This window comes from Nostoc sp. UIC 10607 (genome assembly GCF_047228265.1).
Taxonomy (GTDB): domain Bacteria; phylum Cyanobacteriota; class Cyanobacteriia; order Cyanobacteriales; family Nostocaceae; genus Nostoc; species Nostoc foliaceum_A.
Genome location: NZ_JBIQNW010000025.1, coordinates 1 through 57,671 on the forward strand (window position 1 = coordinate 1; position 57,671 = coordinate 57,671).

The 57,671-nt window shown below is 42.0% G+C and carries 54 protein-coding genes, 2 tRNA genes and 1 pseudogene; 22 read left to right on the top strand and 35 right to left on the bottom strand.

From position 1 onward, the window contains the following. Positions 1-77: 77 nt before the first annotated feature. The 4 genes and pseudogenes from ACEYW6_RS20240 to egtC all read right to left on the bottom strand — a co-directional run. Positions 78-806: pseudogene (locus tag ACEYW6_RS20240) on the bottom strand (hypothetical protein); the annotation flags it as partial. A 958-nt stretch (positions 807-1,764) separates the two neighbouring features. Next, positions 1,765-1,989, bottom strand: coding sequence for a hypothetical protein (locus ACEYW6_RS20245; RefSeq protein WP_190889775.1), 225 nt, complete (start codon positions 1,987-1,989; stop codon positions 1,765-1,767). A gap of 191 nt (positions 1,990-2,180) precedes the next feature. Then, positions 2,181-3,245, bottom strand: coding sequence for an L-histidine N(alpha)-methyltransferase (egtD, locus tag ACEYW6_RS20250; RefSeq protein ID WP_412981154.1), 1,065 nt, complete (start codon positions 3,243-3,245; stop codon positions 2,181-2,183). A 284-nt stretch (positions 3,246-3,529) separates the two neighbouring features. Next, the gene (gene egtC, locus ACEYW6_RS20255; protein WP_412981155.1) at positions 3,530-4,318 is read right to left on the bottom strand and encodes an ergothioneine biosynthesis protein EgtC; all 789 of its coding nucleotides are present in this window, start codon (positions 4,316-4,318) and stop codon (positions 3,530-3,532) included. Between egtC and ACEYW6_RS20260 the strand changes: the two genes are divergently transcribed. Further along, the gene (locus ACEYW6_RS20260) at positions 4,317-5,081 is read left to right on the top strand and encodes a DNA polymerase beta superfamily protein (RefSeq protein WP_412981156.1); all 765 of its coding nucleotides are present in this window, start codon (positions 4,317-4,319) and stop codon (positions 5,079-5,081) included. The two genes, egtC and ACEYW6_RS20260, sit on opposite strands and share 2 nt — an antisense overlap. A gap of 682 nt (positions 5,082-5,763) precedes the next feature. Here ACEYW6_RS20260 and ACEYW6_RS20265 read toward each other — a convergent pair. The 3 genes from ACEYW6_RS20265 to bchM all read right to left on the bottom strand — a co-directional run bounded on the left by ACEYW6_RS20265 (position 5,764) and on the right by bchM (position 7,792). Further along, positions 5,764-6,144: a DUF423 domain-containing protein gene (locus ACEYW6_RS20265; protein ID WP_190889769.1), complete on the bottom strand. Its 381-nt coding sequence runs from the start codon at positions 6,142-6,144 to the stop codon at positions 5,764-5,766. A gap of 50 nt (positions 6,145-6,194) precedes the next feature. Then, on the bottom strand, positions 6,195-6,674 hold the full coding sequence (locus ACEYW6_RS20270; RefSeq protein WP_190889768.1) for a hypothetical protein: 480 nt from the start codon (positions 6,672-6,674) through the stop codon (positions 6,195-6,197). Between the two features lie 431 nt (positions 6,675-7,105). Then, on the bottom strand, positions 7,106-7,792 hold the full coding sequence (bchM, locus tag ACEYW6_RS20275) for a magnesium protoporphyrin IX methyltransferase (protein WP_190889767.1): 687 nt from the start codon (positions 7,790-7,792) through the stop codon (positions 7,106-7,108). Between the two features lie 419 nt (positions 7,793-8,211). On the opposite strand from bchM, the gene ACEYW6_RS20280 reads away from it, so the two are divergent. Both ACEYW6_RS20280 and sbcC read left to right on the top strand, forming a co-directional pair. Beyond that, positions 8,212-10,293, top strand: coding sequence for a cation:proton antiporter (locus tag ACEYW6_RS20280; RefSeq protein WP_412981157.1), 2,082 nt, complete (start codon positions 8,212-8,214; stop codon positions 10,291-10,293). Positions 10,294-10,938: 645 nt separating this feature from the next. Then, positions 10,939-13,965: an exonuclease subunit SbcC gene (sbcC, locus tag ACEYW6_RS20285; RefSeq protein ID WP_412981158.1), complete on the top strand. Its 3,027-nt coding sequence runs from the start codon at positions 10,939-10,941 to the stop codon at positions 13,963-13,965. Positions 13,966-14,018: 53 nt separating this feature from the next. On the opposite strand, the gene ACEYW6_RS20290 is transcribed toward sbcC, so the two are convergent. The 3 genes from ACEYW6_RS20290 to ACEYW6_RS20300 form a co-directional block, all read right to left on the bottom strand. Then, positions 14,019-15,482, bottom strand: a complete 1,464-nt coding sequence (locus ACEYW6_RS20290) for a peptidoglycan-binding domain-containing protein (protein ID WP_412981159.1) — start codon at positions 15,480-15,482, stop codon at positions 14,019-14,021. 216 nt (positions 15,483-15,698) lie between these two features. Continuing rightward, positions 15,699-16,178, bottom strand: a complete 480-nt coding sequence (locus ACEYW6_RS20295) for an SH3 domain-containing protein (protein ID WP_190889763.1) — start codon at positions 16,176-16,178, stop codon at positions 15,699-15,701. A gap of 119 nt (positions 16,179-16,297) precedes the next feature. Beyond that, the gene (locus tag ACEYW6_RS20300) at positions 16,298-17,809 is read right to left on the bottom strand and encodes an AAA family ATPase (protein WP_412981160.1); all 1,512 of its coding nucleotides are present in this window, start codon (positions 17,807-17,809) and stop codon (positions 16,298-16,300) included. A 392-nt stretch (positions 17,810-18,201) separates the two neighbouring features. Here ACEYW6_RS20300 and ACEYW6_RS20305 point away from each other — a divergent pair, with 392 nt between their 5' ends. Continuing rightward, positions 18,202-18,471, top strand: coding sequence for a hypothetical protein (locus tag ACEYW6_RS20305; protein WP_412981161.1), 270 nt, complete (start codon positions 18,202-18,204; stop codon positions 18,469-18,471). A gap of 633 nt (positions 18,472-19,104) precedes the next feature. Here ACEYW6_RS20305 and ACEYW6_RS20310 read toward each other — a convergent pair. From ACEYW6_RS20310 to ACEYW6_RS20340, 7 genes are all read right to left on the bottom strand, one after another. Next, a complete protein-coding gene (locus ACEYW6_RS20310) occupies positions 19,105-19,629 on the bottom strand; it encodes a YceD family protein (protein ID WP_412981162.1) in 525 nt (174 codons plus the stop codon). Between the two features lie 202 nt (positions 19,630-19,831). Then, the gene (locus ACEYW6_RS20315) at positions 19,832-20,359 is read right to left on the bottom strand and encodes a protein jag (protein WP_412981163.1); all 528 of its coding nucleotides are present in this window, start codon (positions 20,357-20,359) and stop codon (positions 19,832-19,834) included. Continuing rightward, on the bottom strand, positions 20,356-21,507 hold the full coding sequence (gene yidC, locus ACEYW6_RS20320) for a membrane protein insertase YidC (RefSeq protein ID WP_412981164.1): 1,152 nt from the start codon (positions 21,505-21,507) through the stop codon (positions 20,356-20,358). Before yidC ends, ACEYW6_RS20315 begins: the two co-directional genes overlap by 4 nt. Positions 21,508-21,739: 232 nt before the next feature. Further along, positions 21,740-22,132 (bottom strand): PH domain-containing protein, encoded by a 393-nt coding sequence (locus ACEYW6_RS20325; RefSeq protein WP_109009000.1) that lies wholly within the window; start codon positions 22,130-22,132, stop codon positions 21,740-21,742. Beyond that, positions 22,119-22,541 (bottom strand): ribonuclease P protein component, encoded by a 423-nt coding sequence (gene rnpA, locus ACEYW6_RS20330; RefSeq protein WP_412981165.1) that lies wholly within the window; start codon positions 22,539-22,541, stop codon positions 22,119-22,121. Before rnpA ends, ACEYW6_RS20325 begins: the two co-directional genes overlap by 14 nt. A 26-nt stretch (positions 22,542-22,567) precedes the next feature. Next, the gene (gene rpmH / locus ACEYW6_RS20335; protein ID WP_094327629.1) at positions 22,568-22,702 is read right to left on the bottom strand and encodes a 50S ribosomal protein L34; all 135 of its coding nucleotides are present in this window, start codon (positions 22,700-22,702) and stop codon (positions 22,568-22,570) included. Between the two features lie 123 nt (positions 22,703-22,825). Further along, positions 22,826-23,338: a DUF2808 domain-containing protein gene (locus ACEYW6_RS20340; protein WP_190889749.1), complete on the bottom strand. Its 513-nt coding sequence runs from the start codon at positions 23,336-23,338 to the stop codon at positions 22,826-22,828. A 761-nt stretch (positions 23,339-24,099) separates the two neighbouring features. Between ACEYW6_RS20340 and ACEYW6_RS20345 the strand changes: the two genes are divergently transcribed. From ACEYW6_RS20345 to ACEYW6_RS20360, 4 genes are all read left to right on the top strand, one after another. Next, positions 24,100-25,266 (top strand): Re/Si-specific NAD(P)(+) transhydrogenase subunit alpha, encoded by a 1,167-nt coding sequence (locus ACEYW6_RS20345; protein WP_196512544.1) that lies wholly within the window; start codon positions 24,100-24,102, stop codon positions 25,264-25,266. A gap of 31 nt (positions 25,267-25,297) precedes the next feature. Next, positions 25,298-25,591, top strand: a complete 294-nt coding sequence (locus ACEYW6_RS20350; RefSeq protein WP_069071329.1) for an NAD(P) transhydrogenase subunit alpha — start codon at positions 25,298-25,300, stop codon at positions 25,589-25,591. Further along, positions 25,588-26,994, top strand: coding sequence for an NAD(P)(+) transhydrogenase (Re/Si-specific) subunit beta (locus ACEYW6_RS20355; protein ID WP_412981166.1), 1,407 nt, complete (start codon positions 25,588-25,590; stop codon positions 26,992-26,994). The genes ACEYW6_RS20350 and ACEYW6_RS20355 overlap by 4 nt, the downstream gene beginning before the upstream one ends. Before the next feature lie 246 nt (positions 26,995-27,240). Beyond that, positions 27,241-27,975, top strand: coding sequence for a hypothetical protein (locus ACEYW6_RS20360; protein WP_412981167.1), 735 nt, complete (start codon positions 27,241-27,243; stop codon positions 27,973-27,975). Positions 27,976-28,287: 312 nt separating this feature from the next. Here the strand turns inward: ACEYW6_RS20360 and ACEYW6_RS20365 are convergent, their stop codons facing one another. From ACEYW6_RS20365 to ACEYW6_RS20375, 3 genes are all read right to left on the bottom strand, one after another. Further along, positions 28,288-28,725 carry a type II toxin-antitoxin system VapC family toxin gene (locus ACEYW6_RS20365; RefSeq protein ID WP_412981168.1) on the bottom strand — a complete coding sequence of 146 codons (438 nt, stop codon included), beginning with the start codon at positions 28,723-28,725 and terminating at the stop codon, positions 28,288-28,290. 109 nt (positions 28,726-28,834) lie between these two features. Next, a complete protein-coding gene (locus ACEYW6_RS20370; RefSeq protein WP_412981169.1) occupies positions 28,835-29,011 on the bottom strand; it encodes a hypothetical protein in 177 nt (58 codons plus the stop codon). A 10-nt stretch (positions 29,012-29,021) separates the two neighbouring features. Continuing rightward, the gene (locus ACEYW6_RS20375) at positions 29,022-29,444 is read right to left on the bottom strand and encodes a hypothetical protein (protein WP_412981170.1); all 423 of its coding nucleotides are present in this window, start codon (positions 29,442-29,444) and stop codon (positions 29,022-29,024) included. Between the two features lie 91 nt (positions 29,445-29,535). Here ACEYW6_RS20375 and ACEYW6_RS20380 point away from each other — a divergent pair, with 91 nt between their 5' ends. Together ACEYW6_RS20380 and ACEYW6_RS20385 are read left to right on the top strand one after the other, a co-directional pair. Further along, entirely contained in the window at positions 29,536-29,790 is a 255-nt protein-coding gene (locus ACEYW6_RS20380) for a type II toxin-antitoxin system ParD family antitoxin (RefSeq protein WP_412981171.1), read from the top strand. Then, positions 29,787-30,086 carry a type II toxin-antitoxin system RelE/ParE family toxin gene (locus ACEYW6_RS20385; RefSeq protein WP_412981172.1) on the top strand — a complete coding sequence of 100 codons (300 nt, stop codon included), beginning with the start codon at positions 29,787-29,789 and terminating at the stop codon, positions 30,084-30,086. The genes ACEYW6_RS20380 and ACEYW6_RS20385 overlap by 4 nt, the downstream gene beginning before the upstream one ends. A gap of 95 nt (positions 30,087-30,181) precedes the next feature. Here ACEYW6_RS20385 and ACEYW6_RS20390 read toward each other — a convergent pair whose 3' ends face one another. The 3 genes from ACEYW6_RS20390 to petN all read right to left on the bottom strand — a co-directional run bounded on the left by ACEYW6_RS20390 (position 30,182) and on the right by petN (position 33,742). Then, on the bottom strand, positions 30,182-33,331 hold the full coding sequence (locus tag ACEYW6_RS20390) for a GAF domain-containing protein (RefSeq protein ID WP_412981173.1): 3,150 nt from the start codon (positions 33,329-33,331) through the stop codon (positions 30,182-30,184). Positions 33,332-33,483: 152 nt separating this feature from the next. Next, positions 33,484-33,645, bottom strand: coding sequence for a hypothetical protein (locus tag ACEYW6_RS20395; RefSeq protein WP_190889737.1), 162 nt, complete (start codon positions 33,643-33,645; stop codon positions 33,484-33,486). A gap of 7 nt (positions 33,646-33,652) precedes the next feature. After that, positions 33,653-33,742, bottom strand: a complete 90-nt coding sequence (gene petN / locus ACEYW6_RS20400) for a cytochrome b6-f complex subunit PetN (RefSeq protein ID WP_012408302.1) — start codon at positions 33,740-33,742, stop codon at positions 33,653-33,655. Between the two features lie 278 nt (positions 33,743-34,020). Here petN and ACEYW6_RS20405 point away from each other — a divergent pair, with 278 nt between their 5' ends. The 4 genes from ACEYW6_RS20405 (at position 34,021) to ACEYW6_RS20420 (ending at position 38,375) form a co-directional block, all read left to right on the top strand. Further along, complete coding sequence (locus tag ACEYW6_RS20405; RefSeq protein ID WP_412981174.1) at positions 34,021-35,907, top strand: ATP-binding protein; 1,887 nt, start codon at positions 34,021-34,023, stop codon at positions 35,905-35,907. A gap of 30 nt (positions 35,908-35,937) precedes the next feature. Continuing rightward, entirely contained in the window at positions 35,938-37,200 is a 1,263-nt protein-coding gene (locus tag ACEYW6_RS20410) for a sensor histidine kinase (protein WP_412981175.1), read from the top strand. A gap of 125 nt (positions 37,201-37,325) precedes the next feature. Further along, positions 37,326-37,760: a hypothetical protein gene (locus ACEYW6_RS20415; protein ID WP_412981176.1), complete on the top strand. Its 435-nt coding sequence runs from the start codon at positions 37,326-37,328 to the stop codon at positions 37,758-37,760. Between the two features lie 51 nt (positions 37,761-37,811). Then, positions 37,812-38,375, top strand: a complete 564-nt coding sequence (locus ACEYW6_RS20420) for an exonuclease domain-containing protein (RefSeq protein WP_412981177.1) — start codon at positions 37,812-37,814, stop codon at positions 38,373-38,375. A gap of 89 nt (positions 38,376-38,464) precedes the next feature. On the opposite strand, the gene ACEYW6_RS20425 is transcribed toward ACEYW6_RS20420, so the two are convergent. Continuing rightward, entirely contained in the window at positions 38,465-40,108 is a 1,644-nt protein-coding gene (locus ACEYW6_RS20425) for a metallophosphoesterase (protein WP_412981178.1), read from the bottom strand. A 261-nt stretch (positions 40,109-40,369) separates the two neighbouring features. Here ACEYW6_RS20425 and ACEYW6_RS20430 point away from each other — a divergent pair, with 261 nt between their 5' ends. Then, complete coding sequence (locus tag ACEYW6_RS20430; protein WP_412981179.1) at positions 40,370-40,705, top strand: hypothetical protein; 336 nt, start codon at positions 40,370-40,372, stop codon at positions 40,703-40,705. 91 nt (positions 40,706-40,796) lie between these two features. On the opposite strand, the gene ACEYW6_RS20435 is transcribed toward ACEYW6_RS20430, so the two are convergent. From ACEYW6_RS20435 to ACEYW6_RS20450, 4 genes are all read right to left on the bottom strand, one after another. After that, positions 40,797-40,870: transfer RNA gene (locus tag ACEYW6_RS20435), tRNA-Pro, on the bottom strand. A gap of 50 nt (positions 40,871-40,920) precedes the next feature. Next, on the bottom strand, positions 40,921-41,286 hold the full coding sequence (locus ACEYW6_RS20440; RefSeq protein ID WP_412981180.1) for a DUF1818 family protein: 366 nt from the start codon (positions 41,284-41,286) through the stop codon (positions 40,921-40,923). A gap of 69 nt (positions 41,287-41,355) precedes the next feature. Then, entirely contained in the window at positions 41,356-41,961 is a 606-nt protein-coding gene (locus ACEYW6_RS20445) for a hypothetical protein (protein ID WP_412981181.1), read from the bottom strand. Between the two features lie 23 nt (positions 41,962-41,984). After that, on the bottom strand, positions 41,985-42,221 hold the full coding sequence (locus tag ACEYW6_RS20450) for a DNA-directed RNA polymerase subunit omega (protein ID WP_094351515.1): 237 nt from the start codon (positions 42,219-42,221) through the stop codon (positions 41,985-41,987). 157 nt (positions 42,222-42,378) lie between these two features. Between ACEYW6_RS20450 and ACEYW6_RS20455 the strand changes: the two genes are divergently transcribed. Beyond that, positions 42,379-42,798, top strand: coding sequence for a fasciclin domain-containing protein (locus ACEYW6_RS20455; protein ID WP_412981182.1), 420 nt, complete (start codon positions 42,379-42,381; stop codon positions 42,796-42,798). Positions 42,799-42,854: 56 nt separating this feature from the next. On the opposite strand, the gene ACEYW6_RS20460 is transcribed toward ACEYW6_RS20455, so the two are convergent. Next, on the bottom strand, positions 42,855-44,321 hold the full coding sequence (locus ACEYW6_RS20460; RefSeq protein ID WP_412981183.1) for a glycoside hydrolase family 13 protein: 1,467 nt from the start codon (positions 44,319-44,321) through the stop codon (positions 42,855-42,857). Between the two features lie 600 nt (positions 44,322-44,921). Between ACEYW6_RS20460 and ACEYW6_RS20465 the strand changes: the two genes are divergently transcribed. Continuing rightward, positions 44,922-46,649, top strand: a complete 1,728-nt coding sequence (locus ACEYW6_RS20465) for a S8 family peptidase (protein WP_412981184.1) — start codon at positions 44,922-44,924, stop codon at positions 46,647-46,649. 114 nt (positions 46,650-46,763) lie between these two features. Further along, positions 46,764-47,063 (top strand): hypothetical protein, encoded by a 300-nt coding sequence (locus tag ACEYW6_RS20470; protein WP_412981185.1) that lies wholly within the window; start codon positions 46,764-46,766, stop codon positions 47,061-47,063. Between the two features lie 11 nt (positions 47,064-47,074). Here ACEYW6_RS20470 and ACEYW6_RS20475 read toward each other — a convergent pair whose 3' ends face one another. Next, positions 47,075-47,215 carry a hypothetical protein gene (locus ACEYW6_RS20475; protein ID WP_412981186.1) on the bottom strand — a complete coding sequence of 47 codons (141 nt, stop codon included), beginning with the start codon at positions 47,213-47,215 and terminating at the stop codon, positions 47,075-47,077. A gap of 111 nt (positions 47,216-47,326) precedes the next feature. On the opposite strand from ACEYW6_RS20475, the gene ACEYW6_RS20480 reads away from it, so the two are divergent. From ACEYW6_RS20480 to ACEYW6_RS20490, 3 genes are all read left to right on the top strand, one after another. Continuing rightward, complete coding sequence (locus ACEYW6_RS20480; RefSeq protein ID WP_412981187.1) at positions 47,327-48,616, top strand: glucose-1-phosphate adenylyltransferase; 1,290 nt, start codon at positions 47,327-47,329, stop codon at positions 48,614-48,616. Between the two features lie 62 nt (positions 48,617-48,678). Continuing rightward, complete coding sequence (locus ACEYW6_RS20485; RefSeq protein ID WP_412981188.1) at positions 48,679-49,188, top strand: AAA family ATPase; 510 nt, start codon at positions 48,679-48,681, stop codon at positions 49,186-49,188. Positions 49,189-49,307: 119 nt separating this feature from the next. Then, entirely contained in the window at positions 49,308-50,315 is a 1,008-nt protein-coding gene (locus ACEYW6_RS20490; RefSeq protein ID WP_196512526.1) for a DnaJ C-terminal domain-containing protein, read from the top strand. A 54-nt stretch (positions 50,316-50,369) separates the two neighbouring features. Here ACEYW6_RS20490 and ACEYW6_RS20495 read toward each other — a convergent pair whose 3' ends face one another. The 3 genes from ACEYW6_RS20495 to ACEYW6_RS20505 form a co-directional block, all read right to left on the bottom strand. Beyond that, a complete protein-coding gene (locus ACEYW6_RS20495) occupies positions 50,370-51,023 on the bottom strand; it encodes a glutathione S-transferase family protein (protein ID WP_412981219.1) in 654 nt (217 codons plus the stop codon). Between the two features lie 57 nt (positions 51,024-51,080). After that, positions 51,081-51,617, bottom strand: a complete 537-nt coding sequence (locus tag ACEYW6_RS20500; protein ID WP_412981189.1) for a peroxiredoxin family protein — start codon at positions 51,615-51,617, stop codon at positions 51,081-51,083. Positions 51,618-51,775: 158 nt separating this feature from the next. Further along, entirely contained in the window at positions 51,776-52,387 is a 612-nt protein-coding gene (locus ACEYW6_RS20505) for a peroxiredoxin (protein WP_012412312.1), read from the bottom strand. 131 nt (positions 52,388-52,518) lie between these two features. Here ACEYW6_RS20505 and ACEYW6_RS20510 point away from each other — a divergent pair, with 131 nt between their 5' ends. Next, positions 52,519-54,579 carry an amylo-alpha-1,6-glucosidase gene (locus tag ACEYW6_RS20510; RefSeq protein WP_412981190.1) on the top strand — a complete coding sequence of 687 codons (2,061 nt, stop codon included), beginning with the start codon at positions 52,519-52,521 and terminating at the stop codon, positions 54,577-54,579. Positions 54,580-54,759: 180 nt separating this feature from the next. Here ACEYW6_RS20510 and ACEYW6_RS20515 read toward each other — a convergent pair. Both ACEYW6_RS20515 and ACEYW6_RS20520 read right to left on the bottom strand, forming a co-directional pair. Continuing rightward, positions 54,760-54,833 (bottom strand) — tRNA-Met (locus ACEYW6_RS20515). A 167-nt stretch (positions 54,834-55,000) separates the two neighbouring features. Beyond that, positions 55,001-57,298 (bottom strand): peptidoglycan DD-metalloendopeptidase family protein, encoded by a 2,298-nt coding sequence (locus ACEYW6_RS20520; protein WP_412981191.1) that lies wholly within the window; start codon positions 57,296-57,298, stop codon positions 55,001-55,003. Positions 57,299-57,671: the final 373 nt, after the last annotated feature.

The following is a 57,671-nucleotide window of genomic DNA, read 5'->3' on the forward strand; positions in this document are numbered from 1 at the left end:
GGAGCCGTGTAATGGGAAACTATTAAGCACGGTTTTGAAGACCAACGGGGTTGGTGACAACCTCGTTGAGTTTACTTGGAGTTCATGCGATCGCTGTGGTATTTTCTTAAAAAAGACTCGCGATCGCTTTGTCTAAGTTTACTGTAATTTTTTACTGCTACTTCAGCCTGCTGTAACTGACGCAAAAATGCTTTGGGACTATATAGCCCTGGAATTGCATCGATTGGACGACCCGACCCATCCAATATATAGTGAATACTATTGCCTGTAATCGTCCGCTCCAACTTGCGTCCGTCGCCAAAATCAATAGTTACTTTGGGTACAGGACGCACTGATTGCCAGTGCAAAATGAAGCGGTCTTGAAGCAGTTTAGAAATTTCACTATTCGGATACAGCGCTACCCTGAAAAACCTACTATTAGCACAACTCAAATCTTGATCCAGCCTGCCCAGCAACCGCAGAGATAAAATAGGTTTACCACTAGTTCTGGCAGCAGCTTTGGCTTGTTCTATATCAGTGTACCAGTACAGACGAGAGGCGTAACAGTCCCGTTGTTGGCAGAGTTCGTCTAAAGCTAGCCGGAGTTTAGGGGAAGGTAAAACTGCATCTGAAGAATTGATATTTAACGTATCGGCATGGGATTTAAGAAATACTTGTAATCCGCTTGGGCCCTGTTTCCGAAGCACAGAAGCTTCCTGAGATAGCTTGGAGATTTCAGCTACAGGAGTTTGAGCATCAGCTGTCTGCAAAAAACTAAAGCTGACTAGCATGAGTGTGAAGGGATATTTGAAGGTTCTAAATTTCATATATTTCCAGAAAAACAGGAGTGCGGGTTTGCCATCACTAATTAGAGAAGTCTAGTTTAACTTGTAAAAATGAACAGTTGCTCTGAAAGTTTCAGGTGGGATAGTAAAACTTACAATATCGACATAGATAAAAAATCTCGTTTCATTCTTGGCTGGCTCGTATGATAGAAACGGGATGCTGCTTTAGGATATCTATGGATAAACTCATCTAGCAATCTTATGTAAATTGTAAAAATTATCGAATAGAGAATTTCATCAATAATTTAGGACTGTTTTAAGCAAAAAATTATATCAGTATTTCCATAACATAGGCAGATGAGCATCCGTCCCTAAACGCATACATATATTTTTCATGAAATCCACTTCATAAAAGTCATCTTTTATTAAAAGTTTATATATTATTGGTTGTAGTTCATTAAATATGCGGCTTAATACCTGATTTACTGAAAATTATGTTTTTCAAAAACTTCAGTAAAATTCCTCTTTTAATAAGAACATAAATTCAACTAAATTATTAATAGTTGTGCTGGCTTAGTTGATAAATAAACGTCAATTATTCCAGGTGTATCTATATTGCAGACTCTTTATAAGATAGATTCCGTAATTCTAGAATAACCGCTCTCTTAAAAGGAGACCAGAATTTAGTTTCCCCATACCTTGCAGGAAAGGTAACTGAAGGGGTTAGATTTTTGTCAATGAATCGATGTACTCAGCGGCATTCAAGTCTGAAGCATGTGGTACTAGTCTATTCATCTGAAAATCGCTGTAATCAGGTTTTATTTGTGAGTGGAGTGATTTATCTTGGAAAATCACGATTTTATTTTCAACCGAGAACAAATACAACTTCTTGAAGCTTTAAAAATTTATTAACCAATTTGAAAAATCCCATGCAACAATATATTTCTAATCTGCTAATACTGGTATTAGGAACAAGTTCGGCTTTCATTATTACTCCATCTCAAGCTGAAACTCCGGTAAAATCCAACAGCCAAAATACTGAGAATATTACTTCCATATCTTCAAATTCACCTTCGGCTATCCAATTGAGTGATTTTGCCAATTCTACTAATAGTAAACCACCTATTCTCTCAGAGGCAGCCAATAACTCTTCTGGTACTAATGCCAATATAACCGCAACTAAGCCGAAGCCACGGGTTCCTATATCCAGTAGAATTTTTCCCACACCTTCGATGCAGCAATAATCAGGGGCTAAATATTTAGTTTACTCATTTGGGCTGATAGAGATGTGTCTTAAAACATAATATACAGCACTATATAGTGAAAATACTACACCAGTGAGAGAGAACAATTAGAATCTCTCTCACTGGTGTGGACTGTTTTTGTTAAGTCTATATTGGACTCAACTGAGAACCCCTATATATATGAGGCATACTCTGATTTGCTTGATGCTTGCATTTGACAGAGCAATAAACCAAACCATTGATTTGGATCTGTCCATACTTGAAGAGGTAATAAACCCTGTGCAGTGAGTTGCTGCTTGATAGTATCGAGGTCAAATTTGCGGGAAATTTCGGTGAGGATAGTCTCACCTAGTGCAAAATTAACCTTGAGATTAAGAGCGCGTAATTCTACAATTTGCGATCGCGTGCTGCGTAAATGCATTTCTATTTGATGCTCACTTTCATTGTAAAACGCCCAGTGTTCAAACTGCATGGTGTCGAAATTGCCATCAAACTGTTGATTTAAATGCTCCAGCATATTGAGATTAAATGCTGCCGTCACTCCCTGGCTGTCGTTATAAGCTGGTTCCAAAATCTGTTTCGGCTTTCGTAAATCTATCCCCAACAAGAAATACTCACCTACTTGTAGGGCTTCTGTAATTTGAGAGAAGAACACATCACACTCACGAGGTGTAAGATTACCTAAACTGCTACCAATGAAACCAATCATCCGGCTGGGTAATTGCGTCGGTAGGAGTTTTGCAAGGGCTAATTCATAGGTTCCCGCTAAAGCATAAACTTGCAGTAAGGGATAATCTCTTAATAATTGCTTGGCGCTACTTTCCAATATACCTGCACACACATCAATTGGTAAGTAATGCAGGGGATAGCCTAGCTGCTGGTAGGCATCTAGCAAAATGCGGGTTTTAGTAGAACTGCCACTGCCAAGTTCTACCAATTCACAAACGCCAGTTATATTGGCAATTTCGCCAGCAAACTGCTGTAAAATCATTGTTTCTGTGCGTGTGAGATAATATTCTGGTAAATCACAGATTTGCTCAAATAGCTCAGAACCACGGTCATCATAAAAGTAACAGGGGGGTAGAGATTTAGATGTTTGAGTCAATCCCTTCACTACATCACTTCCAATACTAGATGCAACTATTTGAGTTGCTCCTATCAGATGCTGTATCTGCAAGCGTTTTTCAACGCTATTTTGAGAAGTAACGTTCCTGTTGACAGCTTTAGATATTGACATTAAACCTCCGTATGCTTGGCGTAATAGGTTACCTTTAATGGCAAACCTTTACCCTAATTAGTGAAACATATAGCCATAGCTAATAAAATCATGCCTGAGCAATATTGCTCAAGCTTTAAAGCTATTTTTAGGTATTTTCCCATTCAAATGGCAATATATATGACCCAAAGCGGCTCAAGTCAGGATGAGGCTGACTACAGAATGTGGTTTCGTTCATATCTTGAAATAGTGCAAAAGTTTTCAGGCAACATTCATGGAAGGTTTGAAAAATAGACTTTTTCACACTAAATTTGCTCAATTTGGATCTCACAGTCTGCTTCCACAGTAATGATGCTATTTTCGGGAAAAGCATTCCAATTACCTATGAATAGAGGTTCTGACGCAATAATTACAGATTTTAAAAAAGTCGGATCATCTCGAATCCAATAAAGAGATGGAGCTGGGGAGGTGGTAGCAAAGCGAGAAGCTATCAGCCGATGTCCGTCACTAAAGATTACATTGATTGAGGCTTCTACTTGATAGCGCTTTGCCATCTCTAATAGTGTTAATAATGTAGTACGTAAAGCATACTCTAGTGGTCGATGTTTATTAATTTTACTTTGTGAAAGTAACAATGCAAAAATATGTTCGGAGTCAGTACTGCCATTAATTTTTTCATAAAAATCTGGAGTTAAAGTGCTGCGGATTTTTCTGTGTAATGTTTTGCGGAAATTTTCGATTCGTCCATTATGAATAAATAGCTGTTGTTGATGGTTAAAGGGCTGACAATTAGCAAAATCTACGGCTTGTTCAGATGTAGCACTGCGGACATAAGCAAGTACACACTTTGATTCAACATAACGGCTGAGACTGGGTAGGTTTATGTCATTCCAAATAGGTAGGATATTTTTATAGATAAATGGTTCGATATCTTTTTGGCTATGATACCAACCCACACCAAAGCCATCTGCATTTACTACCCCAGAAGTCATTTCGCGTGGTTGATAACTCTGGACTATCAGCGAGTGTTCTGGTTTATACAAAAGATATTCTAAAGAAACAGGCGAACCGAGGTAAGCAAGTAAACGGCACATGATGAATATTCCACCTTCTATTAACACAATTATTGGGCAACAGCCTTACCCGCTTTTGTTCACCATTATTAGTGGTTCCCACTTATATGGTTTTCCGTCACCTGATTCTGATTATGACTTGCGTGGGGTGCATATTTTACTAGTTCAAGAAGTAGTGGGGTTAGAGACTAGGAATGAAACTATTGAAGTTTCAGAAATTCGCGAATCTTTAGAAATTGATTTAGTAACTCATGATGTCAAAAAATTCTTTTTAATGTTACTTAAAAAGAATGGTTATGTGTTAGAACAACTATATTCACCTTTAATAATAACAACTTCACCAGAACATGAGGAATTAAAATATATCGCCAAAGATTGCATTACCCGTCACCATTATTACCATTATATTGGTTTTGCAGCAACACAATGGAAACTTTTTGAAAAAGAACACACCCATAGATTAAAGCCATTGCTTTATGTTTATCGAGTTTTGTTGACTGGAATTTATTTGATGCAAACAGGTAGAGTTGAAGCTAATTTAATTAAGCTAAATGAGGTTTTTAATTTACCATATATTCCTGATTTAATTGCCCAAAAGCTAGCAGGGGAAGAAAGGTCTGTTTTGTCAAATGTTAATATAGATTTTCATCAAATAGAATATGAACGTCTGCGTGATCAGTTGCAGGAAGCATACAAATCTAGCCTATTACCTGAAGTACCTTCAGCGAATGCGGCTTTGCATAATTTGCTGGTACGCCTGAGAGCTAATACCAATTCTATGTGAGGCTGCGCTTTATTCATGTAGCGGTAATACCCTACGGTAAACCGCTTCTCTACATTCCCTGCGGGACGCTTATACCAATTCACAAAAATCCTGATACATATAGATTTCTCGTAGGGGAATGGCATTGCCATGCCCTTACCAGCGTATTTGTTGTATCTTCGACCTAGGAGTATGCGTCCACATGAATTGCCGCTACAGTCTGTAGTTTTGCATCAGTCCTATAGGCGCAGATTTAAACAGAAATGGTATAAGAGTTATGAATTATGAGTTATTAAATTTCCGCGCTAGTTCTTATTAAAACAAAAATCTGATAGTTTGAATTTTTTATTATACATCATTTATAGAGTAGCGGCACTAGTTTAGTTGTGTTTTTATTAGTAATCAGATGACAAACTCTGTCCCTTGTTCAAATTATGTTATTACTTCTATTTTACCGTTATGTTTGTCAATTATCTGATAACAAATATTTAAACTTTATTTGTAAATCCTGTTTGAAAATATTATTCTTGCTTGCAAGACTTCCAATTAAAAAACTATCCAATTTGTAGGGGTGTTGATAGAAGGAGGTAACACACTGCGATACGTGAACTAATAGATGACGCGTTACACTTCATTAATGCACCCTACAAATATCGGATAATTGATTTTTTGGTATTTCCTTAACTCTTAATTTCTAACTTTTTTACAACTTCAAATTCCAAGCAGCAAAAGCTAAAGTACCCCAACCAGCAAGAAAGGCTGCACCGCCTAGCGGTGTGATCGCTCCTAAGGATTTAATACCAGTTAAGCTAAGGGCGTACAAGCTACCTGAGAAAATAGCAATGCCAATGATAAACAGCCATCCGCTGGCTACGAGAGTGGGTTGAGGAAATTCGGTGCGACTAATTAGTATTGCTACTAGAAAAAGTGCCAGAGCATGATACATTTGGTAACGAGCGCCAGTTTCAAAAATTTCTAGCGATCGCTCACTAATTTTTTCCCGCAAGGCATGGGAAGCAAAAGCACCAGCAGCAACTGACAAACCGCCTAAAATGGCAGCTACGCTCAAAAAAATCTGCGTCATTAGACCTAGCCGTAAGTTGGTGTGGAATTTAACGGGCCATTAGATATCAATTAGACATCAAAATGATATGATACAGCGCCCTCTTCGTTCACCTTAAAGTTTGCATTGAATTCTTTAGCTTTTTCATCTAAATATTGTCTGGCGTTAGCTGCGGGTAGTTGTGACTGCATTGCAAAGCCTAAAACAGTGACGCGCCCATGATTTTCTTGTAGCATCTCATAAAAAATCGATTGCAGGCGATCGCTAACTTGTTGATTAAGCGCCTTTTTCTCTTGTCGGCTTTGACGGTATAATCCCAATGCTAACCATGTACCCAGTGTTAAGGTAGGAACACCAAAAATTAAACCACCAACAGCAGCATTATCATCTTCATAAGTAGCATTTGGTGCGTTAAACTCATACTCATCTGTGGGTATTATGATGGCTTTACGTGTAGCAAATTTTTCAAATGCCGCTGTTGCTGATAGAGTTACAAACATGAATCCGAGTGTCAGTAGCCAACCGGCAGCCAATTTTTCAGCAGTTTTCATAGTTCCACTTCAGATTTGAACTTTGCTAGCGATTTTAACCTGACTTTCGCAAAGGTTCTAGTATATCAATCTACTCCTGACGATAGGTTTGTAAGCGCTGCTTCTATCTTCTTCAGCCCTGTCTCGATAGCATCGCTTATGGTTCTCCCAGTATTTATTCCACATTCCGCACCTTCAACTGTCACAGAGGAAAGCGATCATAGTAAGTTAAAGTTTACGTATAGTATTGCAATTATTACTTAGGTAAGGCTATATAAATAATCGCTATGATAATTATTCATGCTCCAAATCAAAGCGATGTCTCTGACGGGCTACGCCTACGCCAAGATTAAAAGTAGAACTTAGCGCCAACTAGAATACTTACCAGTGTTAAGCTTGAGATTTTCAAATCGCAGCAAAGGCATAGTATTCATCTTGCTGCGATTTTAACTTTACTTACGTGTAGCTTCAAGTAGGCGGGAAAAATAGAAACGAGTCTTCGTCATCGCTTTTCGTTGTAATGAAAAGCCATTACTTTCTAAAATTCTCACCACATCAGCCTCACGATGCAAATATGCACGAGTCGCTTTACTTGGCCCGGGAAAGAAACTGCCAATTTTCTTGAGTATACTCAGGGCGCAGGTTTTCGGCGCAAAACTGAGAATTATCCGCGACTGTGCCAAAGAACAGAGATGAGAAATCATCTCATCCGCTTTTTCTTGGGGGTAGTGGATGAGAACATCCAAGCAAATAACGGTATGGTAACTACCACTCAACGATTCCAAATCCTGCACGGCAAAAGTGGGATTTTCAGCATTTCCCAAAGTTTGCTTGGCTCTGTCCTTGCCTTCTTCCACCATTTTTTCAGAAATATCGGTGGCATAGACTTTGGCACCATCTACCGCTAGAGGGATGCTGAGACTACCGACACCACACCCAGCATCGCAGATTGATAGCTCTGGTAAATTGTTATCAGCCTTCAGCCAGCCGAGAACTGTATCCACGGTTTGCTGGTGTCCATTGCGGATGTCTAGTTGGACTTTGTTGACTTCGCCATCACCGTAGATTCGCTTCCAACGGTCAAACCCTGTGGAATTGAAATACTCACGAACAATTGTTTTATCGTCGGCTGCGTTCATAAACTTTGATTTTTAGGGGTTCCCAATGCTTAAAATTATCATTGATAGGAACCTATAAGAGCGGTCTTCCAGATTTTTCTAGATATCGTGCAGAGAAGTAGGGGCGCATAGATGTGCGCCCCTAATTATTCAAACTAGAACCGCTATTTTTAATAAATTATTGTCGTTTTATAACTTTTTGAGAGTATTTACTACTATTTAAATATCGACTATTTTCGTTAGTATAAATTATATTCTTATTTCACCCTGTAGATGTAGAAAACCCCTTCTTAAGGTAGAATCATGATTGCGATCGCAACATTTATGCTGTTAAAGATTTAATTGTTTGTAACCAATAAGACTGAAGTAAGCAGAAATTTTAAGTAAAATTTCTTATGTTAATTGATTGTAAATTTCCTATTTAGGTTTAATTATTAAACATGGCACTGAACTCGCTAACAGACAGTCCGATCGTTGCATTTACAATTCTCTTAACAGTAATCTTTACTGTACCTCCTATATTTGAGCGACTAAGGCTACCTGGATTAGTTGGGTTGTTGGTGGCAGGTATATTACTAGGGCAAAATGGACTAAAATTGTTAAACCCTGAGTCTGAAACTATCAATCTGCTCTCAGAGATCGGCAAACTTTATTTGATGTTTGTAGCGGGTTTAGAAATTGACTTAGAGCAGTTTCGTAAAACTAGAAATCGCTCAATTGGGTTTGGCATTTTAACATTTTTAGTTCCAATGATTGCTGGCATTGCTACAGGACGATTATTCAATTTTGATTGGAATGCCTCCGTCCTCATTGGTTCTTTACTGGCCTCTCATACCCTCTTGGCATATCCAATTGTGAGTCGTCTGGGAGTGGTAACGAATGAAGCTGTAACCGTCACGATTGGTGCGACAATTTTTACTGACACAGGTGCTTTGCTCGTATTAGCGATTTGTGTTGGAATTCATGGAGGAGAATTCTCCGCCATGAGTTTAGCGATTTTATTGGGTGGATTAGCAATTTACACTGCTGTTGTCCTATTTGGCTTTGACTGGGCAGGAAAAGAGTTTTTTCGCCGCTCTGGGGATGAACAAAGTAACCAGTTTTTGTTTATATTACTAGCATTATTTTTGGCATCTGTGGGAGCGCAGGTAATTGGAGTTGAAAAAATTGTTGGTGCTTTTTTAGCAGGTTTAGCTGTCAACGATGTTCTAGGACGTAGCCCAGTCAGAGAAAAAATCGAGTTTATTGGTAGTGTTTTATTTATCCCTTGTTTCTTTGTGGACATGGGATTATTGATTAATATTCCTGCATTTATCAAAACCCTCAGTTCAATTTGGCTGACTCTGGTAATTGTAGTAGCTTTGATTGGCAGTAAATTTATAGCAGCATTCTTAGCTAAATTATTGTATCGCTACAACACGGCGGAATTGCTAACGATGTGGTCATTGTCACTACCACAGGTAGCAGCCACACTAGCAGCAACCTTGGTTGCTTATCAAACGGTAAATCCTGCTGGTGAGCGCTTAATCAGTGAAGCTGTCTTAAACAGTGTGATTGTCCTCATGCTGGTAACTGCAATTCTGGGCCCCATAATAACAGCACGATTTGCTCCTTCACTACAGCTTTCTCAGACAGATTTTGAAACAGATAGTTTGACAACTTGGTGGCAAGGTAATGAAGATCAGCTAGTCGAAAAAAACCAATATCCATTTACTGTAGTAGTGCCAATATACAACCCTCAAACCCAGCGCTATTTAATAGAAATGGCAGCACTACTGGCTAGTCATGAATCTGGAAGAATTGTGCCATTAGCTATTACTAGAGCACATATTCAGATGGATGATCCGCAATTAGTAACTGCACTCGACCAAAGCCGGGAAAGATTGAATTTAGCTAAAGAAATCAGTCAAGAATTTGAGGTGGAAGTATCACCAGCAATTCGGATTGATGATGATGCAGCTTTGGGGATTAGCCGCACAAGTCGAGAACAAAACGCTAGTTTAGTAGTGATGGGTTGGTCGCAGACAACAGGTTTGCGTGCCCGCTTATTTGGTAGTGTAATTGATAGCGTTTTCTGGTCTTCTCACTGTCCAGTAGCAGTAACACGCCTTTTAAGTAGTCCTAAGACAATTCAAAGAATTCTTGTACCAGTTGGAGACTTAACGCGCCAAACTATCGGTGCTTTGAGATTTGCCCAGATTTTGGCTGATGTTAATCAGGCAGAAGTAGTCCTGTTACACGTATCCGATCGCAAAACACCACCGACTCGGGTAGAAAACTTTGTATCTCAATTGTCTGATATTACTTCTAAAGGCCAGTTACAGGTGAATACACATATCCAAACAATCAAGGGTGATGATGTTGCTAGAGTAATAATTCGGGAATCTCAGGCATTTGATTTAGCCGTGTTACGTTCCGTTCGTTATCGCACAGCCGGCGGATTAGCCGTCAGCGAAGTGACAACGCAGTTACTTCGAGAATTGAAGTGCTCAATTGTCTTGCTTGGAGAACCTCACTCCTGATGTGGGAAGTGGTGTAATTCACTCTTCTATAAATCTATACGCTTGGGTTAAGGTTAAAACTCTTTGTCAAAGGCAATTTTTTGAACGAGGAAATATTTTCGTTTTCTTAAGGAATGATTTTCCTGTGAGACTAAAAGATAAGCTATCTGTTACATAGGTATTTAAGAGTACTGCTGACGCTGTTTAATCTCTGCGATCGGTAATAGCAAAGTATTTTCTATTTGCTGTCAGTACATCTATTGGATTGTTGATACCTCGGTCTAGGTCAAGCGATGGCGATCGCAATTAGCCAATGGCAAATTCTCTCTTGGCGACTCTAGCAATCCTAAATAATTCCTAAGAGACAAAATCCTCGACTTCTTTGAAAAGTCAGGGATCTGTAACTTTCAATTCTCACAAATCAAATAAGAATATTTTTCTCTCAAACAACACAAAGAAATAACCAGAAGCCTCCATAGAAAGTTTCATTTTTCTTTGAAGATAGCAAAACTGCTTCATGCAACAAGAGAAATTTGCTTATTATATTGTTAAATTTTGTAAAATTGATGTCTTCAAGACTAGAAACCTGATATCCAGATAGCTAAACTAACAAACAGTGCATCTGTACTGTTAATTATTAAAAGTAGATGTGGCGCTATAGCCTGAATGATCCCAGTACAACTTATCCTCAAAAACTTTCTTAGTTACCGTGATGCAACATTAGATTTTCGCGGTTTGCATACGGCTTGTATTTCGGGTTCCAATGGTGCGGGTAAATCTTCACTTTTGGAAGCAATCACTTGGGCAATTTGGGGTGAAAGCCGTGCTACTGCTGAAGATGATGTGATCTATTCTGGTGCGAAAGAAGTTCGGGTTGATTTTACTTTCCAAAGCAACCAGCAAAAATATCGGGTGATTCGTACCCGAATTCGGGGAGGTACTAGCGTTCTTGAATTTCAAATAGAAATCCCATCTGGGTTTCGCTCACTCACTGGTAAAGGGGTAAGAGCAACCCAAGATTTGATTTTAGAACATATCAAGCTCGATTACGATACATTTATTAATTCTGCCTACTTACGTCAAGGTCGTGCAGATGAATTCATGCTCAAACGCCCGACGGAACGCAAAGAAATTTTAGCGGAGTTGTTGAAACTCAATCAGTATGATGATTTGGAAGAACGAGCAAAGGAATCTTCTCGTCAGTTCAAAGCAAGGGCAGTAGAGTTAGAGCGTTCTTTGGAGTCGATAAAAATTCAGCTGCAACAACGCGAGACAACCCAAGCGCAAAGAGTGGAGTTAGAAGCCGAACTCAACCAACTGCAACAGGTACAAGCCTTTGATAATATTCAATTACAAAGTTTGCAAGTTGTCCAGCACCAGCGCCAAAATTGGGAACAACAACTCAGCTTTGTAAAGCAGCAATACCAAAATCTTACCCAAGATTGCGATCGCCTCCAACAAGAACAATCAGCTATTGGCTCTCAGTTATCAGATTTAGAAAAAATATTACACCAAGAAGCTGAGATTAAAGCTGGATACGCCCAATATCAAAGTCTCCAATCTCAAGAAGAAGCCTTTGCTGCCAAATTTGAAGAATACACTCGCGCCCAACAGACTCGCCAACAAAAGCAACAACAGCTTACCAAACAAATTCACGAAATCGAACGGCAACTGCAACAAGCCCAAGCCCAAATCGAAGCTTTGCAGCAACAAGAGCGAGACATTCAGCAAACTCTGACTAAATCAGGTGAAGTAGAAGCTGCTTTGGCACAATTAACCGCAGCCCGTCACCATGTTGCGCGTTTAGATCAACTGCAAATGCAAGTGACTCCGTTGTTGCAACAACGAGCAACTTTACAAAGCCAACTCGATCGCACTCATGCTGGTTTAGTAGCGCGACTCGAACAACTCCAAAGTACTGAAAACCAATTGCAACGCCAGCACCGCCGCCAGCCGCAACTGCAACAAGCGGTGATGGATGTAGCAATCCAGATTGAGGAACTGGAGAAAAAGCGGGTTTATTTACAACGAGTGCAAGAAAAAGGGCAAGAAAGGCGGCACTTTATCGAACGTCTGCAAGCTCATCAACGCGACTATGAAAAACTGCTGGGAGAATTAGAGCAGAAATTGCAAATGCTCCAAAATCCTGAAGCACTTTGTCCATTATGCGAACGTCCTTTAGACGAACATCACTGGAGCCGAGTGGTGGAAAAAACCCAGGCTGAGTTAGAGGATACCCAAGGGCAGTTTTGGGTAGTGCGAGAACAAATGGCTGTGTCAGACAGAGAAATACAGGTACTTAGGCAGGAATATCGGGAAATTTCCCAACAATTGGCGGGCTACGATGGTTTACGTGAACAACGGGGACAGTTGGCAGCCCAGTTAGAAGCTACAACTGATGTTCAACAACAGTTACAACAAATTGCTGCTGAAAAACAACATTTAGAGCGATCGCTCCAAGCTGGTGATTACGCTCCTGATAAACAAGCTGAACTCCGGCAGCTAGACCAATATCTGCAACAAGCTAATTATAATGAACAAGACCACGCCCTCGCCCGGAGCGAAGTTGAGCGGTGGCGATGGGCAGAAATTAAACAAGGGCAGATTAAAGATGCTACTAAACGACAAGCGCAACTATTAGCCCGAAAACCAGAATTACAATCCCAAATTGCTCAATTACAAGTCAGAATCCAGCAAGATCAGACTGATTCTGAATGTGCTAAACAAATCGCGGCTCTTGAGCGTCACATTGCTGAAATTGGCTACAGTTCCGAGCAGCACAACAATCTGCGTATGGCTGTTCGCCAAGCTCAATCTTGGCATTTGCGGTATCAACAACTGCTGTCAGCCCAGCAGCAGTATCCCCAACTCCAGACAAGATTGCAAGAGTTAGAGGATTCTAGAAGTGCCAGAGTAACGGAACGGCAAAAACTCGGCGGACAAATTGAAAGCATTATCCAGCAATTACAAGCAACAGCTAACCCATCTGCCCAAATTCAAGCTTTAGAGCAGCAGCTAGCAATCCGCAGAAGGCAACTCGATGAACAAATAGCAAAGTTGGGGCGTTTAGAACAGCTGGCGCATCAACTGGAAACGCTGCAAATTCAGTATGAACAACAGCAGCAGCAACTACAATCTTGCAAACAGGAATATCGTGTTTATCAGGAATTAGCGCAAGCTTTTGGTAAAAATGGCATCCAAGCACTGATGATTGAGAATGTGTTACCGCAACTGGAAGCTGAGACAAACCAACTACTTTCGCGACTGAGTGGTAATCAGTTTCATGTACAATTTATTACTCAAAAAGCTGGGCGTAGTGCTAAATCAACAAAGAAAAATGCCAAGCTGATAGACACCCTAGATATTTTAATCGCCGATTCTAGAGGAACGCGAGCTTATGAAACTTACTCTGGTGGAGAAGCCTTTAGGATTAACTTTGCCATCCGTTTAGCCTTGGCGAAATTATTAGCACAACGGGCGGGGGCGGCGTTGCAATTGTTGATTGTAGATGAAGGTTTTGGTACACAGGATGCCGAAGGATGCGATCGCTTGATTGCAGCGATTAATGCGATCGCTTCCGATTTCGCCTGCATTCTCACTGTCACCCATATGCCCCATCTCAAAGAAGCTTTCCAAGCCCGCATTGAAGTGAATAAAACTCAAGAAGGTTCGCAGTTGAGTTTGTCAATTTAATTACGAATTACGAATTACGAATTACGAATTACGAATTACGAATTACGAATTAGTTAATTAAATTTTACCCGTGCATCAAGCCCATAAGAGCGGAGCATTTTCGTTAGCGTTTCTGCTTGTGCGCGATCGCTAAATGCTCCAGCATTCACATAATCCCCTAAATTGGATTGCTCTGTGACCGCACTGGGTATATATTGTTGCACTTTACTCAGAGTATCATTATTGGAAATTGGCACTATTACTCTGTAGGGATTATTAGCAACTAATGTGTTGCCATTGGTAACAGGCACTACGTTATTAGTAGGAGGTAAATAGCGAGTTTGAGGTGCTACATAGTCATTAGTCTCAGCTAAGACATAACCATTAGCCTCAACAGAATTGCCCTCAGTTAAGCTATTCAACCCTAATGCTTGCCAAGTTTGCCAATCTACATTTCCAGTAGAATTAAGCCGAGAATATTGCTGGAATGCAATCACAGATTCTCTGGTGTAATCGTTGAAAAAGCCATCAGGATTGATATTAGAGAAACCCAACTGCGATAAACGCTCTTGAACTAATCTGACATTCTCTCCTCGATCACCTACAGTCAGATAATTTCTACTTGGTTGTTGAGTAGCATATCCACCTGTGGAGGCTCTACGCACTGCCTGCAAAACTTGAGCATTGGCGATGCCATCAACAGGTAGGCGATAACTTCGCTGGAATTGGATGACAGCTTCTCTAGTCATTGGGCCAATATTCCCAGTGGGATTAGTATTAAAAAAACCTAGCTGCTGCAAACGCACTTGTAGTTCTCTCACTTGTTGAGTAGAGAGACTTGATCTGGCTGGAGTTGGAGAGGAACCCAGTAGTGCGTTCCAAGTTTGTCGATTCACAATTCCGCTAGCAGATATGCGATACTTTCGCTGGAATGCAATTACAGCATCTTTAGTAATTTGTCCAAAATTCCCAGTGGGATTAGCATTAAAATAGCCTAACTGTCGTAGACGCTGTTGCAATCTTGTAACTGCTGCACCAGTGTTGCCTTGAGACAGAGTGGGATATTGACCACTTGGCGATGCCTGCGGCAGGCTGCGCCTAGGCAATGCGCCACTGGTATTCCTATTAGAAGTTCTAGACTGACATGCTCGTTGTAAGGATCGTTGCGTATTAATACCCACAACTCCATCAGCAGGTATTCTGTTGGCTTGCTGGAATTTGATCACAGCATTTTGAGTCAAGCTAGCAAACTTACCTGTCACTGGGCCGTTAAAGTAGCCTAACTTTTTTAAACACCTCTGGCTACTGCTAACTTCAGCCCCATTACTTCCTATTTTCTGAAGTGCTAAAGCTTGCCCAGCGATACTCAGAAGCCCCGTAATCAGTGCTACAGATAGAAGACTTATTGCAGCACTAGTAGATAACTTTTTCCAATTTAAAAATTTGAAATTAACTACGATAGAAACAACCTTGATGCTTTCGGATGCCTCGTAGACTGAGGCGAGCTTGATTAAATAGCTATCTACCCCTGTTTTCACTTGCTTTTTTTAAATTGATGACTATAAAAAAGTATACTACTTTCTCTGTGTAATAATTACTTTTCGTATGATTCTTTACAAGTAATTATCTTGGGGAGTGGGGAGTAGTAGTGCTGAGTCCTGTTAGCGATAGTGGGGCATTTAGCCCGTGCTGAGTGAAAAATCTCGCTTCTTGGCTCGGAACTGTTTTGCCCAATGCCCCATTCCCCATGCATATTATTCATCAACTTTTTCAGTATTACCTGCTTTCACCCAACCTTCTTGTTCGCTACCTTCTAAACGAATCTTTTGCCAGCCTTTATCCCCGCTTTCTTCCAAGACAATAATTTTTTGATTAAAAGCAACCCCACCAATCCGTTCAGCTTCTTGATTTGGTTGCGATCGCAAACTCAAGCCTTCAGCCCAACTAACACGCCCTCGGTAAGCTCCCGATGGCAATGGTTTTGCTGATGGGGTAGCCTTTGGCGATTCTGTGGGAGTAGAGGTTGAGCTTGGAGACGATTGAGCTTGAGTCCCAGGTGTAGTTGCTTTGGGAGCTTGGGCTTTCACCGAGGGACTATCGTTGGAATAAACGGGTTTGGCAGGGGGTATGCCGGTGCGATTCATGAAATAGAGTGCAATTGCAGCACCGCCACCTATTAAGACAGCGATCGCTAAGAAAAACCCAAGTATAAATTTTGTTAAGCCAGACAACATAGTTAAAACCTGATCACCAGTGGTAAATAGTCAATAGTCAATAGTAATTCATGATTAACTGTTGACTATTGACTAGCAATTATTAACTAATCAATTATTGTAGCTACTGTTGAATGGGTTCACGTAGTGCGCCGGAGGCGTTCGCTCAAAGGACTATGTTTAGATGCTAAACGCGCTCTCCCAGCGGCAGCCCATTCTTGGAGTTGCTGAATTTGCTCTACAGCAGTTCGTGCCAAGGGGATGATCTGGCTGGCTGCTTCTAAAATGTCATCGGTAGCAAAGTCGCGGTTTTGGCTAAATCCAATGTGCATCGCTTCAATTAAAGTTTGCTCAATCTCTGCCCCAGAAAAATCAGGCGTTTCGTATGCTAACCTTTCGATGTCATAACTTTTTAAGTTATGGGGGCGCAATCGGGATAAATGAACATCATAAATTGCTTTTCTCTCTTCTTGGGTAGGCAACCCCACAAAGAAAATTTCATCAAATCGCCCCTTACGGAGCATTTCCGGTGGTAAGGCTTGGATGTCGTTGGCGGTGGCGACGACAAAAACGGGTGAGCTTTTTTCGGCTAGCCAGTTAATAAAAGTGCCAAACACACGGCTGGCTGTTCCTGCATCACCTTTGCTACCAAGTCCGGCAAAGGCTTTATCTATTTCATCAATCCACAAAATACAGGGGGCGAGGGCTTCAGCTACTTGGATCATTTGGCGAGTCCGAGATTCTGATTCACCCACCAAACCACCAAATAACCTTCCCACATCCAGACGTAGCAAAGGTAAATGCCAGTGATGAGCGATCGCTTTTGCTGTTAACGATTTACCAGTTCCCTGAATACCCACCAACATTAAACCACGGGGGTGCGGTAATCCGTACTGTCGCGCCTTATCAGTGAATGAGCCTCCCCGGCGAATCAGCCAATCTTTCAAGTTATCCAGTCCGCCAATATCAGAAATTTGCTCAGTGGCGGGGTAGAAGTCCAAGATTTGGGTTTGGCGGATAGTTTGGCGCTTTTCTTCCAAAACGAGATCCACGTCTTCTGGTTGCAATTCTCCGTGGGTAGCGATCGCCTTTGCCAAAACTCGGCGAATCCGTTCCATCGAAAGCCCTTGACAAGAGCGCACCAAGTCATCTAAAACTTTGCCAGAAAGAGAGTTACCAGTACTTTGTAGCAAGCGATCTACCTCAGTTTTAATTTCTGGGGCGGCGGGTAAGGGAAACTCCACGACTGTCAGTACTTCGGTTAAGTCGTCAGGAATGGCGATGCGTGGCGACAGTAAGACAATATTTTTTGGTTGCGATTTGAGAAGTCTGGACAGATTGCGGAGTTTGCGGGCGATCGCGACATCATCTAAAAAGCGATGATAATCTCGGAGAATCAATACCGCAGGTGCGGAAGCTGGTAATTTTTCGATGAATTCCAAAGCTTGTAGGGGGTTACGTCGCCCAAACCCAACATCATTGGGGTTTCCTTGATAGCCATCGACAAAATCCCAAGTATAAACAGGGCGATTACCTTGGTTAGTTGCTTCTTCCCGAATAGCTGCTTCTACCCGTTCCTCCTCATAGGTGGGAATATAAATCAACGGGTAACGGGCGCGTAGCAGCAGTTTAAACTCTTCACGGAAGTTCATATTTGGCTGTGATTATTAGTTCTTCTCTCATTGTTCAGGTTTGTATCGCCTCTCACAACTAAAAAACCAACATCTACCAGTTCATCGCGTTTGCGAGTGCGATCGCTCTATGTGAAATATTTTTTAAAGGCGATCGCTCTTTTGTGGTGAGTAAAGTTGAATCACCTGTCAGGATAATCAGGTGCTTAAAACTACTTCATTTTTTCGCTTTTTTACAAACTATTGCCAGAAAATATTACTAATTCCAATTCAGAAAACATAGAAGTTTTACATACTTTATTTGTTGTAGGCAATCCTAGTGAAAAATACTGTATGCTTATATCGAGTTTTTTAGTATCTTTAAATTTATAGTATTAATATCATATAGTTACATAGGGAAAGAATATCAAGAATTGTATTCTTTTGATGTTATAGGTCAAAAAATTATAGAAAAATCTGTTGATATTAATCTCTCTAGAGATGAAGTTTTGAAAGTTATACAACTTCGAGAGAATAACTTACATCAAATTCATAATTCCTTAAGCTGCCTATTTAAAGTCATAAATGATAAGCAAATTTATGAGAGCTTAAGCAAGGGAGTTGAAGATGTTATGGAAAATTACTTCAAAGATATTCCACAAGATACGGTTTTTACTAAAAAAAATGGCATCAGAATTAGCTAGAGAATGTGGTTATAAAATTAGTAGAGTTTATAGAGTGCGTTAGGTACTGTAGGCAATTCATACTCAAAAATAGATAGTTAATGCACCGTTTCCTATATTACGGCGCATTAACTACAGCGGTTCTCGTTTACGTGAGGTACACCCGTAGGGGCACGGCAGTGCCCATAGGTGTCAACTTAACGTGAAATGCTTGTCAATACCTGATATTGAGTTCATTCACTTACCATTACGAGCCACCTTACCCCACCCCGGTTTTGTCTAAAGCCAAAACCGCCCCTCCCCTTACTAAGGCTACGGTGTACACACAAGTCGAAAAAAACTCGATTTCCGATTATTTTTTCGTTTATCTCGTTCCCATGCTCTGCATGGGAATGCCCGATTACGAGGCTCTGCATCCAGTCAGGCATTGAGTCAGAGACTCAATGAATGCATTCCCAGTCGGAGCCTGGGAACGAGTCAAGCCTTATCAAGCTACGTTTTTAGGACTTGTGTGTACACCGTAGCCTTACTAAGGGGAGGGGTAAAGCGTATGTAGGACAAGCATTTGAGCTTAAGTTTACACCAATGGGCAGTGCCGTGCCCCTACACTTGGCGATATAATGTTGTACCGGATCTGAGTGGGAACTGCTATATCTACCCCGGAAGTTGCTTTTTCAGTGCTTCCAGAGAAGCCCAACGGTTATCAACTGGAGTTTCAGGACTATCAGAACTCTCAGAACTCTCAGCAGTAATTGCAGGAATACCTGGACAATTGCGATCGCACAGCTGGCGCTGGGGTACTGCCAAGCACATCTGCTCATACAGCCATTCGTTGGGATAAAAATAACCATCGGGTGGTAGGGTTTCAAGCAACTCTTCCATAGTCACTTCCCGCTCTAGGGGCAAGTCATTTCCCTGATTTGCAGTTTCATCTAACCAGATGATTTCCTTTGTATCAAGCCCTAAGCGTCGATTGTATTGCTGCAAACAGCGGTTGCAGGTACAAGTAATAATTGTTTCTGCCTGACCGGACACTTCCAAGTAATTGCCATGATGCTGCACGCGTACATGACCGCGAACTGGTGTCAATGTTTCCAGACCAGGCAGAAATTCCTGAACCTGAACTTCCTCTGTCCGCTCCGGGGCTTTAGCTAGCTGCGGAATATAAATAGCGTCCATAGGATTTGTGAGACATTCTCACTAAAAATTTATCTTGATTATCAGCAATTATACTGATGCTACATCTTTATTTTAGCTTTTAGGAACAAGAGGAATTTTGAAATTATATAGTTATGAACTTCAATAAACTCCTAGCTCTGCCAATTTTAGATTTTGGATTTTGGATTGAATCTAAAATCTAAAATCCAAAATTGAACAACTCCTAACTCCTAACTTCTTCCAAAGAAGCTGGACGGACAACCAAATGACGATGTGGTTCTTTACCGCGACTGAAGGTTTCTAAATCTCCAAATTCCTTCAAGAATGTATGGATTTGACGCCGTTCAGCAGAACTGAGGGATTTGATTTCCACTTCTCTACCAGAAAAGCGCACTTCATCGGCTGCTGCTTCTGCTAATGCGCGAATTTCGGCTTCTCTTTTGACGCGGTAGCCATTCAACTCAATGGTGTAAGAAGCTTGTTCTTCAGGGGGTTGGCTTAAATTTAAAACCGAATTTGCTAGATACTGAATCGCATCTAGCACAGAGCCATCAGCACCAATTAAGACCTGGATTTGCTCTGACGTTAAATTAGTTTGGTCAATTGTCAACCAGTAGTTATCTGGTTCTGGGGAATCGCTATCTTGAGATTGGGCAGTTTCTAAATGACCTTGAATCTCAGCAGGTATTCCAGTGAGTTCTAGCAAGGTTTTTAACCACTGCTGACCTCGCTCCATCGAAATGTTGCTCATGATCCCCCTGTCGCCTTTTTCTTGGCGCTTTTTGGTTCAAATGGCAATGCCTTTTGTTCTGCAACTACTGCTTCTTTCTCTTGAGTTTCTACGATTTTTTGCAGTTCTTCTGGTAGAGGTTCGCGGGAGAGAAGATAAGTTTGTGCGGTTTGGAAAATATTACCAATCACCATATACATAAGCACCCCAGCTGGTAAGGGGAAGAACAAAAACATCCCAGAAAAAATAACTGGAGTGATTTTGTTAACTGTATCCTGTTGCGGATTGCCACCACTGGAGTTTTGTCCAGAAAGCATTTGGCTAACATAAAGGCTGATTCCAAAGGAGACGATCATGGCGACGATATCCCAGTGGATTGTGCCATCTGGATCAGTTGCGCCAACTCTGCCTAAGGCATCAATAAATAGAAAGCCTTTTTCTGCTGCTAGTCCAGGAATTGTTCCTTGAATAGTGACTTCTCCAGGCTGCAAGGCTTCTACATTACCCTCGGCATCAATTTTTACCCTATCTTCACCTTTAGTGACTTTCCAATCAGGAATGAGGTTATTTTCTGGGTGTTCTGCTAAGAGTACCTGAAATGGTTTGCCCTCAACGGTCTGATATTGGATCTTAGTTTGTTCTCCCACCGCCAGTTTGTTACCACTGGGAAGGATGGCAGCTACTTTAACGTGTTCTCCATCAGCAATGTAAATATTTTGAGGAGCAGTAGCAAAGGCTTGCGGTTGAATTTGTTCGATTTGTTCTGCGGGAAGGATTTGCAGGTTAACGCTGTAGTTTGCACCTGCAAAAGGCGAACCCCGCAAAGTGGCAAACAGCGCTAATAAGACCGGCATTTGTACTAGTAATGGAAAACAGCCTGCTAAGGGGTTGCCAAATTCTTTTTGAACATTGACCATTTCCTCCTGCTGCTTTTGCGGTTCATCCTTATAGCGCTCTTTGATTTCTGCCATCCGCTTCTGCATCAGAGGTTGTACAATTCGCATCTTCCGCATGTTGCGAATTGAGCCAGCACTCAGGGGATAGAGCGCGAAGCGGACTATCAGGGTCAAAGCAACGATCGCCAATCCGTAGCTAGGCACAATCCCATAGAAAAAATCTATGATTGGCAGCATCACGTTGTTCGAGAGAAAGCCGATACCAAAATCCATTATTCTGAATTCAACCTGAGGTACTGTAAACTGACTGAATCTAATTTATCTAAATCATAAATTATGTGCGACTACCCTTCGCTACGGATAGCCGCACATCCCAAAAAAGGAAGTGGGGAATAGGGAGTAGGGAATTAGGAGTGGTATGTAGTTTTTGGTAAGTGGGAAGTTCTTAACTTTGGATTTTATCTGAGTAAATTTTGCATTCCCTACTTCCTACTCCCTACTCTCATCACTTGTTAGCAGCGGCGCTATATTCAGGATTTTTCGCAGCAATTCTTTCGTTGATGTAGTCATAAACTTCCCGAAACTTAGGAATTGCCCGCAATTCAAGACGACTGCCGTTTCTTAGGGTGAGTACCATATCTCCCCATAAGCCAATGCCACGGGGGACTGTGACGACTTTGACAATTTCTGAGTAAATTATGTCAGTGCGATCGCGTCCCTGCCAACCTCCTGTCACGGTAATCCGGCGATCGGTGATGCGGAAACGCAGCCACAATGCTCTAACAATTGCCCCAACTGTTAATGGTATCCCGACAATGGTTAGCCCAATCAACAGGTTGACAATTAAATCCCCAATATGGGGGCCACCTTCATAATAAACATCTTCACGAATTCCCATCGAACACCTCAGCTTGTGCCAACAACTGCTCTAATTCTTGCAGAAATTGTGGGCTTACGCACTTAGATTCTGCTGCTGTAGGTTTGACAATGAACACTAGCCGCCATCCTGGTGATAATTTGGGCAGCAAGTTATGTAAAGCAGAAGTAATTTGCCGTTTGATTCGGTTGCGAACCACTGCCCTTTTGCTGACTTTTGTGCTTATGGAAATACCAATCCGCGTGCTGGCAAAATGTGCTGAGTCACTTGCTGGTGTAGTTTGGGTGGCAGTGTCCAAAGAAGGTTTTGTTGAACATAACGGCTTTAAAGCTCTCAATGTTAAATAAGAGCCATGACGCCGAATCCCTTCCCGGAAAACTGCCTGGAAATCCTTGCGGGATTTTAGCCGATTTGCTTTAGGCAAAGCCACAGATGCTCTTTTAGCTTAGATACGCCCTAAACGCTTAGACGGTGACGACCCTTTCTTCTCCTAGCACTAATCACGTTTCTGCCGTCTGGTGTCCGCATTCTGGCGCGAAAACCAGAGGTTCTTTTTCTCTTACGGCTAGTGCCGCCTAGTGTTCTTTTCATACTCTTCTCCTCTTAGGTGATTTTTATAAAAACTCACAATCTCCAATTGTATCACTTTAATAGGTAATTGGGCACTGGAAATTAGTTACACCCCCATCACCCTCTGTCCCCATTTCTCCACTTTTAATTGATGCTCAAGATCCATGTTCCCATGTAGCGCAATAGTGGTACATCACCAGGGGAGAGTACTTGACAGTTAAAATAGTAAATTCCGCCGAAGGCTGGGTTTTTCACGTTAGATAAGACTACCTCAACTGCGCTACCTGCTGGCACCGGCTCTTGGGGGAAAATATTAATCAGCTTACCTTCTTTGTCCCACTTCACCTCAGAAAGCGGAACAGCTTTGCCTTTGACTCGGACTTCAATGTTTTTCTGGTCAAAAGTTCCTTTGTAATAATCAGGGTAAGTAATGGCAAATTGACCAACTGCCAATTTCATTCTTTGGGCTGGAATCCTCAATATGTATCTATCCCAACCATTAGCTTGTCCACCAAAATCTAACCGGAAGGGTAGTTGATTTTCGCTTTTAATGCCGCTAAATAGCGTAAATCCAGGTAAACTTTGTGCCCAAGTCAGGGCTGGAAATACAGTCACTAAACAGCTAGTCACGGCTAAAGCGGAAAGTAAACGTCGCATAATTGGGCTTCCTCTACCAAAATATAAATCTGTTATCTAAATAACCGTGTGTTAGTATTCGTTACTAAAGTTTACTACTCACTTCCTGACAATTGACGTCCAGTAACAACAAAAAGTGCCATCCTCCCTGATGTTTGGGCGGCAGCAAAATTACTTAGTATAAATTCAATACGCAATCAATTTACTTCATGACCCTTACAGGGTGCTGATTTGATGACTAGATTGGTCAAATTTGGAACTAAATAGAAACACAGTTGGGATTGGATTGTGTTTCTAAATATGTATAAGTGTATCTAAATTTGAGAATTTTGTTATAAAAATTGAGGCGTGGCATCAGCGATCGCCTGTTAACTTGGGCTAAATTGATTAAAATAAGTTGGAATCCAAAGTCAGTAATCATTAAAATTTGATTGGGAAATTATAAAGCTTTCAAAATTTGGTCAATATTACTCTATAAGAAAGGAATACCAAAATTTCTCAATCCCGAAAACAAGCTGAAGATAAAGATGCAAAATTTGGGAATCAATTTAGGATGTGCAATACGTAACCCTGTTTGCAACTATCTGAAAATATGACATCTGCGAGCGGCAAAGTTAGGCTTTGCCTGGATAGCTAAGAGTGGGAGAGGAAAGTTTCAAGGTTCAATCTACAAGTAAAAGTCATGGCTGATTTTGCCGCCTAAGTATTATGAGTGCGGGATATCGCTCATCTAGACAATCGCTTACTTGGCAGAGATTAGGTATTTATCTTCAGGAGATTTCATGAGAATAGCAGTTGCTAAAGAAATTGAAGTTTGTGAACGTCGTGTGGCATTAATTCCTGACACCGTTGCCCGATTGGTAAAACAAGGCTTGGAAGTATGGGTAGAAGCAGGTGCAGGAGAGCGATCTTTTTTCAGCGATCCTGACTATGAAGCAGCAGGAGCAACAATAATTAGCGATACTGCCAAATTATGGGGCGAAACAGATATTTTACTGAAAGTTAGCCCACCACAAGAACGAGAAGATGGACGCTCAGAAATTGATTTTTTAAAGGAAGGGGCTGTATTAGTCAGTTTCCTTAATCCTTTGGGAAATCCTGTTGTAGCACAGCAACTAGCAAATCGGAAAGTCACAGCCTTGAGTATGGAGATGATTCCCCGTACTACCAGGGCGCAAAGTATGGATGCTTTGTCCTCGCAAGCTTCATTAGCAGGTTACAAAGCAGTATTGATTGCCGCAGCTGCATTACCTAAATATTTCCCGATGCTGACAACAGCAGCAGGAACGATCGCTCCAGCAAAAGTATTTATTATGGGCGCTGGTGTAGCCGGATTGCAAGCGATCGCCACCGCTAGACGCTTGGGAGCAGTGGTAGAAGCCTTTGATATCCGTCCCGCCGTCAAAGAAGAAGTGCAAAGCTTAGGGGCAAAATTCGTTGAAGTCAAATTAGACGAAGAAACCGTTGCTGCTGGCGGTTACGCCAAGGAAATATCTGAGGCTAGCAAACAACGTACCCAAGAAGTTGTCGCCGAACACATCAAAAATTCTGATGTCGTAATCACTACCGCCCAAGTTCCTGGGAGACAAGCACCACGACTAGTTACAGAAGAAATGGTGGCACAGATGAAACCAGGTTCAGTGATTGTGGATTTAGCTGCTGAACAGGGTGGTAACTGCGCCTGTACCGAACCCGGTAAAGATATTGTGTGGAACGGCGTAACAATTATCGGCCCCATCAATCTCCCATCATCGATGCCAATTCACGCCAGCCAATTGTATGCCAAGAACGTAACATCGTTGATGCAATTGCTAATTAAAGACAAAGCTTTGCAGGTGGACTTTAGCGACGACATCGTTGATGCAGCTTGCGTTACCCACGCTGGTGAAATTCGCAATCAACGAGTGCGAGATGCGCTACAAGCTTTGAGCGGTGTTGGAGCAGGTTAGTAGCCAAATTACCATAAGGAGTTTTGATTTCATGACAGAGGCATTACTTGCTGCTTTGTTTGTATTTGTTTTGGCATCTTTTATCGGCTTTGAAGTCATCAACAAAATACCACCGACTCTACACACGCCCTTAATGTCAGGCTCAAACGCGATTTCTGGGATTGCGGTACTTGGAGCAATAGTTGCTGCTGGTGCAAAAGACACAAGTGTCTCGGTAATTCTCGGTTTGATTGCTGTAATACTGGCGACAATCAACGTTGTGGGTGGTTTTTTAGTGACAGACAGAATGTTGCAAATGTTCAAGAAGAAGGAGATTAAGGCGTGAGCGACTTTTTACCAACTGGCATTCAGCTGACGTATTTAGTCGCTGCATCGTTATTCATTCTGGGCTTAAAAAAGCTGGGATCACCTGCTACAGCGAGGAACGGGAATATTGTAGCGGCTGTGGGGATGCTGCTAGCGATCGCAGCAACAATGCTGGATCAGCATGTGTTGAATTACGAGATGATATTGTTGGGCTTGGCGATTGGATCGGGAATTGGTGCGATCGTTGCCTACAAAGTCCAAATGACCGAAATGCCCCAAATGGTGGGTTTACTCAACGGTTTGGGCGGCGCAGCTTCCGCACTAGTAGCCGTTGCCGAATTTTGGCGATTATTAGATAGTTCTCAGCCGATACCCCTAGATGTGAACATTTCCATGTTGTTGGACGTGTTAATCGGTGGTGTTACCTTCACAGGTAGTTTTCTCGCCTTTGCCAAATTGCAAGGTTTAATTAGCGGTTCCCCGATTACATTTCCATTCCAGCAACCATTTAACCTTTTGCTTCTGGGTGCTTATATAGTAGGTAGTGCCTACTTAATCATCACACCAGATAGCTTACCCATATTCTTGGGAGTGGTTGGTGTTTCTTTAGTGTTGGGCGTGATGTTCGTCATCCCCATTGGTGGCGGCGATATGCCAGTGGTAATCTCGCTGTTGAACTCGTTGTCAGGTGTGGCGGCGGCGGCGGCTGGGTTCGTGGTGATGAACAACATGTTAATCATCGCTGGTGCTTTGGTGGGAGCATCTGGCTTAATCCTCACCGAGATTATGTGTAAGGCAATGAACCGCTCCTTATTTAGTGTGCTGTTCAGCGCTTTTGGTACAGGTTCTAGTTCTGGTGGTGGTGCTGCTAGTGGTGGTGCAACCGATCAAAGCGTCCGCAGTATCGATCCTGAAGAAGGAGCGATGATGTTGGGTTATGCCCGTTCTGTGGTAATTGTGCCCGGTTATGGTATGGCAGTTGCCCAAGCGCAACATAGCGTCCGGGAATTGTCAGATCAGTTAGAAAAAATGGGCGTTGATGTGAAGTATGCCATTCACCCCGTTGCTGGGAGAATGCCGGGGCACATGAATGTGTTGCTGGCGGAGGCAAATGTGCCTTATACGCAGTTGTATGACATGGATGATATTAATCCCCAGTTTGATCAAGCGGATGTGGCTTTAGTAATTGGGGCAAATGATGTGGTAAATCCGGCGGCGCGGAGTGATACAAATAGCCCGATTTATGGTATGCCGATTTTGGAAGTAGATCGGGCGAAGCAGACGATTGTAATTAAGCGCGGGATGAGTACGGGTTTTGCCGGTGTAGATAATGAGTTGTTCTACAAGGATAAGACGACGATGCTTTTTGGTAGTGCGAAGGATATGGTGGCGAAGTTGGTTTCGGAAGTGAAGCAACTTTAACGAACCGCAGAGGCGCAGAGAGCGCAGAGTAAAGAATTTAAAGAGTTGGCTTGCCTTGGGGGTGTGATATTCCCAGGGCAAGTTTTTTTGTTGAGAAATCACCTCATACAAAGAATAGAAAGGTTATTTATTATAGATTTGATAATTTAGGAAAATTTTCAGTTTTGTTATTTTACTTGACATTCTATGTATACTCAATTACTTTTGACTAACAAATTTTAATTTTAGAAGTAAAATTACAGAGTTATGTTAGGTCAAGATTTTTTTAATGATGAGCTTCTTAAAAAAAGAGTCGATGTATTTTATGGATATGGTAATTATAAAGGAAATTATTGGTTTATTGGTATGGAAGAAAGAGGAGAAGACTTTCAAGATATTAATAAAAGAATAAATATATGGTCAAACAGGGGCAAATATGAAATAGATGATGTTGCAGAATATCATATAGATATGGGAACATGGGACGAAAGAATACAACCAACATGGAATAAATTGATTCGCATTGTATTGAGTGCTAAAGAAAAAGAGAATATTGATTTAGAAAATATTCGTAAATATCAAATAAACGAATTAGGTAGAAAAGATAAAGAGACTTGCTTATTAGAATTATTCCCTCTCCCGTCACGATCTCTTAATGATTGGATCTTTAATCCTCCACATACTAAACTTTCTTTTTTATCTAATAGAGGTACTTATGAAAAGTATTGTATTGAGAAACGAATAAATTATATTAGTCAGAGAATAAAAGAACATCAACCTAAAGCGGTTGTTTTCTACGGTGTGGGATATGAGCCTTATTGGAGAAAAATAACTGAAAAAATAACGGATGTTGAGTTTTCACGAATTTCAGAAGGTTTCTTAATTTGTAGAAGTACTAAAACTGTATTTGTTATGGCTAAACATCCTGTAAGTAGAGGTTTAACAAATGAATATTTCCATAATATTGGTAGATCAATTGCTGCTAAAATAGCGGAGGAATAATTATTTGTGTAGTTTGTGTTCTTTAAAAAAATGCTCGCCAAAACTCCTGCGATCGCTCTCTTCATCCTCTGTGTTCTCTACGCCTCTGTCGTTCGTTAAAACTAGCGATCACCAGCCAAAACTCCTGCGATCGCTCTCCTCATCCTCTGTGTTCTCTGCGCCTCTGTAGTTCGTTAAAAAGAGAGATTGCCTGCAAAAACTTCACCATGCAATCGCCCTCTTCTTACTCTGTGTTCTCTGCGCCTCTGTGGTTCGTTAAAAAGAGCGGATCACCTGCAAAATCACCATTGTGCGATCGCTCTGGCAATATAATTAAGACTGCGGTGCAACACTGCGCGGATCAACAACTACAATTTCAGAAAAACGTTTAAAGTCATCAATATTAAATGTAAGTAGATGTGTAATCTGGTGTGTTATCATCGCCGCAACTAAACGTGCATCATGCACCTTTTTTCCCATCACTTGGTATTTAACAATTAGAGATTCCCACTCACTAAAAATAGTAGGTATATCAAGGTGTAGTATAAATATCTTCTTAAGTTTATCAGTTTCTTCTACTGCTTGAGCCGTGGATAAACCTAAACCATTACTATTAATTGGTCTTGTAGTAACAGCCCAAAAGTCAATGAGATTCTCTGGAATTATATATAATAGTTCCCCTTGTCTCTTGAGCATCACGATGGCTCTTTGAGTATCAAAATGCATTGAGCTATTCTTCTGCACCAAACGCAGCAAAATATTAGTATCCACCAAATAGCTCATAACATTTCATCTTCTCTGGTGTAAATACTCTCTCGACTAATCGCTGCATCTGAAAGTGCTGGCGCTAAAGAAAAAGCAGGACTATTTATTAAATCTGTTAATATAGCTTCCATTCTTCCTGAGTTGATACTTGATAAAAAAAACTTTCTTCATGGCTCGTTAAACTGTTTTCAATGAGAGATGCAAGATAAGCTTCTACCGATAAACCTTGTGCAGCAGCTTCAGCAATGAGACGAGCCTCTATTTCTGGTTTCAATTGTAGCTGTATGGCCATTTGTTGTCTTCTAATTCCCTGAGTTGTAGAAGTCTTTATCTGGATAGTCGTAAAAGTCTTCTCCCTCTAAGTCAGAGAATATATCTAATTCACTACCAGGTGGATAATCTGCAATAGCTGTCACTGCCGCTAGTGTTAATTGGCGTTTTTGCTCATCTTTGGTAAGTGAGTGTTTTTCTTGAAGAACTAATTGCAGGGCTGACTCAGCTATCTTCAGGCGATCGCTTATGCTAAGGTTTGGGAGTGCTTGGAGAATTTCTTTAGTTTCCATATTAATACTAATGCTAGTGAAATTATAATAAGCGATCGCCTGAAAAATCTCCACAGTGCGTAGGCGTAGGCGTTCGCGTAGCGTCTCGTAGAGAAGCCCGCCAAAGGCATTGCTCTCTTCTTCCTCTGCGTCTCTGTGGTTCGTTAAAAAGAGCGATCGCATTAATGTTTCAGTTGAAAACTGAGGCGTATTCCTTCGTCAAGTCAATTAGCGATAAAATTTGAACATAGTGAAGTTAGTAGGGTTATTTGGAATGAATATTTCCCTCAAACCTGAGCATGAGCAGTTTATTCAATCCCAAATTCAAGCTGGGAGATATGCTAATGCGGAAGAAGTTATGAACGAAGCATTCAAATTGCTACAAGCACGAGAACAACGTTTGGAAGAACTTCGACAAAAAATAGTGATTGGAAAGGAACAAATTGCTAGAGGAGAGGTTACAGATGGTGAGATAGTATTTGCTCAACTACAAGAAAAAATCAATCAAATTGCTGAGTCTCAAAAATGAGTAACTACTCCTTTTCTGATGAAGCAGTCAAAGATTTAAATACTATTTGTGAGTATATTGCCCAGAATAGTCCCAGTGCTGCTAGTAAACTTTTTGATGCAATTCGCCAAAAATGCAAATTAGTTGCTGGATTTCCCAGCATGGGGAAGAGTTATGAGCAATTATCTCCGAATCTACGGGGATTTAATATTGAAGAATATATCGTCTTCTACTATCCCAGAGAAGATGGAATCGATATTGCGCGTGTCATCAGTAGATATAGAGATTTGGAATCACTATTTTTAGAATTAGAGTGAAATAGCCATAGTCTAATTGCACCTTCACAGCAAATGCGAGCGTATGCAAATCTTACTATTTGCGTAGCATCTCGTAGAGAAGGCATTGCTTTTTCTTAGCTAACTGTCCGTTTCATTGGAATTTCTATCCAGAACTCACAGCCATTACCAGGTTCAGAAACACACTTGATATTACCACCGTGTTTTTCCACAATAATTTGGTAGCTAATAGATAACCCTAGTCCAGTACCTTGTCCAGGTTGTTTGGTGGTAAAGAAAGGTTCAAAAATGCGCGATCGCATCATCTCTGGAATCCCACAACCATTGTCAGCAATGCAAATCAGAATAGTATTCCCTTCGATGACTTCTGTACGAATAAAAATTTTAGGATTGTCAATTATTTTTCCAGCTTTCTCTGAGTTTTCCAGTGCATCGATCGCATTGTTGAGAATATTCATAAATACCTGATTCATCTGGGCTGCATAGCAGACTACTGAAGGCAATTCACCATATTGTTTAACTACCTCAATCGCAAAAGAATCAGTCTGTGGTTGCAGTCGATGTTGTAAAATCAACAAAGTACTGTCGATGCCTTCATGGAGATCAACAGGCTTCATTCCTGTTTCATCAAGTCGAGAAAAACTTCGTAACGACAAAACTAATTGAGAGATCCGATCTGCCCCCATTTTCATTGAAGTAAGGATTTTGGGCAAGTCATCACTAATGAAATCTAAATCCAGTGCTGCTGCTTGTTTTTGAATTTCTCCTGTTACCTTAGGATACTGTTTCTGATAAAGACGCAGTAATTTAAATAAATTTTCGGCATGTTCCGTAACATAGGTGATATTGCCGTAAATGAAACTAATAGGGTTATTAATTTCATGTGCTACACCAGCAACCAACTGCCCTAAGCCTGCCATTTTTTCACTTTGAATTAACTGGCTCTGAGTGTTCTGTAATTCTTTAAGAGTCTTGGTGATTTCTTCTGTTTGACGTTGAGTTTGTTCAAGTAATTCCGCTTGCTGAAGTCCTACCCCTAACTGAGTACCAATCTGCATCAACAAATCTACCTCATCTTCTTGCCAATCACGGGGTTTTATATTTTGATAAGCTGCTAGTAATCCCCAAAGTGTCTCACCCTGAAAAATCGGCACAATTATATATGCCCTAGCCTTCATTAACTCCAGCAGGGCAATATGACAGATAGAATAATTAGCGCTGTAAATATCTTTAATGACAATACTTTTACCATTAGCAAAGTTTCTGCCTTGGGTTTCTTGCAAGTAATCATCTGCGTAGGCGTAGCCCGTTGTAGACATCGCAGGTACAATTTCCCTTATAGGTGTCCAACCTTGGGCTAAAGACTCAGCAACAAATTCGCCACTCCAATCAGCCCGGAATCGATAGATTGTCACTCTCTCAACTTCCAATAACCGCCGCACTTCTTCTGTACTGGTGGCAAAGATGGTGTCAATATCAAGAGACTGGCGAATTTTCTCCACCGTTGCAGCTAAAGCCTTCTCTCTTTCGGCCGCCTTCCGTTCTCGTTCGGCGGCTTTAGCCAGCTTTTGGGCTTGCACCTGCATCTGTTTCAAAGTTTCAGCTTGCTGTAATGCTACCCCCAATTGAACGCCAACTTGTGCTAGCAAGTTGATTTCCTCATCTTGCCAATAACGGGGCTGGGAGTTTTGATAAGCTACTAGCAATCCCCACAACTTCTCGCCCTGAGAAATTGGGACAAAAACTTCATTGCGTGCATACTTACCCGCTTGCTTTCCTTGCACAAGAACGCCTTCTGTCACAGGCTGCGGCTTAACCATTGGTGTCCAACCATCAACAATAGAATCGGCGACAAATTCGCCACTCCAATCAGGATAGAAGCGGTAAATTGCGACTCGTTCCACTTCTAATAGCCGACGGACTTCTTGAGTTGTGGTTTTAAAGATGGCTTCAATTTCCAGAGACTGACGAATTTTTTCTACGGTGTTCGCCAACGCTCTTTGCCTTTCAGCAGCCTTACTGATCTCTGCTGCTTGGATTTGCATTTGTTGGATAAATTCTGCTTGCTGCAAAGCCACGCCTAGTTGTGTACCTACTTGGGTAAGCAAGTAGACCTCATCTTTTTGCCAATCACGGGTTCCAGCATTTTGGTACACTGCTAGTAATCCCCAGAGTTTCTGACCGTGATAAATGGCAATGATCACATAAGCTCTTGCTTGATAAATTTCTAAGATTTTAATGTAGCAGTCGCTAAAGCCTGAATTGTAAATATCATTACAAATCCGGTACACTTCACAGCTGCTAAAGCTACTACCTTCAGTATCTTGTAAGTAGGTATCAGCAACTGGAGGTTTAGCTAAATCTTTGGCACTACATTCACTGACGTTTTCACTCAATTCCGGGCGCTGGAATTGTTCATCTATGAGAGAAATCCAACCCTCTGCCACTGATTCAAACACGAATTCACCACTCCAATCTGGATTGAAGCGATAGATAGCCACGCGGTCAGCATTTAGCAACTGTCTAAGTTCTGCGGTGCTTGTGCGGAAAATGCTTTCCAAGTCTAGGAATTGGCGAATTTTCTCAATAGTTATGGCTATAGTTCTTTGCCATTGGGCTGCTTTTTCTCTGGCTTTTGCTTGTGCTAGTTCTGCTGATTGTAGTTTTACTTGTTCCAGGTAATCTGCTTGCTGTAAAGCAACTCCTAGATGTTCGGCTATTAATTGCACAAACTCAATTTCTGATGCTTCCCATTGCCGAGGACTACTACACTGATGAATACACAGCAATCCCCATAAATCTTTACCTTTCATCAAGGGGGCAGTTATATTGGCACGTACCTGAAATCTTTCTAGAATCTGGACGTAGCAATCACTGGTATTAACTTGATAAATATCAGTTATTGCTCTAATTCGACCTTGCTGATATAGTCCTGCAAATTCCTCACTAAAGCAGTGGTCGCGCAGTTTAGCTGCTAGTGCCGAATCCCACTCTGTTGCCACATCTTCATAGATAAATTCCCCTTCCCATGCCAAATCAGGATAAAAACGAAACACGCCAACCCGATCAGTTTTCAGAAGTTGGCGGACTTCAGTGACTGTAATTTTGAAGATCACATCTATATCTAGAGACTCGCGAATGCGGGCAATAACTCCAGACAAGGCTTTTTGTTGCTCATTCTGACGCAAGGAGGATGTCACATCTGAATGAGATTCTTGCTGTTCTGAATTTGGTGATATGGGTTGAGTAGTAGAGGAGTTTTCCATTCCCAGTGGGACTTTAAATATTGAAAGTCTTCTATTTCATGATTCCCCTAGCGATCGCAAAGGTAACAATTATTTCCTTAGAATGCCAAAAAACAGTATAGGGACACGATAATATCGCGTCCCTACAAGAACATTTTTCAACCACGAGAAAATTATCGCCGCTTGGGAGTGGCGCTGCGGCTGGTGCGTTTTTCTTCATCTCGGCGACGGCGATCGCGCCAATCTGCCAGGGTTAAATAACCAATACCACCGGTGACTACTACGAGCAGCACTACGGCAACTAAAGCTAAAATACTCAAAAATGGACTTTCCACGATGCCTCTACAGTCCGTTACGTCCCCAAACTACCATTGCAATTGACCAAGTGAACACAACTAACAGTGATACCCAACCTAGTGTCAAAATCTCCATAGTCCCGCTTTTCAAATAATTACAAAAGGTTTCTAATATTTATCATACAGGGATTGGGCAGGCTGAGATTTTTTTATAAATGACATTGTAACTTTGGCGTGCGATGTCTACGACGAGCTACGCCTACGCAAAGAAGACACAATATTTTCTTGGTACGCTAGTACTTGACGCTATTATGAAAACCAATATAAAAAATTAGCGATCGCGCTTTCCCACTTGATGGTTTGGGAATACTAGGGTTACGGGTATATCTTTCCAATCCAGAAACCCCTAGTATCATGCTGACATTTTTCAACTATCCTTTCCACTCTGATGGTTTTATTCCCCACGGACATTGTTATCTCTGGCAAACTGGATTAGTTTGGCTCCACATTATTTCTGATGCCACGATCGCTCTAGCCTATTATTCTATTCCCTTCCTCCTGATTTACTTTATTTCTAAGCGCAAAGACCTTCCTTTCAATGGAGTCTTTTTGTTATTTGGTGCTTTTATCATTGCCTGTGGTACTGGACACTTGCTGGATATTTGGACGCTTTGGCATCCAGACTATTGGGTTGCAGGTGCTTTAAAAGCTTTAACTGCCATTATTTCGATATACACGGCATTTGCGTTATTTTATCTCATGCCTCAAGCTCTAACACTACCTAGCCCTGCCCAGTTAGAAGTTATCAATCAAGCGCTTTCAACTGAGATTGTAGAGCGTAAGCGCATTGAAAAAGAACTACGCCAAGCACAGGAAATCACTCAAAACTCCAGCCAAGCCAAGAGTGAATTTCTCGCCAATATGAGTCATGAATTACGCACACCTCTGAACGGTATTTTGGGTTATACACAAATTCTCCAACGCACAGAATCTTTGAGCGAGAAAGGACGCAAAGGAGTCAGCATCATTTATCAATGTGGTTCTCATCTTTTAACCCTAATTAATGATGTTCTGGATCTCTCCAAGATAGAAGCCCGAAAACTAGTATTGTATCCTGTTGATTTCTACTTGCCTGCCTTTATTGATAGCGTAACTGAAATTTGCCGCATCCGGGCAGAACAAAAGGTCATCGCATTTCACGTTGAACTCGATCCTGATTTACCAACGGGAATTCATGCTGATGAAAAACGCTTGCGGCAAGTACTGATTAACTTGCTTAGTAATGCGATTAAATTTACTAATCAAGGCAGTGTTACCTTTAAAGTTCAGGTCATTGGTCAAGAATCAAATACCAATGGAAAAACTAACTACAAAATTCGCTTTCAGGTAATAGATACTGGCACAGGTATAACCCATGACCAAGCTGAGAAAATCTTCCAGCCCTTTGAGCAAGTAGGAAATCAGAAACGACAATCTGAAGGTACAGGTTTGGGATTAGCAATCAGCCAAAAAATTGTTTTGTTGATGGGTGGTCAAATTCAGGTGCAAAGTGAATTTGGCAAAGGTAGCACTTTCTGGTTTGAGGCAAAACTACCAGAATCTAAAGACTGGGCAAAGGTTTCCAGAGTGGTTGAGCAGGGAACAATTATTGCTTATCAAGGACAAAGGCGCACCATTTTGATTGCGGATGACAAATGGGAAAACCGCTCAGTAATTGTAAATTTACTAGAGCCTGTTGGGTTTACTGTTGTAGAAGCTAGTCATGGTCAGGAAGCATGGGAACAGGCTCTACTCTACAAACCAGACATGATTATCACTGACCTAGTGATGCCTATATTGAATGGATTTGAGTTGATCGAACGTTTGCGTCAGTCTGGGCCATTTAAAGAGATTGCTGTCATCGCTTCGTCAGCCAGCGTGTTTGCAATCGACCAGCACAAGAGTATTGATGTAGGTGCAGATGCATTTCTACCAAAGCCTGTAGAAGCTGAAACGCTGCTGGAAATGCTACGGCAATTTTTGCAATTGGAATGGATTTTCGACGGTAAGATAGACGCAATCAAAAAAACTTATACAGGTGGTTTGGAGCAACCAGATGAGATGATTTATCCTGCCAAAGAGATTTTACAACAGTTACTCGATCTGACACAAGACGGCGATATTCAAAAAATTTTGGAACTGGGTGAGGAACTTTCTACATCTGATGAACAGTTAACTGTTTTTGTCCAGCAAATCGTCCAGCTTGCTAGTAATTTCCAACTCAAACGTTTGGAAAATTTTATTCAACAATACATCAATTAATTTGAGTTAAATTTAAATTTTAAATTCATCATGAGCAAAACTCAAAATAACGGATTTATTTTGATTGTGGATGATAATCCAACAAATTTATCTGTCCTGTGTGCAGCACTTAATAGTGAGGGTTTTCGTTTCCGTGTTGCAGTCGATGGAGAAACTGCGATCGCTCAAGCCCTACGCAATCAACCAGAGTTAATTTTGCTGGATGTACAAATGCCCGGTATTGACGGATTTGAAACTTGTCGCCGCCTCAAAGCCAATCCTGTTACCCAAAACATTCCGATTATTTTCACCACTGCTTTAGCGGATACGGAAAGCAAAACGAAGGGATTTTCCCTTGGTGCAGTAGACTATATCCCTAAACCGTTTGCACAAGAGGAAGTCATTGCTAGAGTGCGCGTGCATTTACAACTCAAACAATTGACTGAATCTTTGGAACAACAAGTTAGCGATCGCACCAAGGCTTTGCAACAAGCGCAAGTCAAACTGGTGCAGCAAGAGAAACTATCAACGCTCGGAGAGTTAATCGCTGGTATTGGCCATGAAATCAACAACCCGATCAACTTTATTTCCAGTAATATTCCACCCTTGGAAGAATACATTGCAGGAGTATCCAAATTGCTCCTACTGTATAAACAAGAGTATCCAAACCCAACAGCCAAAATTACCGCTGCTATTGACGAATTGGATTTGAACTTCGTTCTCGAAGATATGGGAAAAATTTTGAACTCACTCCAGCTAGGAAGTGAACGAATTCAAGACCTTTCTAATTCACTCCGCAACTTTTCTCGCTCGGATAGTGATACAAAAATACCTGCTGATTTGCATCAAGGACTAGATAGTACACTAATGATTTTGCAACACCGCCTCAAGGCTAATGGCGATCGTCCCGGCATTGAAGTTATTAAAAATTATGGAGTATTACCAGAGGTAAACTGCTATTTAGGACAGATGAATCAAGTATTTATGAACATTATAGCAAATGCAATTGATGCCCTTGATGAAGCTATAATCCAAGGCAAAATGAGTAATATAATTCCTCAGATTCAAATTGCAACAGAAATAGATTCTGAACAATTGGTTGTAATTCGGATTGCTGACAATGGGATTGGTATTCCTGAACGGCTTAAAAAACGCTTGTTTGAGCCGTTATTTACCACAAAAAATGTTGGAAAAGGTACTGGACTTGGCTTGTCTATTGCATATCAAATAGTTGTAGAGAAACACGAAGGTGTATTAGAAGTCAATTCTCAATCAGGTATGGGAACTGAGTTTATTATCAAAATTCCCACATGAGAGTAGTATTTAATTAGTTATACAACTGCTCTAACATTTATCATACTTAAGAGTAAGGACAAATTTCCCCAATATCTAATCCCTAATTTCTATATACAGTGAACCCAACTTTAGATCCTCAATTAATGGCAGAACGAATAGAATCCCTGAAAGCTGGAGTAATTGGGGGTTTGTCTGTGTGTTTCAGTTTTGCGATCGCTAGTCTGTTGAATACTTTCGTACTGACAAAGTATTTTCAGACACTCGCATGTCTGCAAAGTGAGGTTGGCTGGCACTTGTGGGTGAGTGGTGCAGTTGCAACTTTTACTGGTTTACTATTTGGTGTTACCTACCGCTATATCATCCGCTCAGATAAAAATCCCCAACTCAAAGCTGGTGGTGTGCTGGCCTTTGGCTTGGTGCGGGGATTAACTCAGATAGAACTTGGGTTGAATTCTAATAGCACAATTTGGCCCTTTTTGGTGTTGGCGGGAGAAAGTTTGTTATGGTTTGCGTTTGCTGCGATCGCTCTTGATATTGCGATTCAACTCCGTTGGGTTAAACCTTTTTCATCAATCTAAATTCATATATCTCTCTCTAAATGTAGATATAATTTATCATTAATATTTAATATGGAAACTAAAATAGCCCATTATTATTTGATAGTCGATTTGGAGGCTACTTGCTGTGACAATAAGACTATTCCCCGTCATGAAATGGAAATCATCGAAATTGGTGCGGTGATGCTAAATCGAACAACGTGGGAAATTGATTCAGAATTTCAGCAATTCATTCAACCTGTGAGACATCCGCAACTGACAGGCTTTTGCACCGAATTAACTAGTATTCGGCAACAAGATGTTGACAAAGCACCAAAATTTCTAGAGGTAATTTCTCGCTTCAAAGAATGGATTGATTTATTTCCCAATTATATTTTTTGTTCTTGGGGCAATTACGACAAGAAGCAATTTATTCAAGATTGTGCGTTTCATAATTTCCCTTATCCTTTTACTTCAAAACACATAAATATCAAAGAAGAATTTTCAGAATATCTTGGCGTGTCTAAAAAATTTGGCATGGCACAGGCTCTTGATGAGTTGGGGATAGAATTAAAAGGCACACACCATCGTGGCATTGATGATGCCCGCAACATTGCATCTATCTACAGACAGATTAAAACTAAAAAACCAAACTAAATAATTGGAAAGTTGCTTATTTCCCAAAAGTCTCCTGGCTATTCCTAGCCTATGCTCTCTGAGACCCTTTTGGTACTTATCTGACTTGGTTATGAATTCAACTTAAATTCATCAAACTTCAATACTTCTGAATCAGGCTTGCGGGTATCAAAACGATAACTACTTATCGTACCCGTCCCTGTATCAAAGATACTAAAAACCGTAATATCATTACTCGCAATATAAGGCATCGGCTTCCCATCATCGCCCAGCAAAGGGGCAATTGTTGGCACTATCGGTTCTAACCCATTAGGATCACCAAGCTTAACATAATTCTCTTGATATCCAATTGGCACTTCTCGCTTTCTGTCACCCCAAGCAGCACCGTAAGTATTGCCCACATTAGATGTTTCCAGAAAGTGCATTCCACTGGAACTAACAAAGCGGTTCCACAAATGAGAATGCCCATAGAATACCAATTGCACATCAGATGCTTCTAGTAAAGGGACAACATCGCGGATAATATAATCTGCGTCTTTCGGGTACTCATAACGCACTGCTTTGATATTATTATCATCCCGTTCAATTACTTGAACTGGTTCTGTATAAGCAGGAACTATATTATCGCCCAGAGTGTGGGGTGGATGATGGAACATCACAACTTTGTATTTTGCTTGTTTAAACTCAGGGCTGTTGAGTTCTGCCTCTAGCCAATTATACTGCTTGCTGCCTTTAGCAATTGGCTCATAAATTAACTGTCCATAACCCCAATTTTCAGGATTATTTAAATCCTTTTCGGCTTCTCGATATCTACCCCTACCCTTTCCACTTAAGTTAGGAGTCCGCCACATATTCGTAGCGTACAGTACTACCAAACGTACATCACCAAAACTGACTGCATAATACCTTTTTCCACCCTCTTTACTTTTTGGTAAAGAGAAAATCTCTTCGTAGGTATTAGTATTAAAAGAATTATCTATTAAAGACTTGTCCCGGTAGATTTTTTGAGCAACAACACGGGGAATAGTATCATCAAATTCATCATTTAAACTTCCCATCCTGGCAAATCGCCCCATCACCTCATGATTACCAATGCAAGTAAACATGGGTGCGTGTTGAATTATTTTTCCACCAGTGTAGGTTGTCTTAACACCGTCGTGTATCATGTCATATTTAGCACGACCTTGTAAACCGGGAAACAATGCACCACCACTATTATCATCAAACCATTCTGAGGCGCGATCGCTAACATTTACCAAATCACCGGCAAACCACACCCCATCGACTCGTCCAATTGTTTCTACCACCTTTTGCAGATTTGCCGCCGTCATCGGCTTTAATTGATGGTCAGAGGTAAGTAAAATTTTTAGTGGTGTATCTGGTTTGGGAGTAGCTGCGAGGGTAAAAACATCACTGCTAACAGTTTCGTTGTCTTCTCGCATACTCGTGACACGATAGTTTATCCGCAAGCCAGGAGTTAACCCAGTCACTTCAGCCTCATGTCGCCAAATGTTACGCTGAACTGGTTTTTGATAAACTTGTCCATCTTTGGTTTGGTTTGCAACTCTTGACTCCTGATCTTCACGAGTGCGAGTGAGTTTGGTAGTATTTGCCTTAGCAGTTTGTTTAAGATTTTCACCGTAGGTTACTGTGTGATTAACACCAGCAAACTCAGTAAACCAAACTACTCGCACTGAGGTTGCAGTTGGCAGTTGCAAAAATGGGTCGGTGAGCAGTTGGGGTGCTGATGTCATAATTGTTTGCCCAAATGAACGCACACTTACCAGAGTAAAGCATATAACAAGCGCAAGCATAGCCACTGAGGAAATTTTACGGCTGCGTAAGCGTCTGAGCATGAGTAACATACCAAATTTTTTAGGGTATTCACCGACTGAACGCAATTTTATTATTACTCGCTTCCCGTTACAAGCTTACCTATCGCGTCTCTCATTTGTATCCAATACACTCTGACCTCTCTTAAAAAATTGTTTTGGAGTCAATTGAACTAAGAACGAGTGAATAAAGAACTTTCTCGCCGAAAATTGACTGATGCAGTTGCTAATGAACTGACGGATAATCCTTTGTTATTAACATTTGGTGGTGCTAATAAGAGAATATTTTGTAAATCAATCACAGACGAAAAACTAAAAAGTGAAGTCAATATTTTAGAAAAAGCATTTCGCAGTTCTATGACTCAAGTAATCAACCAAGAGTTAAATATACTGCGACGTAATGGTTTCATCGGTCAGGAATTGTTTAATCAATATATGCACAAATGGCTGAATAATAATAGTTTACCTACACTATCTGTGCCAATTCCAATTATTATTTGTAGTGAAGTTTTGGAATAATTTTGTGCTGAGGATTTGGTATCGTTTTGCATACATCATTGAAAAACCTGCCAATCTTTTAAAAAGACTAGCAGGCATGGCTTATCATCAATCGGAGCGGCGGGATTCGAACCCACGACCTCCACTACCCCAAAGTGGCGCGCTACCAAGCTGCGCTACGCCCCGGTCAGAATTACTATCATATAGCAAAACTTTAGGATAATCAAGAGGTAAATTTAAAAAACCTTAAGCATCCCAGTCGCTTGCAGCAAATCTGCAACAACAGAAGCATCCCATTTACCTTCTACACATCGCCCTGTATTCAAGATAAAGCGCAGACTGTAATTATTAGGATAGCCTTCTACCTCCATCCATAATAAATCGCTTTCGGCTTCACAAGCAATTTTTTCCTCTTCCATTAATTCTGTTGCGAGTTGTTTCATGGTGTCTGCTAGCTGTGCCAGTAGACGGCAAAAATCATTCAACTCGGCTTCGGTTAACTCAATTGCCCAATCATCTGTACCCACTAAACCCTTAAATTCAGGTGCATCAGGGTTCCAGCCAATACGCCAGCCAAAGCCGGTTTTTACAACGCGTTCCATAGTTTAGTTTTTAAACGCTGAGGTTTAACGCAGAGGAACGCAGAGGAAGATTTTGGACTGTGGGTTTGGTCATTTCAGTAGTTCGGCACCTCCTCTTTGGGGTGGTTGTGGGGTGGTTGATGTATTAGGACTGGGTGTGGTGTTGGGGCTGGGAGATTGGGTATTTTGGGTAGGGTTAAATATATTGACTAAGACTTGCACTAGGGCATCTCGCTGGCTGCGGGTGAGACGGGTGATGGCTTTGCGATCGCCTTCTATTGGATTTTCCCGTAGTGTATCATTCCCTGGATAGGGAGTATCATACATAATTTCATTCGCACCTAGGTAATCAGCTAAAGTCAGCTTCCAATCGAAGCGATAAATTGGGGCCCGCCCTTTGGTATAAATGTGGTATCTAATCAGGCGATTTACTAGGGTGTTGTTTTCGGCAACTTTCCCATTTTCTTTGCTGATATACTTATTTTCCCGTGGAAAATCTGGCAACTGCTGATATACAAGCTGCCAAACGTCGCTAGGAGTGATTCTTTGAGCGTATGCAGGTTGGATGCTAAATAAACCTGTATGTATTGATTTGCTCACCCCTGAACCCAAAATAATTACACCCACCACCATTAAGGCAGTGAGTGTCTGCCAGGGTTTGAGTAGGGGTTGAATGAACGATAAATTTTTGCTCATCCTACCTTCTCTAAAGCCTTTTCTTATAGTTCGCCAATAATTTCTGGCTGAGTCAATTCATCGGACATTTCGATAATTGCCCTTAGGACTGGCTTCATCATCGCATCTTCGTTACTTTCAAAGTCTTCATAACGCCGACGTTTAGCACGATTTGCCACCTGAACCGTAATGCGGTAACGATTTGAGGCTGCACTAATCAGATCCTCAGCACGGTGCATAATCTGAGACTGAGTTGTCTCGAACTTAGAACGCTTTAGCATAATCAGTGGTTCTTGGGGTCATTCCCCAGTGTAGCAGTACTGATAAATCTGCCGCTGTGTATTTAATCGCTAGCAACCTCTCTCTTGATAGAGGTTGAGAGTGTTTTAGTCAATATAAATTACTTACAATATTACCTGACTAAAGTCACACACCCTTATGGCTGACCTTGTAGAAACTGCTATTAATGCGGGAAACTTCAATACCCTGGTGAAGGCTGCTAAAGCTGCAAATCTCATAGAAACTCTAAAGAATCCTGGTTCTTTCACCCTATTTGCACCAACTGACGAAGCCTTTGCAAATCTGCCAGAGGGGACTTTAGATTCTCTACTACAAGACATCCCCAAGCTCCAGAAAATTGTAGCGTATCATGTCGCTAGTGGGGATGTTCGGTCTGATGATCTGGTACAGATTAATGAGGCAGAGACGCTTGAGGGGTCAATTGTAGCGATTGAGTCTGTCAACGGCAAAATTAAGGTGAATAACGCCAATGTCATCAAAACAGATATTTTGACAGACAATGGCGTGATCCATATTATTGATGCGGTGTTGATGCCTGCAATGGTGGCGGGAAGGTAATACATGGGGGATGGGGCATTGGGCATTGGTTATTATCCTCATCCCCCGAATCTCCCTCATCTCCCCATTCCCAGGATGCAGCCACTGCGTGAGGGAAGAGTTAATGACAACTGGTGAGTTTCTCCTTCACCATTCCACTCAACTTCAGCAGTGCCATATAACAACTTGTTGGGTTGAGTACGCAAACTGACGACATCTGCATTCGCTGTTGCCGAACTTGTGCCAGCGTTGACGGCAATTATCAATTCTTCTGTCCCCAAGGTTCGCGCAAAGATGTAAAGTTGTCCTTGAGCATGGAGGACTTGGTAATCACCTGTGCGTAAGGCTGGGTAAGTTTGGCGCAGGGCAATTAATTGACGGTGAGTATTGAAAATTTCTTGATCCCAGTTCGCTTCTAAGGGAAAGCCACGGCGTGAGTCTGGATCTATAGCACCAGGTAAGCCAACTTCATCACCATAGTAAATGCTGGGGGCACCGGGAAAGGTGAGTAGCAGTAGAGTTGACAATTCTACACTGGCTATATCGCCGCCTGCAATGGTCATCAATCTGGCGGTATCGTGACTTGCTAGCAAATTGAGTTGAGTTAGCTGAATTTCCCAAGGGTAAAGTTGCAGTACTTCTTGAATTTTGGTGGCGTACTCGGCAGCAAATAAGGGTGGGTAGGGTTGATAGTCACGGCTTTGGACTTGTTCTAAGACTACGCGATCGCCAGCCGCAAAGGCAATTGTTGGCCCAGCAAATAGATAATTCATCACCCCGTCAAATTGCGTTCCATCCAGCCACTCGCGGGAATCTCCCCACACTTCGCCCACAATGTAAGCTTCGGGATTGATGGCTTTAGTGCGATCGCGGAATTCCTGCCAAAAACCAGGAGTTTTTATTTCAAATGGTACATCTAATCGCCAACCGTCAATGCCGAATTTGAGCCAATATTCGGCAATTTCCATAATGTATTCTCGTACTTCTGGATTGTCGTGGTTAAATTCTGGCAAGGCGCGATTTCCCCCCCAACCCACATAGTTGGCAGGCAATTCCCCATTGTATGGTGAAAGCGGCCAGCCTTCTATTTTGAACCAATTTACCCAAGGCGAATGGGGGCCATTCTCTAAAACGTCGTGGAAAAAGAAAAATCCCCGGCTGGAATGGTTAAACACCCCATCCAGAACAACTTTGATATTCCGTTGATGGGCTGCATCTAGCAATTCCTTAAAGGCCTCGTTGCCCCCTAACATCGGGTCAACTTGGTAATAATCGTGGGTATGATAGCGGTGATTACTGGCGGATTGAAAGATGGGTGTGAAATAAATCGCGTTAATCCCCAAATCCTGGATGTAGTCTAAACCCTCCATGATGCCCCATAAATCGCCGCCTTTATAACCCTGGAGTGTTGGCATAGCGTCCCAATCTTCCCAACGAGCTTCGTGCAACAGCCGTTTGCGTGGCTTTTTGCTTCTGGCAAAGCGGTCTGGAAAGATTTGGTAGAAAACAGCGTGCTTTACCCAGTCTGGTGTTTGAATTTGCATGAATAACTTTTTGTGCCTTCAGAAGCGATCGTTGCAAATATTAGCTTCTTTATGGCTCTTACTTATGATAGAGAATCTGTCATTTGCCAGTAGTCATTAGCGATTTAGTCTGTCTTCTGCTACTTTATACGCAAATGTTATCGGTCTTAACTATTTTGGCTACAAATTATTTGAGTATTTAATATTGATTAAATTTATCTTTTTTATTTATTACTTAATTATTCTTAATTTTATTTTCTGATCTTTTTCCGTAATGATTTAGGCAGATACTGGATTAGTTTAATAGCTTTATAAAATTACCCAATGACACCAGTCTTGGTTAATTCTGAGATGCGGCTGCTCAAAGATGTCTCATGAGCCACAGAAAATCACTATGAGGGAGACATAATTCAAGAATATGAGTTATGAATTAGCAATTGTCTTAGGAATAAATTACCGCCCCCTAAGCTTATTTGATGTTATCTATTTAAAAGATAGATAACTATAGTCGCATCAAATAATCAAAGCGAAAAAATACATAGTCTGAGTTAATTCCAGAGCGGCTTATCCACTTATAATCACTACTTTGCTTTCAGCCAATAAATTTAATTTGAGGTAAAAATGAGACACGAGAAACTTTCTCCCGGACTACTTTTGGCATTTCAAGACTATCAACATGAAGGAGATAAAGCTTTAGTTACACACAAGCGATCGCTTGGTATCATTGCCCACAAAAGCCCAGTAAAGCCAACTAAGAGCGTTGTTTTTATCTACTGCGATCCTGATGCAGACTTGAGTTATCTATCACAATATAATATTGAAGTCAATCAAAACTCTGGGAGTGTACGGACGGCTTTCTTACCCTTAGATAGTTTAGATGTCTTATCTGAAGAAGATGTGATCCAGCGAATTAAGCCATCACGCAAGCTTCATTTGAGGATGGACACTGCAATGGGAACAGTCAAACTACCGGAGTTCAAGAACCAAACCGGATTGACTGGTAAAGGAGTAATTATCGGCATTATAGACAGTGGCATTGATCCAAAACATCCCGCCTTTGCTGGACGAATTTTACGCATTTGGGATCAAACACTGCCAGGCCCAGGAGTGGCGGAGGGCGGCTATGGGGCTGAATTTACGGGAGCGCAACTAACAGTTTCTCAGGATACTAGTGGTCATGGTACTCACGTTGCGGGAATTGCGGCCGGTGACGATGCTAGCTATGGCGGTGTAGCACCAGAAGCGGAATTAGTTGTTATCAGATCAGATTTACAGGATGCCCACATTGCTGATGGTGTCCGTTACATTTTCCGAATTGCTAGAGAGTTGGGACGACCAGCAGTGGTGAATCTCAGCTTGGGTGGACATGCTGATGCCCATGATGGTAGCGATTCTTTATCCAAAGTTATCGACGCCGAAACTGGCCCTGGAAAAATTGTTTGCTGTGCTGCGGGTAACGAAGGGAACGATAACATTCATGGTCAAGCGACGATACCCAGCGGACGCACTCGTGGTATGCGCTTTAATGTTCCTTTGAATCAAGTAGGCATAGTTTGGTTAAACGCTTGGTATTCCAAAGACAGCGAATTGGAAGTATCTGTGCGGAGTCCTAACGGTTTTGTCACCCCTTTCCAAAAAATAATTACTGACGACAATCCCGCACAAGATTATCAGTTACCAGATGCACGGGTGCAATTAGCGACACCAGGGCCAGACCAAGCCAATAGCGACCATAATTTCTTTGTGCAAATCCGTGGTCTCGGTCCCTCACAAGTAATGGGAGGTGTTTGGCAGCTGCGAGTCCGCAACATTTCTTCAACTGACACACGTTTAGATGTGTGGACACTAGATGACAGTTCCTCAGTATTTTTTACAGGCAAAAGTGTGAAGGATGCGGTAAAAATTGGTTCACCAGGAGCCGCCAGCAGTGCAATTACAGTTGCCGCCTATACTACTAGAACCAAGTACACAGATATTGATAACCAAGTGCGAGAAATGGGCTTAGAATTGCATACTATTTCAGAATTCAGTAGTGAAGGGCCTCTACGCACTGATGGGCACAAGCCTGATGTAGCAGCACCAGGAGCAATGATTGTTTCCACGCTTTCGGCCGATGCTAGTTTTGACCGCTCATCGATGATTAATTCTAAGTTTGTGGTAATGGCTGGTACAAGTATGGCCACACCCTTTGTTAGTGGGTTAGTGGCACTGCTGTTGCAGCGAGAACCGAAACTTGATCCGGTTGCTGTGAAAGACTTGCTACGTAAAAATAGTGCTATTCCCGGAAAACCCGCAGGCACATTTGATGACAAATGGGGTTATGGAGTGATTAACGCCTTAAATCTGTAATTAGACCGAGAAAGGTGAATATTATTTCTGTACAAGGGTAGGCAATAAAAACCTGTAAATTTGATAATTTAGGGTAGGCAAAAATTGTCTACCCTCTTTATCAAGGAATTACTTATGAATTATCAGAAGCTAGATGCTGCTCTTGCTACAGCGCTCAATGATATTCAAGATTCAAAAGAAACTAGTTTGGAAGTTTTCATCCATACTGAACCAATTCTAGATTCTGCCGCAACTGCTGTTTTAAAAAGTTTAGGTGTCAATGATGTAAACAGTGGTAAAGATATTTTCACGGCAACACTCTCACCAAATGCCATTTCCCAGTTGTCAGAGCAACCTTGGGTGAAGTATTTGAAGCGATCGCAGCAATTACGTTTGGTTAATAAGAGAATAGGTATGGGCATTTTAGGTGTTTGATATAATTAGTGTCATTTACTCAAGGTTGCTGCTTGTAGAGTTAGTTTGAGAGATTTCTGTTGAGATAACAGGTATAGCGATCGCTCCCCAACTTTCACACTAAATAATACAAATGTTCTAATAAATTGTTTTTTAGCAGCATTATCCATCACTAGTAGTATTTTCTAAAATTCTCTCTTTAGAATATTTGATCCCCCCTTACCAGCTGCCACATACAGTCCTAAACTGAAGATGAGAGTTGAAAGGCAGCTGGGAGAAATTTTGTGAAAAAAGTATTATCAATCATCCTTGGCGGTGGCGCGGGTACTCGGCTTTACCCGTTAACTAAACTACGCGCTAAACCAGCAGTACCAGTGGCGGGAAAGTACCGCTTAATCGATATCCCTGTCAGTAACTGCATAAATTCCGAAATATTCAAAATCTACGTTCTGACACAATTCAACTCAGCTTCTCTGAATCGTCACATCGCCCGTACCTACAACTTTACTGGCTTCAATGAGGGGTTTGTGGAAGTGTTAGCAGCACAGCAAACACCAGAAAACCCTAATTGGTTCCAAGGAACTGCGGATGCTGTACGTCAGTACCTATGGTTAATGGAAGAATGGGATGTAGACGAATATCTCATCCTCTCTGGTGATCACCTCTACCGCATGGATTATCGCCAGTTTATCCAGCGCCATAGAGAAACGGGGGCTGATATTACTCTCTCAGTTATCCCCATAGACGAGCGCCGCGCCTCAGATTTTGGTTTGATGAAAATCGATGACTCCGGTAGGATCATTGATTTTAGCGAAAAACCCAAAGGTGAAGCTTTAATCCAAATGCGCGTTGATACAAGTGTATTGGGATTAACAAAAGAACAAGCCCTACAACAGCCCTACATCGCCTCGATGGGAATTTACGTCTTTAAAAAAGATGTTCTGTTCAAATTGTTAAGAGAGGCTGTAGAAAGGACTGATTTCGGCAAAGAAATTATTCCTGATGCATCGAAAGATTACAACGTTCAAGCCTACTTATTTGATGACTACTGGGAAGATATTGGGACAATCGAGGCATTTTATCATGCAAACTTAGCACTGACTCAGCAGCCCCAGCCACCCTTTAGTTTTTACGATGAACACGCACCAATTTATACCCGTGCTCGTTACTTACCTCCGACTAAACTTTTAGATTGCCAGATCACAGAATCCATTATTGGCGAAGGTTGCATTTTGAAAAATTGCCGCATTCAACATTCAGTTTTGGGAGTGCGATCGCGGATTGAATCTGGCTGCGTCATCGAAGAATCTTTGCTCATGGGTGCAGATTTTTACCAAGCTTCTGTGGAACGCCAATGTAGCTTAGTAGAAAATGACATTCCCGTAGGTATCGGTACAGATACCCACATTCGCGGTGCCATCATCGATAAAAATGCCCGCATCGGTCATGATGTCAAAATTATCAACAAAGATAATGTGCAAGAAGCTGAACGGGAAGGTCAAGGTTTCTATATCCGCAGTGGTATTGTCGTAGTGCTGAAAAATGCTGTAATTCCCGATGGAACGATCATTTAGTCATTAGTTATTAGTCATTAGTCATTGGTTAATAGTTACAAGTGACAAAGGACAAAGGACTAATGACTAAACTCATTTTACTGATTGGTCTTCCAGGTAGCGGTAAGTCAACTTTGGCAAAACAATTACTGACAGAATGCCCCCAAATGCCGCTGATTTCTACAGATATCATCCGGGGGCAGCTGTTCGGTTCCCCAGCCATTCAGGGCCCGTGGCTGGTAATTTGGCGGGAAGTAGGACGGCAATTTCAGCAAGCTATTTCTACAGAAAATACAGCTATTTTCGATGCCACCAATGCCCAGCGCCGCCATCGCCGTGAAGTTATTGCTTTAGCCCATGACTTGGGTTTTACCCACATTACGGGGATTTGGGTGGATACGCCAGTTTGGTTGTGTTTAGCACGGAATAAAAAGCGATCGCGTCAGGTTCCTGAAGAAATTATTTTGCGGATGCACCGTCAACTCCGGGATGCTCCCCCAAGCCTGGAAGAGGGACTAGATAAGCTGATCCGCTTATCAGAAAAATTAGAGTACGGAAATTGCGATCGCTTGTTGAGCGAGAACCACACTTGATTTTCTATATTCTTTGTTAATTTAAAATCATATTCTTTTGCTTGGCACTATACCTAGCAAATTAAATATCTCTCATCTTAAAAAAAAACATAACGGGAATTTCTATAGGAGGCTGGTAGATGGCTGCAACCGACTTCAAAGACTATTACGCAATTTTGGGAGTTAGTAAGACTGCCACTCCAGAGGAGATTAAACAAGCCTTTCGTAAACTAGCCCGCAAATATCACCCTGATGTCAACCCAAATAACAAACAGGCAGAAGCACGCTTCAAAGAAGTTAGCGAAGCCTACGAAGTTGTGTCAGACCCAGATAAACGCAAAAAATACGACCAATTCGGTCAATATTGGAAACAAGCTGGTGAAGGTTTCCCATCTGGCGGTGTTGGTGCTGATATGGGTGGCTTTGACTTCAGTCAATACGGAAATTTTGATGAGTTCATCAATGAGTTACTAGGACGCTTTGGCGGTGCTAGCCCTCGCGGTGGTCGACAAAGTTACTCACAAAATTACTCTTACCGCACTTCCACAGGTGCGCCGAGTGGTTTTAGCGGCTTTAACGATTATGGGTTTGGTGATGCAGGTGCGGGTACTTCCCAGGACACAGAAGCAGCAATCACTCTAACTTTTGCTGAAGCATTTAACGGTGTACAAAAGCGCTTCAGCTTAGGTAACGAAACAATCGATGTTCGTATTCCATCTGGGGCTAAACCTGGTACTCGCCTGCGCGTGCGGGGTAAAGGCCAAATCAACCCGATGACTCAGCAACGAGGGGATTTGTACTTAAAAGTCGAACTTCAGCCGCACTCGTTCTTCCAAATGGAAGGCGATAACTTGGTGTGCGAAGTGCCAATCACACCTGATGAAGCTACCTTGGGAGCGTCTATTGATGTACCGACTCCTGATGGTTCAGTTAATGTCAAGCTACCAGCAGGAGTGCGTTCTGGTCAATCGCTGCGTTTACGTGGCAAAGGTTGGCCTCTCGCCAAGGGTGGACGTGGCGATCAGTTGGTGAAGGTAGCGATCGCACCACCAAAAGACCTTAGCCAGCAAGAGCGGGAATATTATGAAAAAATCCGGGCTATACGTACTTATAATCCCCGCAGTCATTTGCAGCAAGTTAAGCTGTGAAAATTTAGCTTTGTAGAGACGGTAAATTTACCGTCTTTACATTTAAGTATGAATTTACTGCCTATTTCTCGCTACTATGATCGACTTAAACGCTTCCATTGCCTCTGGTGTAGCCTCGGTAGCTTGCCATGTTGTGCGTGCAGCTAACCGCTTGTACCAAGCATTCAGTTTTGGATAGTCACTTAAGGAAATCCCTACTTCCGGCAGCCATATTACTACAGTTCCAGCTACAACCTCCGCGAGAGTTAGGTTTTGACTACCAAAGTAAGGGCGATCGTCAAGTAAACTCTCAAAAAGCTTCAGCACTGTTGAAATTTTCTGCTTCCCCTGCTTGATTTTTTCTGGATCTTCCCCAGGTAAGCCTAATATCTGAGGTAAAAATGTGGTGGTTGCTGGCAAAAGCTCATTCACAGTTACCAGTTGTACCATGCGTGCGATCGCTAAATCCTTGGCATCTTTAGGCAACATAGCAGGTGTGGGATATTTTGCCTCTAAATAGTCCAGAATTGCCAAAGATTCAACTACATTAAAGCCATCATCCACCAAAGCCGGAATGTGGTGGAAGGGGCTAATTGCCAAAAACTCTGGTTTAAACTGCTCCCCATCTAGTTTTATCTCTACTAATTCAAACTCAATTCCTTTTTCCAGCAGAGTAATCCAGACGCGGCGGGAGTTGGGAGAAATAGGCGAATGATAAAGGGTCAGCACCATAAAACCTCACACTTTTATAAGTAGGGTGGGCATTGCCAATTTTACACCTTCCACTCAATTGAATTGTTCTAACAAGGTCTCAACGCTAGCATTGTGATCCAAAAAAGAAAATAAATGCCAGTAGCGGAGTTTTCCTTCTTTATCTAATACGAACTGGGCTGGTAAAGGCGCTCCCAGCGCTTGCCCTACTTGATAGGTACGAAACACGCGACAACTAGGATCGCTCAATAACGGCATTTGTAAGCCTAAATCCCTCACAACAATTTGACTCTGCCGTTCATCGGTACTAGTAATCATTAAAACTTCTATCCCGCGATTTTTAAATTGCTCATATTTCTCATTTAAGGCTTTGATGTGAGGAAAACAAAAGGGGCAATATTGTTTTTCAGTAAAGATGCGAGTAAAGGCGAGTAAGACAGGTTGCTTGCCTTTATAATCAGACAATTTTACTAAAGTTCCGTTAGTAATATCTGGCAGTTGAAAATCTGGCGTTCCTACTCCCAATCGGAGTTTATTTGTCGCTGGAACTGGTAAAAAGTTGCGGAAGAATCGCTCATTTAATAATCCACTAAAATCAGTTGAAGTAAGCATATTTTTATCCCTGATTATTTAAATACCATTTTATGAAAAAACCACAGATAGATACGGAGGTTGACACTGTTTAATGTGTATCTCTGTTTATCTGTGGTTTTCATTGATTTTGGTCTCAACTCCAACAGGATGGATTAGAGTTTGCTAGCTAGGGAAATTTAGACAGCAGAGAAGTAAACTTTAGACTTCACTGGGTCAGGATTCATTGTCTTGTCACCAGGTTGCCAACCAGCTGGGCAAACTTCGTCGGGGTGAGACTGAACATACTGAATTGCTTGTAATGTCCGCAGGGTTTCATCAACGCTGCGACCAAAAGCTAGATTGTTGATAGTGGCGTGCTGTATGATACCATCTTTATCGATGAGGAATAGACCACGCAAGGCAATGCCTGCTGCTGGGTCAAGAACGTTGTAAGCGGCGCTAATCTCTTTTTTGATATCGGAGACTAGAGGATAATTCAGGTCGCCAACGCCACCAGACTTACGATCTGTTTGAATCCAAGCGAGGTGGGAGAATTCACTGTCAACGGAAGCCCCAAGGACTTCAGTATTGATTTTCTTGAATTCTTCGTAGCGATCGCTAAATGCTGTAATTTCAGTGGGACAAACAAAGGTAAAGTCTAGTGGGTAGAAAAACAGGACGACATACTTACCGCGATAATCGGAAAGTTTGATTGTCTTAAATTCCTGATCTACCACAGCCGTTGCTGTGAAATCGGGAGCTTGTTGACCAACGCGGAGGCTTCCTTCGGTTCCGTAAGTAAGGGACATTAACCTAATTCTCCTTTATCGGTTTAGTAGCGTTGAAATTTGGGTTAAGTAAAATTCACCCATCCACGCTCTCACAGTTTAATTACAATCTGTTACGACTATATCATACTCATAACGATTTTGAGTAGCAAATGCTTGATTTAGATACAAGAGAATGGTTGCTTACCAATGGCTTGGGAAGTTTTGCCAGCGGTACAATTTCTGATGTCCGCACGCGTACTTATCACGGTTGGCTGTTTGCCGCTACAAACCCTCCTTCTGAGCGGACTTTGCTGTTTTCGCACCTAGAAGCTAGCTTGGAAATATTAGGGAGCGTTGTGGCACTGGGGACAAATTTTTGGGGTAACGGTCAGATTGAGCCAACAGGCTGCGAACTGCTACGCTGTTTTGATATTAAACCAGTTCCAAAATGGATTTGGGGCCAAGATAACTGGCAGTTAACCAGACAACTGGTGATGCCTTATGGTTTGGTGAGGGCTGGGGACTGGGAACAAAAGACACAAGGAGGAATAAGCAATGCCCCTGCCCAATTTTGCCATCGGATTTTAATCCAATATCGCTACGAGGGAAGTCATACAGCGATTTTACGATTGCGACTGTTGATAGCAGAACGTGACTTTCATCACCAGCAGACTGCTCCAGAATTACAGTTCTCACAAGTGCTAGGGCAACAGCAAGTCTGTCTCCAAGCAATCAATTCTGGGCATTTCGGCATACCTTGGCACTTGCGCTGGACACAAGGAAATTATCAACCAGATGCAGTTTGGTATTGGCACTATGGATTACCTGAGGAGACGAAACGGGGGTTAGGCGACAAGGAAGACCTCTACAGTCCTGGTTACTTGGTAGTCACACTCCAACCAGGAGATACAGTGACTCTAGAAGCACGAGTAGGTTTACCCGACCTGATGCCAGGTGTTCTCACCCCCGAAACCTTTGCAGAAGCCCTAAAGGCAGAGCAAGAAAGGCTCTCACAGATTTTTGAATGGAGAGAAGGAAGTAAAGAGGCAGAGGAGCAGAGGAGTAATTACCAATGCCCAATCTGGCAACAACTACTCAAAGCAAGCGATCAGTTTATCGTCTATCGAGCCTCAATTGCAGGCTCTACAGTCATTGCTGGTTATCACTGGTTTAATGACTGGGGACGCAACACATTAATCGCTTTACCGGGGTTGGCACTAGTTCCACAGCGCTTTGACCTAGCAAAAGGAGTATTGCGGACTTTTGGGCTTTATTGTCGCCACGGTTTGATTCCTAATGCATTTCCTGATGTCAATCGAGAACCAATTTATAACAGTATTGATGCGGCGTTGTGGTGGATTGAAACTTTAGGGCTTTATTTAGAAGCTACCCAAGACTGGAAATTTTTGGCAGAGCAATTCCCCGTAGTACAGCAAATCTACAAAGCATTTGTCGGTGGTACACATTTCAATATCCAGGTCGATGCTACTGATGGGCTAGTTAGTTGGGATGCTCGTGGTGTAGCCCTCACCTGGATGGATGTCGTAATTGGGGCACATCCCGTCACTCCCCGTTACGGTAAGCCAGTGGAAATCAATGCGCTGTGGTATTCAGCTTTATGTTGGCTGAGTCAGTGGGCAGAACGATTGAGCCAGCTTAAGTTTGGTGAGCCAGTGCGTCTCACTAAGCAAGCACAGCGTTATGCTCAACAAGCACAACACGTAAAAATCTCGCTACAAAAGTTTTGGAATCCTCAGTTAGGTTATCTGTACGATACTATTGAGCCGGACGATCGCCGGAATTTCCAAATTCGTCCCAATGCCGTTTTGGCGCTGTCGCTGCACCATTGTGGGTTTTCTTTACAGCAAGGGTGTCAGATATTAGATTTGGCAACGGCCAGCTTGCTCACCCCCTATGGTCTTCGCAGTCTTGATCCAGGAGATCCCGAATACAAAGGGAAATACGATGGCAACCAAGAGCAGCGCGATCGCGCTTATCACCAAGGCACTGTTTGGGCTTGGCTAATTGGCCCATATATTCGGGCTTGGCAACGTTTTTATCCACAACAATCGCTGCCTTTTGATTGGCAACCTCTGCTAGATCACTTCCTATTTGACGCTGGTCTTGGTTCTATTTCTGAGATTTTTGATGGCGATTCACCTCACACTCCCAGAGGAGCGATCGCTCAAGCTTGGTCAGTTGCTGAAGTAATCCGCCACATACAAAAATAATTACTAATTCGTAATTCGTAATTCGTAATTCTAAATTTTATAGGGTTTTTTAAAAGTTCAGAAGTGTATAATTTGTCATGTTTAGCCGAGCCATGCGTCTCCCTTGTGTAGCAAGCTACACTGAGGATGGCATTAAAAGATAGTCTTAAAATAACCTCTTAACTACGAATTTTTTTAAAGTGGCTCAGGTTGGAATTGAACCAACGACCTCAGGCTTATGAGTCCCGCGCTCTAACCAACTGAGCTACTGAGCCATATATCTTCAAATCATAAACTAGTATAGCATACAAATTTGCTCAATACTAGGATTTTTGCAATTTTCTTACAGCTTTTATCCCTGTTAAGGTCATAGAAAGCAAAAGAGGGAGGTAAACTCCCTCAACAAAACAAGGCGATGATTTAGTTACAGAAAGCCAAGAAATTATATGCGATCCGGTAACATGGCAATTGGGTTAACAGCACCCTTGCCTGATCGATGAATTTCAAAGTGAGTGTGTGGACCAGTACTGTGACCAGTGCTACCCATTAAGGCAATTGTTTCTCCTTGATTCACCTGCTGACCAGGTTGCACCAGAATCTTGCTGTTATGAGCATAGCGAGTCGTGCTGCCATCAGGATGACGGATTTCGACAAGGTTGCCGTAACCACCTTTGTTCCAACCAGCTTTTTCTATCGTCCCCTCAGCTGAGGCGACAACTGGGGTGCCAGTGGAGTTAGCAACGTCAATTCCTTTGTGCATTCTACCCCAGCGCCAGCCATAACCAGAGGTGAGTGTACCTTTTGCTGGCCATGTGTAAGATATGGTTGAGGAAGATGGAGGAGGTGTAAGTTCGTCAATGGGTCTGGGCAGATACTGATCCACTGCTGCCAAAGGCGGTACTATCTGTGGAGAAACTGTAGTTCCCCGCATCTTTCCTAAGGAGTCAGAAGCATTTACTCTTCCAGGAGGGGTTGCAACCTTTGTAGCAGATGGAGTGCGAGAGGGAGTCCACTGGCTAGCAGACCCTAGATTAGGTAAGAACTCTGGGTTTATTGCTTCGTTAGGGCGTACAGTCGCACGGAATTGGGTCTTAATTGGTTGAGCGCTATAGTTAGACTGAACAGACTGAATCGGTGTAGGAACTGGAATTGGTATAGCTACACTATTTGGTCGAGCAGCAGAGTTGGGTACAGTGAAATTATTGGGGGTAGAAATAGGAGTGAGGATCGCAGCATTATTAGTTTCAGTAGCTGCTGCCGACACAACTAAGTTACCAGACTGTTGAGCGCGATATTTCTGCTGTAACCTCTGGATTTCCGCTTGTAAGCCCCGTAAGCGATCATTATTGTTATTGTTTCCCCTTGCTACCCTATTTGCTGGTGTTTTAGGCTGTTGCATTTCGGCAAAAGCTTTTGGCACTGGAATGTCACCACCGACGCCATAAGAACTAGCCGTGGAGGGGGCTGTTTCTAAGTCGGTCGCACTATTTGCCTGAACCTGAACAGTTACCGGTGTAGGGGCGGTAATACTGCTACTGTTATCGGCAAGAGTTGGTGATTGTGAAGTAGGTAGATATGAGTTGGCACTACCAATGTTCACCGGGGAGGTGGCCACCTTTGGAGTTTTGCTGGTCTCTACGAAAGTGGGCTTAGTCGCTACAGTTGCCTCAACTTGAACAGCAGGAATAACTAGTTTTTGACTAATTTGCAGTTCATTTGGATTATTGAGGTTATTTGCCTTAACTATTTCTGATACTGAAGTATTGTATCTGCTGGCGATCGCTGCTAGTGTATCTCCAGGCTTAACTTCGTAATCTGTTCGAGTCGAGGACGCAATAACTGTTGGTGTAGCTGGTGTCAGTGCACTCGTCTGTGTCTTCTGTTTTAACTTCGATATCAAGTTCGCTTTGCTTGTATCGCCAAAAGTGTCCGACTGGGCCAATACAGTCTTCTCAACTACAGTCGACTGCGCCAACCCCATATCAGCTTGGGATAAATCCTTTGTCTCTCCAGACCGCAACTGTGCCAGGCTATTTCTTAACCGATTCGATTTTTCTTGTAAGCGATTCAGTGCGAACTCTTGTTGCGCCTTCAGTTGTGCATTTATTTCACTGTTGGCTGCGCCAGATATTGCCACTGTCTGTGGCTGGGCAGTTAATGATGCATTTGTAATACCAACACCATCAGCACTAGAGTCAGACAGATTATTGACTGTTGGAAAACTAGTCTCAGCTAAGGTATTGTTCAATCCCTGTGCCACTTGGGGCTTCAGGTAGGTAGAATTTTTATAAACTGTTGTTCCTTGGGAAAACGTTTCTGATGCAGGAACTTGCAAAGACATTCCATTTGCCGCGACTTGCCATTTAGCTTCAAGCCCAGGCACTTGTGAGACTGCCGTTGGTTCCACGATAACAGGATTTTCCGGCACGGTCGCTGATGAGACTGCTTGGGACTCCAGCTTTGTGGAGGCGAATTTCACCTCAGTGTCAGGAACAGCAGGAATCGTTGAGCTTGCCTTTTGGCTGCCTACTGGCACCGCTGCTTGGGCTTGATCGCTTTGTCGAGTCACCAAAAGGCTGGTTGCTCCCATAGAGATTGCCAAGCCAATCATGGCGGCTTTTGTCCGCACCCGGCGGTTAACTTTTGGATTCATCACATTTAGCAGTTCTACCGGGGCATCATCGCTGCTGGGGTTATTGTTCAACACAGCTTTTACTCTCTTTTTTAATGCTCGTTTCAAAGACGACCTCCTATGATCACTAGCGCTTAACTGACCTCGATTTTTCAGTTGGATACTAGTCAATGATTTAGATCACAACAAATGATAGATCAAGATCACATTCACCAGAGATGCTTACGCAAGATTAACCTGCTTCTCTGATTTAGACAAGTTCACATGTGTTAGCAAAACTTAAATTTTGCTGTGTTTACTTGTCCGAACCACTCCTAACACCACTTAGGACGTTTTACTCTTTACCATTGTCCGCGCTTGTCTTGCGTCAATCGCGGGGACTGGACAAACTATTTGCCAAGTCCATAGTCGCTGCCGAGAATTAGATTGTTGCGACTTCTGGAAAAGTGATGCCCCCTACTGTAGATATCTTCAAGATATT

Coding starts and splice junctions, on each gene's coding strand:
- ACEYW6_RS20420 (WP_412981177.1), top strand. CDS start 37,812: ATGGAAACTAAAATAGCCCATTATTATTTGATAGTCGATTTGGAGGCT.
- egtC (WP_412981155.1), bottom strand. CDS start 4,318: ATGTGCCGTTTACTTGCTTACCTCGGTTCGCCTGTTTCTTTAGAATAT.
- ACEYW6_RS20280 (WP_412981157.1), top strand. CDS start 8,212: ATGGCACTGAACTCGCTAACAGACAGTCCGATCGTTGCATTTACAATT.
- ACEYW6_RS20510 (WP_412981190.1), top strand. CDS start 52,519: ATGCTTGATTTAGATACAAGAGAATGGTTGCTTACCAATGGCTTGGGA.
- ACEYW6_RS20485 (WP_412981188.1), top strand. CDS start 48,679: ATGACTAAACTCATTTTACTGATTGGTCTTCCAGGTAGCGGTAAGTCA.
- petN (WP_012408302.1), bottom strand. CDS start 33,742: ATGGAGATTTTGACACTAGGTTGGGTATCACTGTTAGTTGTGTTCACT.
- yidC (WP_412981164.1), bottom strand. CDS start 21,507: ATGGATTTTGGTATCGGCTTTCTCTCGAACAACGTGATGCTGCCAATC.
- ACEYW6_RS20345 (WP_196512544.1), top strand. CDS start 24,100: ATGAGAATAGCAGTTGCTAAAGAAATTGAAGTTTGTGAACGTCGTGTG.
- ACEYW6_RS20505 (WP_012412312.1), bottom strand. CDS start 52,387: ATGTCCCTTACTTACGGAACCGAAGGAAGCCTCCGCGTTGGTCAACAA.
- ACEYW6_RS20390 (WP_412981173.1), bottom strand. CDS start 33,331: ATGGAAAACTCCTCTACTACTCAACCCATATCACCAAATTCAGAACAG.
- ACEYW6_RS20405 (WP_412981174.1), top strand. CDS start 34,021: ATGCTGACATTTTTCAACTATCCTTTCCACTCTGATGGTTTTATTCCC.
- ACEYW6_RS20260 (WP_412981156.1), top strand. CDS start 4,317: ATGATGAATATTCCACCTTCTATTAACACAATTATTGGGCAACAGCCT.
- ACEYW6_RS20295 (WP_190889763.1), bottom strand. CDS start 16,178: ATGTTGTCTGGCTTAACAAAATTTATACTTGGGTTTTTCTTAGCGATC.
- ACEYW6_RS20490 (WP_196512526.1), top strand. CDS start 49,308: ATGGCTGCAACCGACTTCAAAGACTATTACGCAATTTTGGGAGTTAGT.
- ACEYW6_RS20445 (WP_412981181.1), bottom strand. CDS start 41,961: ATGAGCAAAAATTTATCGTTCATTCAACCCCTACTCAAACCCTGGCAG.
- ACEYW6_RS20265 (WP_190889769.1), bottom strand. CDS start 6,144: ATGACGCAGATTTTTTTGAGCGTAGCTGCCATTTTAGGCGGTTTGTCA.
- ACEYW6_RS20500 (WP_412981189.1), bottom strand. CDS start 51,617: ATGCTTACTTCAACTGATTTTAGTGGATTATTAAATGAGCGATTCTTC.
- ACEYW6_RS20310 (WP_412981162.1), bottom strand. CDS start 19,629: ATGGACGCTATTTATATTCCGCAGCTAGCTAAAGCCCCGGAGCGGACA.
- ACEYW6_RS20380 (WP_412981171.1), top strand. CDS start 29,536: ATGAATATTTCCCTCAAACCTGAGCATGAGCAGTTTATTCAATCCCAA.
- ACEYW6_RS20465 (WP_412981184.1), top strand. CDS start 44,922: ATGAGACACGAGAAACTTTCTCCCGGACTACTTTTGGCATTTCAAGAC.
- ACEYW6_RS20470 (WP_412981185.1), top strand. CDS start 46,764: ATGAATTATCAGAAGCTAGATGCTGCTCTTGCTACAGCGCTCAATGAT.
- ACEYW6_RS20425 (WP_412981178.1), bottom strand. CDS start 40,108: ATGACATCAGCACCCCAACTGCTCACCGACCCATTTTTGCAACTGCCA.
- ACEYW6_RS20370 (WP_412981169.1), bottom strand. CDS start 29,011: ATGGCCATACAGCTACAATTGAAACCAGAAATAGAGGCTCGTCTCATT.
- ACEYW6_RS20270 (WP_190889768.1), bottom strand. CDS start 6,674: ATGAAAACTGCTGAAAAATTGGCTGCCGGTTGGCTACTGACACTCGGA.
- ACEYW6_RS20455 (WP_412981182.1), top strand. CDS start 42,379: ATGGCTGACCTTGTAGAAACTGCTATTAATGCGGGAAACTTCAATACC.
- ACEYW6_RS20415 (WP_412981176.1), top strand. CDS start 37,326: ATGGCAGAACGAATAGAATCCCTGAAAGCTGGAGTAATTGGGGGTTTG.
- ACEYW6_RS20375 (WP_412981170.1), bottom strand. CDS start 29,444: ATGCGATCGCTCTTTTTAACGAACCACAGAGACGCAGAGGAAGAAGAG.
- ACEYW6_RS20385 (WP_412981172.1), top strand. CDS start 29,787: ATGAGTAACTACTCCTTTTCTGATGAAGCAGTCAAAGATTTAAATACT.
- egtD (WP_412981154.1), bottom strand. CDS start 3,245: ATGTCAATATCTAAAGCTGTCAACAGGAACGTTACTTCTCAAAATAGC.
- ACEYW6_RS20350 (WP_069071329.1), top strand. CDS start 25,298: ATGACAGAGGCATTACTTGCTGCTTTGTTTGTATTTGTTTTGGCATCT.
- ACEYW6_RS20410 (WP_412981175.1), top strand. CDS start 35,938: ATGAGCAAAACTCAAAATAACGGATTTATTTTGATTGTGGATGATAAT.
- rpmH (WP_094327629.1), bottom strand. CDS start 22,702: ATGAAAAGAACACTAGGCGGCACTAGCCGTAAGAGAAAAAGAACCTCT.
- ACEYW6_RS20340 (WP_190889749.1), bottom strand. CDS start 23,338: ATGCGACGTTTACTTTCCGCTTTAGCCGTGACTAGCTGTTTAGTGACT.
- ACEYW6_RS20300 (WP_412981160.1), bottom strand. CDS start 17,809: ATGAACTTCCGTGAAGAGTTTAAACTGCTGCTACGCGCCCGTTACCCG.
- sbcC (WP_412981158.1), top strand. CDS start 10,939: ATGATCCCAGTACAACTTATCCTCAAAAACTTTCTTAGTTACCGTGAT.
- ACEYW6_RS20325 (WP_109009000.1), bottom strand. CDS start 22,132: ATGGGAATTCGTGAAGATGTTTATTATGAAGGTGGCCCCCATATTGGG.
- ACEYW6_RS20440 (WP_412981180.1), bottom strand. CDS start 41,286: ATGGAACGCGTTGTAAAAACCGGCTTTGGCTGGCGTATTGGCTGGAAC.
- ACEYW6_RS20360 (WP_412981167.1), top strand. CDS start 27,241: ATGTTAGGTCAAGATTTTTTTAATGATGAGCTTCTTAAAAAAAGAGTC.
- ACEYW6_RS20450 (WP_094351515.1), bottom strand. CDS start 42,221: ATGCTAAAGCGTTCTAAGTTCGAGACAACTCAGTCTCAGATTATGCAC.
- ACEYW6_RS20460 (WP_412981183.1), bottom strand. CDS start 44,321: ATGCAAATTCAAACACCAGACTGGGTAAAGCACGCTGTTTTCTACCAA.
- bchM (WP_190889767.1), bottom strand. CDS start 7,792: ATGAACGCAGCCGACGATAAAACAATTGTTCGTGAGTATTTCAATTCC.
- ACEYW6_RS20315 (WP_412981163.1), bottom strand. CDS start 20,359: ATGAGCAACATTTCGATGGAGCGAGGTCAGCAGTGGTTAAAAACCTTG.